Source organism: Azospirillum sp., from assembly GCF_050789165.1.
This window is the reverse complement of record NZ_JBOZRT010000034.1, coordinates 1-54,912: the sequence shown is the minus strand read 5'-3', so window position 1 is coordinate 54,912 and position 54,912 is coordinate 1. Positions and strand designations below refer to the sequence as shown.

The 54,912-nt window shown below is 71.2% G+C and carries 54 protein-coding genes (1 of these 54 only partly in view); 34 read left to right on the top strand and 20 right to left on the bottom strand.

Annotated elements, in window-relative coordinates; translation table 11 throughout:
• The 4 genes from ACRWK7_RS07690 to ACRWK7_RS07675 all read left to right on the top strand — a co-directional run.
• Positions 1-546, top strand: the end of a protein-coding gene (locus ACRWK7_RS07690; RefSeq protein ID WP_431855619.1) for a CaiB/BaiF CoA transferase family protein. Its footprint begins 669 nt before the window's first position; only the last 546 of its 1,215 coding nucleotides appear in the window; its start codon lies beyond the left edge, outside the window; its stop codon occupies positions 544-546.
• 144 nt (positions 547-690) lie between these two features.
• Complete coding sequence (locus ACRWK7_RS07685; RefSeq protein ID WP_431855618.1) at positions 691-1,608, top strand: DMT family transporter; 918 nt, start codon at positions 691-693, stop codon at positions 1,606-1,608.
• Positions 1,609-1,712: 104 nt separating this feature from the next.
• Positions 1,713-2,648 carry a histone deacetylase family protein gene (locus ACRWK7_RS07680; RefSeq protein ID WP_431855617.1) on the top strand — a complete coding sequence of 312 codons (936 nt, stop codon included), beginning with the start codon at positions 1,713-1,715 and terminating at the stop codon, positions 2,646-2,648.
• Entirely contained in the window at positions 2,641-3,102 is a 462-nt protein-coding gene (locus tag ACRWK7_RS07675; RefSeq protein ID WP_431855616.1) for a bacteriohemerythrin, read from the top strand. Before ACRWK7_RS07680 ends, ACRWK7_RS07675 begins: the two co-directional genes overlap by 8 nt.
• Before the next feature lie 46 nt (positions 3,103-3,148).
• Here ACRWK7_RS07675 and ACRWK7_RS07670 read toward each other — a convergent pair whose 3' ends face one another.
• Entirely contained in the window at positions 3,149-3,529 is a 381-nt protein-coding gene (locus ACRWK7_RS07670) for a hypothetical protein (RefSeq protein ID WP_431855615.1), read from the bottom strand.
• Between the two features lie 132 nt (positions 3,530-3,661).
• Here ACRWK7_RS07670 and ACRWK7_RS07665 point away from each other — a divergent pair, with 132 nt between their 5' ends.
• The 13 genes from ACRWK7_RS07665 (at position 3,662) to ACRWK7_RS07605 (ending at position 18,098) form a co-directional block, all read left to right on the top strand.
• The gene (locus ACRWK7_RS07665; protein WP_431855614.1) at positions 3,662-5,671 is read left to right on the top strand and encodes an AsmA family protein; all 2,010 of its coding nucleotides are present in this window, start codon (positions 3,662-3,664) and stop codon (positions 5,669-5,671) included.
• A gap of 180 nt (positions 5,672-5,851) precedes the next feature.
• A complete protein-coding gene (locus tag ACRWK7_RS07660) occupies positions 5,852-7,630 on the top strand; it encodes an SLC13 family permease (protein WP_431855613.1) in 1,779 nt (592 codons plus the stop codon).
• 171 nt (positions 7,631-7,801) lie between these two features.
• Positions 7,802-9,049 carry an ABC transporter substrate-binding protein gene (locus tag ACRWK7_RS07655; RefSeq protein WP_431855612.1) on the top strand — a complete coding sequence of 416 codons (1,248 nt, stop codon included), beginning with the start codon at positions 7,802-7,804 and terminating at the stop codon, positions 9,047-9,049.
• Positions 9,050-9,277: 228 nt separating this feature from the next.
• Entirely contained in the window at positions 9,278-9,445 is a 168-nt protein-coding gene (locus tag ACRWK7_RS07650; protein ID WP_431855611.1) for a hypothetical protein, read from the top strand.
• Positions 9,446-9,476: 31 nt separating this feature from the next.
• Entirely contained in the window at positions 9,477-10,346 is an 870-nt protein-coding gene (locus ACRWK7_RS07645) for a branched-chain amino acid ABC transporter permease (protein ID WP_431855610.1), read from the top strand.
• Positions 10,346-11,317, top strand: a complete 972-nt coding sequence (locus tag ACRWK7_RS07640; protein WP_431855609.1) for a branched-chain amino acid ABC transporter permease — start codon at positions 10,346-10,348, stop codon at positions 11,315-11,317. The genes ACRWK7_RS07645 and ACRWK7_RS07640 overlap by 1 nt, the downstream gene beginning before the upstream one ends.
• The gene (locus tag ACRWK7_RS07635) at positions 11,314-12,039 is read left to right on the top strand and encodes an ABC transporter ATP-binding protein (RefSeq protein ID WP_431855608.1); all 726 of its coding nucleotides are present in this window, start codon (positions 11,314-11,316) and stop codon (positions 12,037-12,039) included. The genes ACRWK7_RS07640 and ACRWK7_RS07635 overlap by 4 nt, the downstream gene beginning before the upstream one ends.
• A gap of 203 nt (positions 12,040-12,242) precedes the next feature.
• Positions 12,243-13,961: a methyl-accepting chemotaxis protein gene (locus ACRWK7_RS07630; RefSeq protein ID WP_431855607.1), complete on the top strand. Its 1,719-nt coding sequence runs from the start codon at positions 12,243-12,245 to the stop codon at positions 13,959-13,961.
• Positions 13,962-14,038: 77 nt separating this feature from the next.
• Complete coding sequence (locus ACRWK7_RS07625) at positions 14,039-14,281, top strand: type II toxin-antitoxin system Phd/YefM family antitoxin (RefSeq protein ID WP_431855606.1); 243 nt, start codon at positions 14,039-14,041, stop codon at positions 14,279-14,281.
• 3 nt (positions 14,282-14,284) lie between these two features.
• Positions 14,285-14,743: a PIN domain-containing protein gene (locus ACRWK7_RS07620; protein ID WP_431855605.1), complete on the top strand. Its 459-nt coding sequence runs from the start codon at positions 14,285-14,287 to the stop codon at positions 14,741-14,743.
• 87 nt (positions 14,744-14,830) lie between these two features.
• On the top strand, positions 14,831-16,462 hold the full coding sequence (locus ACRWK7_RS07615; protein ID WP_431855604.1) for an acyl-CoA synthetase: 1,632 nt from the start codon (positions 14,831-14,833) through the stop codon (positions 16,460-16,462).
• Positions 16,463-16,577: 115 nt separating this feature from the next.
• On the top strand, positions 16,578-17,282 hold the full coding sequence (locus ACRWK7_RS07610) for an ABC transporter ATP-binding protein (protein WP_431855603.1): 705 nt from the start codon (positions 16,578-16,580) through the stop codon (positions 17,280-17,282).
• Positions 17,283-17,399: 117 nt separating this feature from the next.
• Positions 17,400-18,098 (top strand): pirin family protein, encoded by a 699-nt coding sequence (locus ACRWK7_RS07605; RefSeq protein WP_431855602.1) that lies wholly within the window; start codon positions 17,400-17,402, stop codon positions 18,096-18,098.
• Positions 18,099-18,117: 19 nt separating this feature from the next.
• Here ACRWK7_RS07605 and ACRWK7_RS07600 read toward each other — a convergent pair whose 3' ends face one another.
• From ACRWK7_RS07600 to ACRWK7_RS07590, 3 genes are read right to left on the bottom strand one after another with little or no spacing between them, the layout of a single operon-like run.
• On the bottom strand, positions 18,118-18,678 hold the full coding sequence (locus tag ACRWK7_RS07600) for a hypothetical protein (RefSeq protein ID WP_431855601.1): 561 nt from the start codon (positions 18,676-18,678) through the stop codon (positions 18,118-18,120).
• 34 nt (positions 18,679-18,712) lie between these two features.
• Entirely contained in the window at positions 18,713-19,120 is a 408-nt protein-coding gene (locus ACRWK7_RS07595; RefSeq protein WP_431855600.1) for a bacteriohemerythrin, read from the bottom strand.
• Positions 19,108-19,836 (bottom strand): Crp/Fnr family transcriptional regulator, encoded by a 729-nt coding sequence (locus ACRWK7_RS07590; RefSeq protein ID WP_431855599.1) that lies wholly within the window; start codon positions 19,834-19,836, stop codon positions 19,108-19,110. Before ACRWK7_RS07590 ends, ACRWK7_RS07595 begins: the two co-directional genes overlap by 13 nt.
• Positions 19,837-19,961: 125 nt before the next feature.
• On the opposite strand from ACRWK7_RS07590, the gene ACRWK7_RS07585 reads away from it, so the two are divergent.
• Positions 19,962-20,711: a sulfite exporter TauE/SafE family protein gene (locus ACRWK7_RS07585; protein ID WP_431855598.1), complete on the top strand. Its 750-nt coding sequence runs from the start codon at positions 19,962-19,964 to the stop codon at positions 20,709-20,711.
• A gap of 8 nt (positions 20,712-20,719) precedes the next feature.
• Positions 20,720-21,223, top strand: coding sequence for a mismatch-specific DNA-glycosylase (locus ACRWK7_RS07580; protein WP_431855597.1), 504 nt, complete (start codon positions 20,720-20,722; stop codon positions 21,221-21,223).
• Between the two features lie 3 nt (positions 21,224-21,226).
• Here ACRWK7_RS07580 and ACRWK7_RS07575 read toward each other — a convergent pair whose 3' ends face one another.
• A complete protein-coding gene (locus tag ACRWK7_RS07575) occupies positions 21,227-21,544 on the bottom strand; it encodes a hypothetical protein (protein ID WP_431855596.1) in 318 nt (105 codons plus the stop codon).
• A gap of 250 nt (positions 21,545-21,794) precedes the next feature.
• On the opposite strand from ACRWK7_RS07575, the gene cysD reads away from it, so the two are divergent.
• Both cysD and cysN read left to right on the top strand, forming a co-directional pair.
• Complete coding sequence (gene cysD, locus ACRWK7_RS07570) at positions 21,795-22,688, top strand: sulfate adenylyltransferase subunit CysD (RefSeq protein WP_431855661.1); 894 nt, start codon at positions 21,795-21,797, stop codon at positions 22,686-22,688.
• On the top strand, positions 22,688-24,622 hold the full coding sequence (gene cysN, locus ACRWK7_RS07565; RefSeq protein WP_431855595.1) for a sulfate adenylyltransferase subunit CysN: 1,935 nt from the start codon (positions 22,688-22,690) through the stop codon (positions 24,620-24,622). Before cysD ends, cysN begins: the two co-directional genes overlap by 1 nt.
• Positions 24,623-24,909: 287 nt before the next feature.
• Here the strand turns inward: cysN and ACRWK7_RS07560 are convergent, their stop codons facing one another.
• From ACRWK7_RS07560 to ACRWK7_RS07550, 3 genes are read right to left on the bottom strand one after another with little or no spacing between them, the layout of a single operon-like run.
• Positions 24,910-26,403, bottom strand: coding sequence for a mechanosensitive ion channel family protein (locus ACRWK7_RS07560; protein WP_431855594.1), 1,494 nt, complete (start codon positions 26,401-26,403; stop codon positions 24,910-24,912).
• Entirely contained in the window at positions 26,364-28,367 is a 2,004-nt protein-coding gene (locus ACRWK7_RS07555; RefSeq protein ID WP_431855593.1) for a HAMP domain-containing methyl-accepting chemotaxis protein, read from the bottom strand. Before ACRWK7_RS07555 ends, ACRWK7_RS07560 begins: the two co-directional genes overlap by 40 nt.
• A gap of 10 nt (positions 28,368-28,377) precedes the next feature.
• Positions 28,378-29,688 carry a chemotaxis protein CheW gene (locus ACRWK7_RS07550; RefSeq protein ID WP_431855592.1) on the bottom strand — a complete coding sequence of 437 codons (1,311 nt, stop codon included), beginning with the start codon at positions 29,686-29,688 and terminating at the stop codon, positions 28,378-28,380.
• 313 nt (positions 29,689-30,001) lie between these two features.
• Between ACRWK7_RS07550 and ACRWK7_RS07545 the strand changes: the two genes are divergently transcribed.
• From ACRWK7_RS07545 to ACRWK7_RS07535, 3 genes are all read left to right on the top strand, one after another.
• Positions 30,002-30,430 (top strand): hypothetical protein, encoded by a 429-nt coding sequence (locus ACRWK7_RS07545; protein WP_109119000.1) that lies wholly within the window; start codon positions 30,002-30,004, stop codon positions 30,428-30,430.
• A 45-nt stretch (positions 30,431-30,475) separates the two neighbouring features.
• Positions 30,476-31,153 (top strand): hypothetical protein, encoded by a 678-nt coding sequence (locus ACRWK7_RS07540; RefSeq protein ID WP_431855591.1) that lies wholly within the window; start codon positions 30,476-30,478, stop codon positions 31,151-31,153.
• 145 nt (positions 31,154-31,298) lie between these two features.
• Entirely contained in the window at positions 31,299-32,456 is a 1,158-nt protein-coding gene (locus tag ACRWK7_RS07535) for an IS4 family transposase (RefSeq protein WP_431855590.1), read from the top strand.
• Between the two features lie 140 nt (positions 32,457-32,596).
• On the opposite strand, the gene ACRWK7_RS07530 is transcribed toward ACRWK7_RS07535, so the two are convergent.
• Together ACRWK7_RS07530 and ACRWK7_RS07525 are read right to left on the bottom strand one after the other, a co-directional pair.
• Positions 32,597-33,001, bottom strand: coding sequence for a DUF6524 family protein (locus tag ACRWK7_RS07530; RefSeq protein WP_431855589.1), 405 nt, complete (start codon positions 32,999-33,001; stop codon positions 32,597-32,599).
• Between the two features lie 23 nt (positions 33,002-33,024).
• A complete protein-coding gene (locus ACRWK7_RS07525) occupies positions 33,025-33,435 on the bottom strand; it encodes a DUF6524 family protein (protein WP_431855588.1) in 411 nt (136 codons plus the stop codon).
• A gap of 178 nt (positions 33,436-33,613) precedes the next feature.
• On the opposite strand from ACRWK7_RS07525, the gene ACRWK7_RS07520 reads away from it, so the two are divergent.
• The 3 genes from ACRWK7_RS07520 (at position 33,614) to ACRWK7_RS07510 (ending at position 37,280) form a co-directional block, all read left to right on the top strand.
• Positions 33,614-34,729, top strand: a complete 1,116-nt coding sequence (locus ACRWK7_RS07520; RefSeq protein WP_431855587.1) for a hypothetical protein — start codon at positions 33,614-33,616, stop codon at positions 34,727-34,729.
• Positions 34,726-36,276, top strand: a complete 1,551-nt coding sequence (locus ACRWK7_RS07515) for an ATP-binding cassette domain-containing protein (RefSeq protein ID WP_431855586.1) — start codon at positions 34,726-34,728, stop codon at positions 36,274-36,276. Before ACRWK7_RS07520 ends, ACRWK7_RS07515 begins: the two co-directional genes overlap by 4 nt.
• Before the next feature lie 92 nt (positions 36,277-36,368).
• Entirely contained in the window at positions 36,369-37,280 is a 912-nt protein-coding gene (locus tag ACRWK7_RS07510) for a COG4223 family protein (RefSeq protein ID WP_431855585.1), read from the top strand.
• A 109-nt stretch (positions 37,281-37,389) separates the two neighbouring features.
• Here ACRWK7_RS07510 and ACRWK7_RS07505 read toward each other — a convergent pair whose 3' ends face one another.
• Positions 37,390-38,268, bottom strand: coding sequence for an SH3 domain-containing protein (locus ACRWK7_RS07505; RefSeq protein WP_431855584.1), 879 nt, complete (start codon positions 38,266-38,268; stop codon positions 37,390-37,392).
• Positions 38,269-38,511: 243 nt separating this feature from the next.
• Here ACRWK7_RS07505 and ACRWK7_RS07500 point away from each other — a divergent pair, with 243 nt between their 5' ends.
• Together ACRWK7_RS07500 and ACRWK7_RS07495 are read left to right on the top strand one after the other, a co-directional pair.
• Positions 38,512-38,943 carry a hypothetical protein gene (locus ACRWK7_RS07500; protein ID WP_431855583.1) on the top strand — a complete coding sequence of 144 codons (432 nt, stop codon included), beginning with the start codon at positions 38,512-38,514 and terminating at the stop codon, positions 38,941-38,943.
• A gap of 71 nt (positions 38,944-39,014) precedes the next feature.
• Complete coding sequence (locus ACRWK7_RS07495; protein ID WP_431855582.1) at positions 39,015-39,353, top strand: hypothetical protein; 339 nt, start codon at positions 39,015-39,017, stop codon at positions 39,351-39,353.
• A 9-nt stretch (positions 39,354-39,362) separates the two neighbouring features.
• Here the strand turns inward: ACRWK7_RS07495 and ACRWK7_RS07490 are convergent, their stop codons facing one another.
• Positions 39,363-40,712: a hypothetical protein gene (locus ACRWK7_RS07490; RefSeq protein ID WP_431855581.1), complete on the bottom strand. Its 1,350-nt coding sequence runs from the start codon at positions 40,710-40,712 to the stop codon at positions 39,363-39,365.
• 282 nt (positions 40,713-40,994) lie between these two features.
• Here ACRWK7_RS07490 and ACRWK7_RS07485 point away from each other — a divergent pair, with 282 nt between their 5' ends.
• The 4 genes from ACRWK7_RS07485 to ACRWK7_RS07470 are packed head-to-tail and all read left to right on the top strand — an operon-like array spanning position 40,995 to position 44,457.
• The gene (locus tag ACRWK7_RS07485) at positions 40,995-41,654 is read left to right on the top strand and encodes an AAA family ATPase (RefSeq protein WP_431855580.1); all 660 of its coding nucleotides are present in this window, start codon (positions 40,995-40,997) and stop codon (positions 41,652-41,654) included.
• Positions 41,651-42,844 carry a mitofilin family membrane protein gene (locus tag ACRWK7_RS07480; protein ID WP_431855579.1) on the top strand — a complete coding sequence of 398 codons (1,194 nt, stop codon included), beginning with the start codon at positions 41,651-41,653 and terminating at the stop codon, positions 42,842-42,844. The genes ACRWK7_RS07485 and ACRWK7_RS07480 overlap by 4 nt, the downstream gene beginning before the upstream one ends.
• Positions 42,845-42,878: 34 nt before the next feature.
• Entirely contained in the window at positions 42,879-43,931 is a 1,053-nt protein-coding gene (locus ACRWK7_RS07475) for a tetratricopeptide repeat protein (protein ID WP_431855578.1), read from the top strand.
• 22 nt (positions 43,932-43,953) lie between these two features.
• Positions 43,954-44,457: a hypothetical protein gene (locus tag ACRWK7_RS07470; RefSeq protein WP_431855577.1), complete on the top strand. Its 504-nt coding sequence runs from the start codon at positions 43,954-43,956 to the stop codon at positions 44,455-44,457.
• 94 nt (positions 44,458-44,551) lie between these two features.
• On the opposite strand, the gene ACRWK7_RS07465 is transcribed toward ACRWK7_RS07470, so the two are convergent.
• The 7 genes from ACRWK7_RS07465 to ACRWK7_RS07435 form a co-directional block, all read right to left on the bottom strand.
• Positions 44,552-45,322 (bottom strand): M15 family metallopeptidase, encoded by a 771-nt coding sequence (locus ACRWK7_RS07465; protein WP_431855576.1) that lies wholly within the window; start codon positions 45,320-45,322, stop codon positions 44,552-44,554.
• A 10-nt stretch (positions 45,323-45,332) separates the two neighbouring features.
• The gene (locus ACRWK7_RS07460; RefSeq protein ID WP_431855575.1) at positions 45,333-45,638 is read right to left on the bottom strand and encodes a hypothetical protein; all 306 of its coding nucleotides are present in this window, start codon (positions 45,636-45,638) and stop codon (positions 45,333-45,335) included.
• Positions 45,639-45,676: 38 nt separating this feature from the next.
• Complete coding sequence (locus tag ACRWK7_RS07455) at positions 45,677-46,003, bottom strand: hypothetical protein (protein ID WP_431855574.1); 327 nt, start codon at positions 46,001-46,003, stop codon at positions 45,677-45,679.
• A 23-nt stretch (positions 46,004-46,026) separates the two neighbouring features.
• Positions 46,027-47,202 carry a DUF2061 domain-containing protein gene (locus ACRWK7_RS07450; protein ID WP_431855573.1) on the bottom strand — a complete coding sequence of 392 codons (1,176 nt, stop codon included), beginning with the start codon at positions 47,200-47,202 and terminating at the stop codon, positions 46,027-46,029.
• Positions 47,202-48,377 carry a DUF2061 domain-containing protein gene (locus tag ACRWK7_RS07445; protein WP_431855572.1) on the bottom strand — a complete coding sequence of 392 codons (1,176 nt, stop codon included), beginning with the start codon at positions 48,375-48,377 and terminating at the stop codon, positions 47,202-47,204. Before ACRWK7_RS07445 ends, ACRWK7_RS07450 begins: the two co-directional genes overlap by 1 nt.
• Before the next feature lie 145 nt (positions 48,378-48,522).
• On the bottom strand, positions 48,523-49,560 hold the full coding sequence (dctP, locus tag ACRWK7_RS07440; protein ID WP_431855571.1) for a TRAP transporter substrate-binding protein DctP: 1,038 nt from the start codon (positions 49,558-49,560) through the stop codon (positions 48,523-48,525).
• Between the two features lie 5 nt (positions 49,561-49,565).
• Positions 49,566-51,689, bottom strand: a complete 2,124-nt coding sequence (locus tag ACRWK7_RS07435) for a cache domain-containing protein (RefSeq protein WP_431855570.1) — start codon at positions 51,687-51,689, stop codon at positions 49,566-49,568.
• Between the two features lie 360 nt (positions 51,690-52,049).
• Here ACRWK7_RS07435 and ACRWK7_RS07430 point away from each other — a divergent pair, with 360 nt between their 5' ends.
• Positions 52,050-54,104, top strand: coding sequence for a molybdopterin-containing oxidoreductase family protein (locus ACRWK7_RS07430; RefSeq protein ID WP_431855569.1), 2,055 nt, complete (start codon positions 52,050-52,052; stop codon positions 54,102-54,104).
• Between the two features lie 70 nt (positions 54,105-54,174).
• On the opposite strand, the gene ACRWK7_RS07425 is transcribed toward ACRWK7_RS07430, so the two are convergent.
• Positions 54,175-54,684, bottom strand: coding sequence for a hemerythrin domain-containing protein (locus tag ACRWK7_RS07425; protein WP_431855568.1), 510 nt, complete (start codon positions 54,682-54,684; stop codon positions 54,175-54,177).
• Positions 54,685-54,912 lie beyond the last annotated feature (228 nt).

The following is a 54,912-nucleotide window of genomic DNA, read 5'->3' as shown; positions in this document are numbered from 1 at the left end:
CTGGTGTCGGGCAAGGCGCCGCAGCGCCTCGGCAACGCGCACCCGAACATCGTGCCCTATCAGGCGTTCCCGACGCGCGACGGCCACATCATCATCGCCATCGGCAACAACGGCCAGTTCAGCAAATTCTGCACCGCGGCCGGCCGGCCGGAACTGGCGCAGGACCCGCGCTTCGCCGACAACGCGTCGCGCGTCGCCCACCGCGCCGACATGGTGGCGATCCTCACCGACCTGATGCCGACCCGCACCACGCGGGAATGGCTCGATGCCCTGGAGCCGCTGGGCGTGCCGTGCGGGCCGATCAACGACCTCCAGGCGGTGTTCGAGGACCCGCAGGTGCAGGCGCGCGGCCTGCGCCAGGACCTGCCGCACCCGGTGCTGGGCAGCGTGCCGACGGTGGCGAACCCCATCCGCTACTCCGCCACCCCGCTGGCGCACGACCGCGCGCCGCCGATGCTGGGCGCGGACACCGAGGACGTGCTGGGCGGCCAGCTCGGGCTCGGCGCGGAGGACATCGCAGCGTTGCGGGATAAGGGCGTGATTTAGCGTCGGCCCGACCACATTTTCCGTTACCCGTCATCCCCGCGAAAGCGGGGATCCAGTGCTTCCCGACGCCGGTGCGCCGCGCGAGGCCTGGATCCCCGCTTTCGCGGGGATGACGTTCTTTCTTGCTGAATCGACGCCCCGCCCATGACCGCCACCACCGCCCCCGCCGTCGATACCCGCTCCGGCATCCTGATGATGCTGCTGGGCATGTCGCTGTTCACCTTCAACGACGCGCTCGGCAAGTGGCTGGTGGCGGACTACGCGGTGGGCATGCTGCTGGCGATCCGCAGCCTGTTCGGCGCGATCCTGCTCGCCCCGATGATCGCGCGTGCCGGCCTCAAGGCCGTCTTCGCGGTGAAGCGCCTGCCGCTCCACCTCGTGCGCGTCGCCTGCGTCACGGGCGAGGTGGCGGTGTTCTACTGGTCGGTGCGCTCGCTGCCGCTGGCCGACGTGATGACCATCTACATGGCGGCCCCGCTCATCGTCACCGCGCTCTCCGTGCCGCTGCTCGGCGAGAGGGTCGGCTGGCGGCGCTGGGTGGCGGTGCTGGTCGGCTTCGCCGGCGTGGTGCTGGTGCTGAACCCGACCGGCGCCTTCGATCCCGTCCCGTCGCTGGCGGCGCTGGCCGGGGCGACCATCTTCTCGCTGGGCATGATCACCACCCGCCTGCTGCGCGACGACGGCAACCTGACGCTGGTCAGCTTCCAGACCTTCGGCACCGGCCTGGTCGGCGCCGCGACCCTGCCCGCGGTGTGGACGCCGCCGGGGCTGCTGGACTTTGCGCTGCTGGGGGCGCTGGGCGTCGTGGCGCTGGGCGGGCACGCGGCGATGAACCGCTCGCTGCAGCTCAGCCCGGCCGCCGTGGTGGTGCCGTTCCAGTACGTCTCCATCGTCTGGGCGGTGGTGCTCGACCTCATGGTGTGGGGCACGGCGCCGAGCCTGCGGGTGGCGCTCGGCGCCACGCTGATCATCGGCAGCGGCCTGTTCGTTTTCCATCGCGAGCAGACCCTGAAGCGCGGCCCCGCCGCCGAGGCGGGCAGCGGCCTCGGTCCGGCGGAGTGACGCGGGCGCGACCTCCCGCCGCACGCGCGTCTCCAATTGGTGGATGACGCGCGCCGGTTGTCCGTGGTGTGGTTACGGAAAATACCGACCGCGTCCGGGGGGACATGACCACACTGCTGTTGAGCCATCCGGCCTGCCTCGATCACGACACCGGCGACCTGCATCCGGAGTGCGCCGACCGCCTGACGGCGATCACCCGCATCCTGGAGCACGAGGACTTCTTCTATCTGTCGCGCGACGAGGCCCCGCGCGCCACCGAGGAGCAGCTCCGCCTCGGCCACAGCGCGGCGCACGTCGCCCGCGTCCTGGGCGCGATCCCGGCCGAGGGCTGGCACGAGTTCGATTCCGACACGGTGGCCTCGCCGGGCTCGGGCGAGGCGGCGCTGCGCTCCGTTGGTGCCGTCATCGCCGCCATCGACGAGGTGCTGGGCGGGCGCAGCCGCAACGCTTTCTGCGCGGTGCGGCCGCCGGGGCACCACGCCGGCCGGGAGACGGTGGAGGGCTTCTGCCTGTTCTCCAACGCCGCCATCGGCGCGCTGTACGCGCGCAAGGTGCACGGGCTGGAGCGCGTGGCGGTGGTCGATTTCGACGTCCACCACGGCAACGGCACGCAGGACGTGCTGTGGAACGAGCCGGGCACCTTCTACGCCTCGACCCACCAGCAGGACGCCTACCCCTACACCGGCACCATGGCCGAGACCGGGCCGGAGGGCGGCTGCGTGGTGGTCAACGTTCCGCTGCCGGCCGGCACCGGGTCGGACGATTTCCGCTGGGCGTACTCCGACCTCATCCTGCCGAAGCTGCGCGACTTCCGGCCGGAGCTGGTGATCGTCTCGGCCGGCTTCGACGGTCACGCCGCCGACCCCATGGCGCACCTGCGCCTGCAGGTGGCGGATTTCGACTGGGTGACGCGCCAGCTTCTCGATGTCGCAGCGGAATGCTGCCAGCGGCGGCTGGTGTCGGTTCTGGAAGGCGGCTATGACACGCGCGCGCTGGCGGCGTGCGTGGCGTCGCACGTCCGGGCGCTGATGGATGCGTGAGGGAAGAATGCAGGCCGTTGAATGGACCGCGGGCATGTCCGTCGGATCGGACACGCTGGACGGTCACCACAGGATGATCATCGACTGCCTGAACCGGCTGGGCCCGCTGATCGGCCAGACCGGCAAGGACGACGAGATCAAGAACGTCCTGGCGACGCTGGAAGAGTTCGTGCTGGTCCACTTCAGCGAGGAGGAGCAGCAGATGCGCGCCGCCGGCTACCCGGACTGGCGCGCGCACAAGGACCTGCACGACCGCATGTACGACGTGGTCTTCGCGCTGAAGTCCGACGTCGAGCACGGCCGCGTGCCGGAGGCGGAGAAGCTGCGCACGCTGCTCAACGACTGGCTGGTCAGCCACATCCTGGGCGAGGACCGCAAGTACGTGCCGTTCCTGGAGAACCCGCACCCCGAGAGCAAGCAGCTCTGGGAGCGGTCGAACGGGCGGCGGTACTGAGACACTCGAAGCCCCTCCCCCCTTGAGGGGGAGGGGCTTTTTGGCCTCACCGCCGCGGCGGGAAGTAGCGCGGCTCCAGCCGCAGCGGCGCCGGGTCCACCGGCGTCCAGCCCAGCGCCGCGATCACGTCGTTGGATTCCCGCGCCGCGCGGCCGGGGCCGAGCGACCACGTGGCGTGGAAGGTCGAGCCGTCCGGCCGTGCCGTGCCGCCGTTGATCTCCACCACCAGCGCCTGCACGCCCTGGCCGTCGTCGGCGACGCCGACCACGCGCCCCACCGTCTCGGCCGGCAACGGGAAGTCCGGGCCGGCGGGGAAGGTGTGCGTCACGTGCTCCGCCGCCACGGTGGCATAGGCGGGCGGGAAGCGCGCCAGCAGCGCCGCGCGGTCCGCCTTCGCCAGAGCCCAGCCGACATACCCCTTCGCCATGGAGCGGACCTCCTCGCTACGGCAACAGCGTCACCGCCGCCGGTCACTCTACGTCCTTTGGGGGTAGCCTGACACGCACCGCCGCCTTCGCCGTTGATTCCCCCAGGGAAAGCGCTGAGCGAGGGTGCGGCGATGGCCGTGTTGAAGTGGATCGGCATCGGCCTGTTGGGGCTGGTGGCCCTGGTGGCGGTGGGGGCGGGGATCGCGCTGGCGGTGTTCGACTGGAACGACGCGCGCGGCTTCGTCGCCCGCCAGGCGACCAAGGCGCTGGGCCGCGAGGTGGCCATCGACGGCACCTTCTCGGTCAAGATCGGCGACCCCATCCGCATCCACGTCGAGGGGCTGCGCGTCGCCAACGTCGAGTGGGCCGCGGAGAAGACCTTCGCCGAGCTGAAGGTGCTCGACGCCGAGGTGCGGCTGTGGCCGCTGCTGCGCGGCAACATCGAGGTGCCGAAGCTGCTGTTGACCGAGCCCAAGCTCGACATGGAGAAGAACAAGGAGGGCGAGAACAACTGGACCTTCGGCTCCGACCCGCGCAAGGCCGCGGCCAAGGAGACGGTGAAGCCCGACAACCGCCACGAGATCCCGATCATCGAGGCCATGGAGATCGACGGCGGCCGCGTGCGCTACCGCGACCCCGGCCGGCAGATCGACGTCAACACCACCATCGCCACCGCCACCGGCGGCAACGGCGACCAGGAGGTGAGGCTCGACGGCAAGGGCAACTTCGCCGGCAAGGGGTTCACCATGCTGGTGAAGGGCGGCGGCCTGCGCTTCCTACGCGACGATACCCGGCCCTATCCGGTGCTGATCGAGGCGGCGGTCGGCAAGACCAGGGGGAAGGTCGAGGGCTCGGTCAAGGACCCGATCAAGCTGGAGGGCGAGGACCTCTCCATCGAGCTGCGCGGCGACGACCTCGCCGAGATCTTCCCGATCTTCGGCGTGCCGGTGCCGAAGACGCGGCCCTACAGCCTGTCCGGACATTTGGGACACCAGGGCGAGGTGTGGACCTTCTCCGGCATGCAGGGGCGGGTGGGGGAGAGCGACCTCAACGGCAAGGTGGCGATCGACCTCGGCGGTGAGCGGCCGCGCATCACCGGCGACCTGACCTCGAAGCGGCTGGCGGCGCTGGACCTCGCCGGCTTCGTCGGCGGCTCGCCGAAGGGCAAGGAGGACTACCCGACCAAGGGGCCCGGCCGCATCCTTCCGGCCACCGAGATCAACCTGGACATGCTGCGCTCCGCCGACATGGACGTGCGTTTCCGCGGCGGCCGGGTCGAGGCGCCGTTCGCCGCGCTGGAGGATCTGGACGCCAAGATCGCGCTCGACAACGGCCGGCTGACGGTGGAACCGCTGAAGCTCGGCATCGGCGGCGGGCAGGTGGCGGGCATCGCGATGCTCGACAGCCGCGACCGCAAGACGCCGGCGCTGAAGACCAACCTGGAGGTCCGTCGGGTCAAGCTGGCCGAGATGTTCCGCCAGACGCAGTTCGCCAAGGACATGGGCGGCACGCTGACCGGCCGCATCGAGCTGGCGGGCAAGGGACCGAGCCCGGCCGACATCCTGGCCGGCGCCGACGGCAAGCTGGGGCTGGCGGTGGACGGCGGGCGGATCACCAGCCTGGCGGTCAAGGGGCTGAAGACCAACATCCTGGAGACGCTGGGCGTGGCGCTGTCGGGCAGCCAGCCGCTGCCGTTCAACTGCTTCGTCGTCGACATGGACCTGAAGAACGGGCTCGCCACCGCCAACGCCCTGGTGCTCGACACGCCGGAGACGCTGGTCACCGGCGGCGGCGGCATCAACCTGAAGACCGAGGCGCTGGACCTGCGCATCCTCGGCCGGTCCAAGAAGCCGCAGATCTTCGCCACCCATGTGCCGGTGCTGGTGCGCGGCACGCTGGGCGATCCGAACATCGGCGTCGACGCGACCGAGAGCGTGGCGCGCGGGGCGGCGGCGGTGGCGCTGGGCGCGCTGCTGACGCCGCTGGCCAGCGTGCTGGCGCTGGCCGACACCGGCACCGGCGAGCAGGCGCACTGCGGCCAGCTGGTGCAGGATGCCAAGACGCCGTCCGGCAAGTCCGGCGTCGGCACCGGCAGCTCCGGCGGGAAACGGGACAAGCCGCCGCAGGGCAGCGGGCGGTGATGGGGGGCTGCCCGATCATCAGGCTCTTTTCCGTCATCCCCGCGAAAGCGGGGATCCAGCGTGAGCCGCGGCAGCGGCGACAAGATTCGTGTGGCTCGCGGACGCTCGCACTGGATCCCCGCTTTCGCGGGGATGACGGTGTGGGAGCGTCTCGCCCCTGACGCAGGTTCCGGACGCTTCATGATCTCTCCCATGCTTCTCGCCTTCGCGATCATCGGCGCGGTCATCGTGCTGCTGATCTGGGACAAGGTGCGCTACGACCTCGTCGGGCTGCTGGCGCTGCTGACCGCCATGATGGTCGGCATCGTGCCGGCCAAGGACGCGTTCACCGGCTTCGCCGACGACATCGTCATCATCGTCGGCTCGGCGCTGGTGGTCAGCGCCGGGATCAGCCGCTCCGGCGTGGTGGAGACGGCGATGCGGCCGCTCGCCCGGCACATGCGGACCACCGTGGCCCAGGTGGTGATCCTGACCGGGGCGGTGACCCTGCTGTCGGCCATCGTCAAGAACATCGGCGCGCTGGCGATCTTCCTGCCGATCGCCGTGCAGATGGCGCAGCGCACCGGCACGCCGCTGTCGTGGCTGTTGATGCCGATGGCGTTCGGCTCGCTGCTGGGCGGGCTGATGACGCTGGTCGGCACCTCGCCCAACATCATCGTCTCGCGCATGCGCGCGGAGATCCTGGGCGAGCCGTTCGGCATGTTCGACTTCACGCCGGTCGGCCTGACCATCTCCCTGGCCGGGCTGGCGTTCCTCGCCTTCGGCTGGCGGCTGCTGCCGGGGCACAAGGGCGGGGCGGCGTCGCAGGCCGCCTTCTCCATCGACGATTTCACTACGGAGGCGCGGCTGCCGCCCGGATCCGCCTTCGCCGGCCGCACCGTGGCCGAGCTGGAGGAGGCGGGCGAGGGCGACGTGACCATCGCCGCCATCATCCGCGAGGGCCACCGCCGCTACGTCCCCTCCGGCCACTGGGAGCTGTACGCCGACGACATCCTGGTGCTGGAGTGCGACACCCAGGCGCTCGCCCGCATCGTGCAGATCGCCGGGCTGGAGCTGGTGGCCGAGCGGGAGCTGGAAGGCGTGGAGAGCGCCGACGAGCTGCGGCTGGTCGAGGCGGTGGTCTCCCAGCGCTCCATGCTGATCGGCCAGACGGTCGAGGACGTCTGCCTGCGCGAGCGCTACGGCGTCAACCTGCTGGCGCTGAGCCGGCGCGGCCGGCCGATCCGCCAGCGGCTGCGCCGCGTCCGCTTCCGGTTCGGCGACCTCGTCGCCCTGCAGATGCGCGCGGTGGAGGTGCCGGAGACGCTGGGCACGCTGGGCTGCCTGCCGCTGGCCGAGCGCGACCTGGCGCTGGGCCGGCCGCAGAAGCAGCGCCTCGCCGTGCTGATCCTGGCGGTGACCGTGGGCCTGGTGGCGACCGGCACGGCACCGGTGGCGCCGGCCTTCTTCGGCGCGGCGGTGGCCATGGCGCTGTTCCGCGTGCTGAGCCTGAAGGAGGCCTACGACGCCATCGAGTGGCCGATCCTGGTGCTGCTGGGTTCCCTCATCCCGGTCAGCGAGGCGCTGCGCACGACCGGCGGCACCGACCTGATCGCCGGATGGCTCTCCGACGCCGCGCAGGGGCTGCCGCCGGTGGGCGCGCTGGGCATGATGCTGGTGGCGGCGATGGCGATCACGCCGTTCCTCAACAACGCCGCCACCGTGCTGGTGATGGCCCCCATCGCCGCCAGTCTGGCCGAGCATCTGGGGCTGCGGCCGGATCCGTTCCTGATGGCGGTGGCGGTGGGGGCGGGCTGCGACTTCCTCACGCCCATCGGGCACCAGTGCAACACGCTGGTGATGGGGCCGGGCGGCTACCGCTTCCGCGACTACTCGCGGCTGGGGGCGCCGCTGTCGCTGCTGATCATCGTGCTGGGGACCGCGGCCATCGCCGTGGTGTGGCCGCTGACGGCGCGGTGATAAGGCTTTGACACGCCGCCCGTATCGGGAAATCCTTGGGACCCGAATTGGTTCTCCGTGCCGGCCGGCGCCTTTCTCAACCGTCATCCCCGCCTTCGGGGATGACGACGAGAACGGGCGCGGATCGGAACGGACGCCACCCACAGAAAAGCCCCCCAGGGAGACGCGCTCATGACCACCCGATTCCCCCGCATCGGCCTCACCCGCCGCCAGCTCGGCCAAGCCGCCGTCGCCGCCGGTGCGCTCACCGCCTTCGGCAAGGCGCCGGTGTTCGCCCAGGGCGCGGTGCTGAAGGTCGGCGTGCTGCTGCCGCGCTCCGGCCATCTGGCGCAGGCGGGGCAGGCCTGCCAGCGCGGCGCCGACATCGCGCCGGCGGTGCTGGCCGACCTGGGCTACAAGGTGGAGATCCTGTCGGCCGACACCGAATCGAGCCCGGACGTGGCGCGCTCGCGCACCGAGAAGCTGATCAACGACGGCGCCAACGTCATCATCGGCGCCTTCGACAGCGGCCAGACCGCCGCCGCCGCCCAGGTCTGCGAGCAGCGCGGCATCCCGCTGGTGATGAACATCGCCGCCGCCGACGGCCTGACCGAGCAGGGCTACAAAACGGTGTTCCGCAACTTCCCGACCTCGACCATGCTGGTCAGCAACGGCCTGGCGCTGATGAAGGACCTGTTCAAGGCGACCGGGGCGACGCCGAAGAGCGCGGTGTTCCTGCACGCCAACGACACCTTCGGCATGGCCAACAAGAAGGCGCTGGACACCCTGTTCCCCAAGCTGGACATGCCGTTCCAGATCGTCGATTCCATCGCCTACGACCCGAAGGCGCAGGACCTGTCCATCGAGGTGACCAAGGCCAAGGCGACCGGCGCCGAACTGGCCATCGTCACCACCCGCGCCGCCGACGCCATCATGATGGTCAAGGAGATGGTCAAGCAGCGCTGGGAGCCGATGGGCATCGTCTCCCCCGGCTCGCCGGGCCTCTATGACGAGCAGACCTACAAGGCGCTGGGCAAGTACGTGGACTACGCCATCACCAACCTGCCCTGGTACGACCCGAAGGCCGACCTGACGCAGCGCGTCGCCGCCGCCTTCAAGAAGCAGTACCCGAACGACCGCTTCGAGGGCTACGCCTTCAACGTCGCCTTCACGCTGGAGGCCATCCTGGTCGCCGCCGACGCCTTCAAGCGCGCCGGCTCGGCCGCGTCGGAGCCGATGCTGCAGGCGCTGCGGCAGACCAACCTGAAGGAGAAGATGATGGTCGGCCCGGCGATCACCTTCGACGCCAAGGGGCAGAACGTCAACCTCGCCTCGGCCTGCGTGCAGAACCGCAACCAGCGGCCCACGGTGGTGCTGCCCAAGGAGTCCGCCGAGATGGACCCGGTGTTCCCGATGCCGGGCTGGGCGAAGCGGACGTAAGCTGGGATATGCGGCGTCGCATGAGCGCCGGCCACGGTCCCCCTTCCTAACCTCCCCCCACGTCGCGGGGGGAGGAACTCCGCCGTCAGCCTTGAAAGCCCTCCCCCGCGCAGTGGGGGAGGGTTAGGGTGGGGGCCCGGCGCCGGGACTTTCCCATCGCGCTGGAATAACCCGCCCCCCGCCCGCGTTGGTTCCTGAGACCTTCACCGGAACCACAGGCCACCCATCATGTTCGAGGACGATCCCTGGCTCGACGCGGGCGTCGAGGCGGAAGACGACGCGCCGATGGCGAAGCCGCGGCACCCCTGGTTCGAGTACGCCGGCGTCGAGCCGCACCCCGAGCCCGTTGCCGCGCCGGTGAAGATGGCGCTTGCCTGCCCTGCGAAGGACTGGTAACCGCAGACCGGCATTCACGGTCCGGCGGTCCATGACTCTCGCCCTCCTCCTCAACATCGTGGCCTCGGGGCTGCTCACCGGCTTGGTGTACGGGCTGGCGGCGCTGGGGCTGTCCGTCATCTTCGGCGTGGTGCGCGTCGTCAACTTCGCGCACGGCGAGATGATGGTCGCCGGCATGTACGGCGCCGTGCTGCTGTTCGGCGCGTTCGGGCTCGACCCCATCCTCTCGGCGCCGCTGGTCGCGGCGGTGCTGTTCGTCTTCGGCTGGGCGCTGCAGCGCGGGCTGGTGAACAAGTTCGTCGAGCGGCCGGAGCACATGCAGTTCATCCTGCTGCTGGGCATCGCCACCATCGTGCTGAACCTGCTGCTGATGGTGTTCGGGCCGGATTCGCGCGGCGTCATGGTGCCGTACGTCTTCGACGTTTTCGAGATCGGGCCGTTCCACCAGGACGCCACCCGCACCTACGCCGGCCTCGGCGCCATCGCGGTGGCGGCGGTGCTGTTCGCCTTCTTCCGCTTCAGCCGCACCGGCAAGGCCATCCGCGCCTGCGCCGACAACCCGCTGGGGGCGCGCGTCGTCGGTCTGAACCTCGACGGGCTGTACGCGCTGACCTTCGGCATCGGCGCCGCGGTGGTGGGCATCGCCGGCGCGCTGCTGACCCTGGTGGTCGAGGCGCGGCCGCAGCTGGCGCCGGAATACACGCTGCTGTCCTTCATCATCGTCATCGTCGGCGGCCTGGGCAGCCTGCCCGGCGCGCTGCTGGGCGGCGTGCTGATCGGCGTGTCGGAGGCGCTGGCCGGCTTCCTGCTGATGCCGTCGCTGAAGGCGCTGTTCAGCTACGTCGTGCTGATCGTCGTGCTGCTGCTGCGGCCGCAGGGCCTGCTGGGGAGGCGCTCGTGATGACGGCGCGGGCGATGGCGCTTGCCGGACTGCTGCTGGCGGCGCTGCTGGCGGCCCCGCTGGTGGCGGACAGCTACGTGCTGTCGGTGCTGACCACGGTGCTGTGGTTCGCCTATGTCGGGCAGGCGTGGAACGTGATGATGGGCTTCTCCGGCCTGCTGTCGCTCGGGCACGCGCTGTATGTGGGCCTGGGCGCGTACGCCAGCGCCGCGCTGTTCGTGCATTTCGGGATCGGGCCGTGGCTGGGGCTGTTCGCCGGCGTGGCGCTGGCGGCGGCGGCGGGGGCGTTCATCGGTTTCCTCGGCTTCCGCTTCGGCGTGCGCGGCGTGCATTTCGCGCTGCTGACCATCGCCTTCGCCGAGGTGGCGCGCATCGGCTTCGACCACATCGGCTGGCTGGGCGGCTCGGGCGGGCTGTTCCTGCCGGTGGGCGGCAGCGACCCGCTGAACCTGCGCGGCTCGCCGGTGCTGTTCTACTACGTCATCCTGGCGCTGGTGCTGATGGCTTTCGCGCTGGCCAAGGTGCTGCTGCACTCGCGCCTGGGCTACCAGTGGCTGGCGGTCCGCGAGGACGCGGAAGCCGCCGAGGCGGTGGGCGTCGACCTGTTCCGCGCCCGCATCAAGGCGGTGGTGGTGTCGGCGGCGCTGACCGCGCTGGGCGGGGTGTTCCAGGCCTTCTACTTCAACAACCTGTTCCCGGAGCAGGTGTTCTCCATGGGCCGCTCCATCGAGATCATCCTGCCGGCCATCGTCGGCGGCATCGGCACGCTGTTCGGGCCGATCCTCGGCGCCTTCATCCTGACGCCGCTGGGCGAGGCGCTGACCGGCGCCATCGGCGCGCTGGGTATCGACCTGCCGGGCCTGAAGCAGCTGTTCTACGGCGCGGCGCTGGTGCTCATCATCGTCTTCCGGCCGGAGGGCGTGTGGCCGTGGCTGTCGCGCCGCCTCAAGCTGGTGCGGGGGCCGCAATGACCGCGCTCCTGGAGGTCGAGGGCCTGACGAAGCGTTTCCGCGGCCTGCGCGCGGTGTCGAACGTCGGCTTCGCGGTGCCCAAGGGAAGCATCGTCGCGCTGATCGGGCCGAACGGGGCGGGAAAGACCACCACCTTCAACCTGATCGCCGGCGTCTTCCCGCCCAACGAGGGCAGCGTCCGCCTGGACGGAAGGCCGATCACCGGCCTGAAGCCGCACCGGATCTGCGCCGCCGGCATCGGCCGCACCTTCCAGATCGTCAAGCCGTTCGGCGACCTGACGGTGGAGGAGAACGTGGTGGTCGGCGCGCTGGCCCGCGAGACCTCGGTCGACACCGCGCGGGGTATCGCCCGCGGCGTGCTGGAGCGCTTAGGGCTGGCCGAGCAGTCGTTCCGCCCGGCGCGCAGCCTGACCCTGCCCGACCGCAAGCGGCTGGAGGTGGCGCGGGCGCTGGCGACCAGGCCGACGCTGCTGCTGCTCGACGAGGTGCTGGCCGGGTTGCGGCCCACCGAGGTCGACCGCATGGTCGAGGTGCTGCGCGACCTCAACCGCCGCGAGGGCCTGACCATCCTGATGATCGAGCACGTGATGCGGGCGGTGATGGCGCTGTCCGACCACGTGGTCGTCCTCGACCACGGCGAGAAGATCGCCGAGGGGACCCCGGCCGAGGTCACTGCCGACCCGCGGGTGATCGAGTCCTATCTGGGCGCGGAAAGCCTGTAGGGGCGGTATCGCACGCGGCCTCAGGTCGGGCGCAAGATGCACACATCTTATGCGAAAACGCGCTTTTTTGCTCAAAATGACGCCAGAAAGGCGTCGGCTCGATACCCTATCGAAACACTCTGTTAAGAGATCCCCACCCATCCTGAGCCTACGCCGAAGGCAATAAGACCAAACACGGCGGGCACTGCGATGGGGGAATGGTTATGACGTGGTACAACAACCTGAAGATCGGCCGACGCCTGATGATCGGCTTCGCCGCGGTGATCGCGCTTCTGGTGGTCAACGTCGGCGCGGCCCTGGTGATGGCCAGCGGCGGCAAGACGATGGCCGCCCGGATCGCCGACATGCGCATGCCCACGGCGCTGGCCAGCACCGGCATCCACGCGAACCTCACCGGCTCGTTGGCCGCGATGCGCGGCTTCCTGCTGACCGGCGCCCCGGCGTTGCGCGCCGAGCGTGTCGAGGCCTGGGCCGAGGTGGACCGTCTGCGCGCCGAGATGGACCAGCTGTCCTCCGGCTGGACCAGCGAGCCCAACAAGCGCGCCTGGGCCGAGGCCAAGCCCCTGCTGGACGAACTGCACCGGGTGCAGGACGCCGCCGAGGCGGCGGCCCTGGCCGGGGACCGCGAGCGTTCGGTCAGGATCCTGTCCGAAGAGGCGTTGCCCCGCGCAGCCAAGCTGAAGCTGCTGCTGGACGGCGGCAAGGACGCGTCGGGTCAGGCCGTCGATGGCATCAGCGACCGCCAGCGCACGCTGCTGGAGGCGGACGCCCGCGCCATGACCGCGGCGGCCGACCGGCTGATGGTGATCCAGGCGGCGATGCTGGCGCTGGGGCTGCTGATCGCCGGCGCGGCGGTGCTGGTGACCGGGCGCTCCATCGTCCGGCCGCTGACCGCGATGACCGATGCGATGAAGCGGCTGGCCGGCGGCGACTACGCCACCGAGATTCCGGCGGTCGGCCGGCGCGACGAGGTGGGCGTGATGGCGCAGGCGGTGCTGGTCTTCAAGGACGGCATGGTCGCCGCCCGGGAGGCCGCGGAACGCGAACGCGCCGGGCAGGCGGAGCGTGAGCGCCGCGCCCGCGCCATCGAGGAGCTGACCGGGCGCTTCGACCGCGATTCCGGAGAGGTGCTGGGTTCGGTCTCCTCCGCCGCCGTGCAGATGCAGGCGACCGCCGGCCAGCTCTCCGCCAACGCCGAGCAGACGACCCGCCAGTCGACCGCCGTCGCCGTGGCGTCGGAGCAGGCCTCGGCCAACGTGCAGACCGTCGCCACCGCCACCGAGGAGCTGGCCGCCTCCGTGCTGGAGATCAGCCGGCAGGTCGCGCAGTCGGCGACCATCGCCGGCGAGGCGGTTGCGCAGGCCGGGCAGGCGGACGAGTCCATGCGCGGCCTTGCCACGGCGTCCGAGGAAATCGCCAAGGTCATCGACCTGATCATGCAGATCGCCGCGCAGACCCGGCTGCTGGCGCTCAACGCCACCATCGAGGCGGCGCGCGCCGGCGAGATGGGCAAGGGCTTCGCCGTGGTGGCGGCGGAGGTCAAGGCGCTGGCCGACCAGACCACCCGCGCCACCGACGAGATCGCCGCCAAGGTGACCTCGATCCAGGGCGAGGCGCAGGGCGCGGTGTCGTCGATCGGCGCCATCATGGAGACGATCCGCCGGATCAGCGACGTCTCCGGCACCATCGCCGCCGCGGTCGAGGAGCAGCAGGCGGCGACGCAGGAGATCGCCCGCAACATCCAGCAGGCGGCGCAGGGCACGCAGGAGGTGTCGAGCAACATCGTCGGCGTCAACCGCGCCGCCACCGACACCGGCGCCGCCGCGCACCAAGTGCTCGGCGCTGCCGACACGCTGTCCAGCCAAGCCGGCGTGCTGAAGTCGAAGGTGGAGCTGTTCCTGTCCGCGGTGAAGGCAGCGTAGCAAGCGTCCCTGGTTGACAGCCGGCGCGGTCCTCACCATCCTGATGTAGGTAATTTCACTACACACTGGAGTGAGCGATGGAAGAGGCCGTGTCGGCTGCCGACGCCAATCGGAACTTCTCGCAAATCCTGCGGCACGTGAAGGAAGGGCACTCCTATGTGGTGACGTCGCACGGAACGCCGGTCGCCAGGATCGTGCCCGCCAAGCGAAGCGGCGCCTTGGTCGATGCGGCCAAGGGTGCGTTGATGAGCCGCCTGCGCGAGCTGCCGGTGCAAGTCATCGGCCATCGCTGGAATCGGGACGAGCTGTACGACGAGTGAACCGTGCTGATCGCGCTCGACACGAACATTCTTGTCTACGCGGAGGGCGTCGCGTTCCTTCCCGGTGACGTCGAAAAGCCGGTCCTGGTGCATGGGTTGCTTGACGCACTGCCCGCCGATGGCGTCGTTCTGCCGACCCAGGTCCTGGGAGAGCTGTATCGGGTGCTCGTTGGCAAGGCGAAGCGACCCGTCGCCGACGCGCGCCGTGCGATCATGATGTGGTGCGACCTGTATCCGCAATCCGATACGACCGCTGCCGTCATGATGGCGGCCATTGACTTGGCTGCCGACCACAAGCTGTCGATCTGGGACGCGGTCGTCGTCTCCGCAGCCGCCGAGGCCGGATGCCGTCTTCTCCTCTCGGAAGACATGCAGGACGGTTTTGTGTGGCGAGGGCTTACCGTCGTCAATCCGTTCTCTTCCGAGCCGCACCCGTTGCTCAAGGCGCTGACCGGCGAATAGCCGGCTGAGGACAGGCGTCTGGCGCGCCGTGCGGTTCGGTCGTAAGCTCCCCTTCCGAAAGAAGAATCACCCTGGGGAGGGAACCGCATGCTGCCGCACGGGGCGAGCCATGCCGAGATCACCGCGCGTTTCCGCTGGGACGTGCCGGAGCGCTACAACATCGGCGTCGATGTCTGCGACACGTGGGCCGAGCGCGACCCCGGCCGTACCGCGCTGATCCACAAGCGCCGCGACGGCGCGGTGGAGGAGTACAGCTTCGCCGACATCCGCGCCCAGTCCAATCGCCTCGCCAACCTGCTGCAGGCGCTGGGCGTGGAGCGCGGCGACCGCGTCGGCATCCTGCTGCCGCAGGCGCCGGAGACCGCGGTGTCGCACGTCGCCGTCTACAAGATGGGCGCCATCGCGGTGCCGCTGTTCGGCCTGTTCGGCGTCGACGCGCTGGAATACCGGCTGGGCAATTGCGGCGCCAAGGCGGTGGTCACCGATGCCGCCGGGGCGGAGAAGATCGCGGCCCTGGCGGCGCGGCTGCCGAACCTCGAGGTCGTGCTGTGCATCGACGGGCCGCTGCGCGGCTTCCACGACCTCCACGCGCTGCTGGCGCAGCAATCCGACGCCTTCACGCCGGTGGACACGCTGGCCGACGACCCGGCGCTGATCATCTACACCTCCGGCACCACCGGCCAGCCGAAGGGGGCGCTGCACGCGCACCGCGTGCTGCTCGGCCATCTGCCCGGGGTGGAGATCTCGCACGACCTGTTCCCGCAGCCGGGCGACCGCATCTGGACGCCGGCCGACTGGGCGTGGATCGGCGGTCTCCTGGACGTGCTGATGCCGGCGTGGCACCACGGCGTCACCGTGGTCGCCCACCGCTTCGAGAAGTTCGACGCCGAGGAGGCGTTCCGCCTGATCGCCGACTTCGGCGTGCGCAACGCCTTCCTGCCGCCGACCGCGCTGAAGATGATGCGGGCGGTGGAGACCCCGCAGGGGCGCTTCGCCTACTCCATGCGCTCCATCGCCTCGGGCGGCGAGACGCTGGGGGCGGAGCTGCTGGACTGGGGCCGCCGCACCTTCGGGCTGACCATCAACGAGTTCTACGGCCAGACCGAGTGCAACATGATCGTCTCCTCCTGCGCCGCGGTCATGCCGGAGAAGCCCGGCGTCATGGGCCGTCCGGTGCCCGGCCACGACGTGGCGGTGATCGACGACGACGGCAACCGGCTGCCGCCGGGCGCGCTCGGCCACATCGCCGTGCACCGGCCGGACCCGGTGATGTTCCTGGAGTACTGGGGCAACCCCAAGGCGACCGCGGACAAATTCATCGGCGACTGGCTGGTCACCGGCGACCAGGGTGAGCTGGACGAGGAGGGCTACATCCGCTTCGTCGGGCGCGCCGACGACGTCATCACCTCGGCCGGCTACCGCATCGGCCCGGGCGAGATCGAGGACTGCCTGATCGCCCACCCGGCGGTGCGCATGGCCGCCGTGGTCGGCGTGCCCGACCCGTTGCGCACCGAGATCGTCAAGGCCTTCGTCGTGCTGAACGAGGGTGTGCCGCCGGGGCCGGAGCTGGTCAGGGACATCCAGGAGCACGTGAAGACGCGCCTCGCCGCCCACGAGTACCCGCGCGAGATCGCCTTCGTGGACTCCCTGCCGATGACCACCACCGGCAAGATCATCCGCCGCGAGCTGCGGGACCGGGCGATCCGGGAGAAAGGGTGACGGTGGCCTGGGCGACCGCCTGCGGCGCGCGAGGAAGCCGCCCCGGCGTAGTTTCGATTCCGATGGAGCGGGGGCTGCGCTAGAGTGCGCCCCCGTCCTCCAGTTCTCCCGGCCCATGCTGACGATCACCGACCTCGACCTGTTCTACGGCGACGCCCAGGCGCTCGATTCCGTGTCGCTGTCCGTCGAGGCCGGCACCACCACCGCCATCGTCGGCGCCAACGGGGCCGGCAAGACCTCGCTGATCCGCACCATCTCCGGCATCCTCAAGCCGGCGCGCGGCTCCATCCGCTTGCACGACCGGGAGATCGCCGGGCTGCCCAGCCACGTGGTGTGCGACCTCGGCGTCGGGCAGGTGGCGGAGGGGCGGCAGATCTTCCCGACGCTGTCGATCCGCGAGAACCTGGAGATGGGCGCCGTCATCCCGCGCGCCCGCGCCTCGGCCAAGGACACCTTCGCGCACGTCCTTCACCTCTTCCCCCGCCTGGAGGAGCGCCTGGAGCAGGCGGCCGGCACGCTGTCCGGCGGGGAGCAGCAGATGCTCGCCATCGGCCGCTGCCTGATGGGCAAGCCTGAGCTGATCATGTTCGACGAGCCGTCGCTCGGCCTCGCCCCGGCGCTGGTGCAGGAGCTGTTCCGCACCATCCGCGCGCTCGGCGAGCAGGGCATGACCATCATCCTGGTCGAGCAGAACGTCGCCGCCTCGCTGAAGCTGGCCAGCCGTGCCTATGTGATGGAGAACGGCCGCGTCGTCCTGTCCGGCACCGGCGACGCGCTGCTGAACGATCCGGCGGTGAAGCAGGCCTACCTGGGCCTCTGATTGTTCCAATTATGAGAACAGTTCTGTCGTAGCAGCGCGCGTTGTTGTTCCCGTCCCAATCGCCACATCATGCCCGACACGAGAGAGCGGCCCATCGGCCGCCAGGAGGGTTCGGCAATGATCACGGTTCGCAACAGGGACGAGCGCGGTGCGGTGAACATGGGCTGGCTGGACAGCCGGCACAGCTTCTCGTTCGGGCACTACTTCGACCCGGCGCACATGGGCTTCCGGTCGCTGCGCGTCATCAACGACGACCGGGTGATCCCCGGCGCCGGCTTCCCGACGCACGGCCACGCCGACATGGAGATCGTCTCCTACGTGCTGGACGGTGCCCTGGAGCACAAGGACAGCCTCGGCACCGGTTCGGTCATCCGCCCCGGCGAGGTGCAGCGCATGAGCGCTGGCACCGGCATCCGCCACAGCGAGTACAACGCCTCGCGCGAGAACCCCGCCCGCTTCCTGCAGATCTGGATCCTGCCGGAGCGCAAGGGGCTGGCGCCGGGCTACGAGCAGACGGCGTTCGCCGAGGCCGAGAAGCGCGGCACGCTCCGCCTCGTCGGTTCGCGCGACGGGCGGCAGGGCAGCGTGACGATCCACCAGGACGTCGACCTCTACGCCGGCCTGATCGACGGCGACGAGTCCGCAACGCTGGAACTGCGCCCCGGCCGGCACGCCTGGGTGCAGGTGGCCCGCGGGCAGGTGCGGCTCAACGGCGTCACGCTGAAGGAGGGCGACGGCGCCGCGGTCAGCGACGAGACCGCGCTGACCCTCGATCAGGGCATCGGCGCCGAGGTGCTGCTGTTCGATCTGGCGTAGCGCTCGGGGAGGGCGGGGGTCAGCCCCCGCCCTTCGATGAGAGCCGGATGCCCATGCGCCGGGCCTCGACCATGAAGGCGCGGGTCATCTGCACGAGGTCGGTGCGCCAGTACAGCTGCTCCAGCGGGTCGTCCAGGAAGTCTTCCGGCAGCATGGCGTAGCAGTAGGTCTCCACCACCTTCTCCTCGGGCTTCCAGGGGTCGGCGCCGTCGCGCCAGCCGATCATCCAGCCGGCGTGCCCGGCGCCGATGGCCCAGCGCTCGAAGCGCGGCGCCATGGTGTTGGAGTCGATGGGATCCGCCACCGGAACCCGGTACAGCGCCACGAAGCGCCGCACGTTGAGCTGCAGGCTCATCAGCAGCGCGTCGCCGAACGCCTCCACCTTGTAGATGCAGTCCGAGGAGCCGGGGACGTGGCTGAACGTCACCTGCGCGCGCAGCAGGTCGGACAGCGGGGTGGGGGAGGGCTCGCGCGCCAGCGGTGGCGACTCGTGCTCCACGGCGCGCAGCGACTCCACCATGTCCTGGGTCAGGAAGCGGGTGATGCGGCTCTGCGCCTCGGCGATGGTCATGCGGGTCATGCGCCGTTAACGGCGCGGAGGGCGGTTTGTTCGCTCAGAGAGTCTTCCCGCTCCGCTCCATCCACTCTCCGAACGCGCGGTCCTCGCTCTGGATGTGGTTGATCAGCCAGCGCGACAGGAAGCTGTTGAGGAACTCGTGCACCTGGGCGTCGCTCGGGTCGGCGGCGAAGGTGTCCTGGATCGCCTTGGCGGCGCGCGCGTGGCCGGCGATGTGGCGCTCGAACGCGGGATAGCCGGCCTCGCGCATGATGGTTTCCTCGTTGCGGAAGTGCATCTCGATGTAGGCCAGCAGGTCGTTCAGCAGCGTGCGCAGCCGCCGCGGGTCGAAGCCGTCGGCGCGCGCCTTGTTGAAGCGGTGCAGGATCTCGAAGTAGTAGCGGTGCTCGGCGTCGATCTCGTCGACGCCGGTCAGCAGCGCGTCGGTCCAGTTCACTGTTTCCATGATCGTCCCGCTCCGCCGTCGTCGGACGCGCAGAATTCCTTGAGCTTGGCCGTATTGGCGACGAACACCGCCGCCCCGTGCGTCTCCACCCCGATCTTGCGCAGCTTGGCCAGCGCGCGCGAGAAGGTCTCCGGCTGCATGCCCAAACGGCGCGCGATCAGGCTCTTCTCGAAGGGCAGCTCGAAGTGGACGTCCTTGCCGGCCTCCGGGCAGAGGTTCAGCAGGAAGCTGGCGACCCGCTGCGGCGAGGAGCGGACGTGCAGGTGCTCGATCTGCTGGACGAAGCCGCGGATGCGCTGCGACAGCGCCTCGACCACGCGGAACGCCACCTCCGGGTCGGCGCGCATGCAGCGGAAGAACTCCTCCGCCGTGAAGACCAGGACGCGCGTCGGCTCCACCGCCTCGGCGCTGAGGGGGTAGCGGGCGGAAGAGAACATGTCGGCCTCGGCGAAGACCTGACCGGGCTCGACCAGGCTGACCACGGCCTCCTCGCCGTCGGCGCTCAGCCGCGACAGCTTGACCGAGCCGCTGAGCAGCAGGAAGAAGCGGTCGGCCTGCTCGTCCTGGAAGAACAGCGTGCCGAAGCGCGGCACCGCCATCACCGAGGCGCTGGCCAGAAGCTTGTCCATGGCGGGCTGGGGCATGCGGCGGAACAGCGGGGCGGCGCGCACCGCCTCCAGGTCGTTCGGCTTCAGTCCCTTCAGGCGGTTCAGCATGGCGTCCGGCAGCCGTGGCTCATGGCGAGGATCGTTATACCGATAAGGAATCGCTCGCGTCGTGCGCAGAATTTAGGCGCGGCGGATTGTCTCACGGCGCGGGCTGCTGCATAAAGCGGCGCATCATGCCTGATCCGATCCTGACCCTCCTCCTCCTTTCCGCGGCGTTCCTGGCCGGGGGCCTCAACGCCATGGCCGGCGGCGGCAGCTTCCTGACGCTGCCGGCGCTGATCTACGCCGGGGTGCCGCCGGTCGCCGCCAACGCCACCGGCACCGTGGCGCTGCTGCCCGGCTACGCCAGCGGCGCCTACGGCTTCCGCCACGACATCGAACCGGTGGACGGCGTCAGCACGCTGTGGCTGTCGGTGGTCAGCCTGATCGGCGGGCTGGTCGGGGCGGCGCTGCTGCTGTGGACGCCGGACGCCGTCTTCCGCGCCATCGTGCCGTGGCTGCTGCTCGCCGCCACCGGGCTGTTCGCCTTCGGGGCGCGGCTGTCGCGCTGGCTGCAGCGCCAGGGCATCCATGGGCGCGGCGCCATGCTGGGCGGGCTGTTCGCGGTGTCGGTGTACGGCGGCTACTTCAACGGCGGCCTGGGGATCCTGCTGCTGGCGCATCTCAGCGTGTTCGGGCTGACCAGCCTGAACGCCATGAACGGGCTCAAGAACCTGCTGTCCACCGTGCTCACCGCCATCGCGGTGGCGACCTACGCGGCGGGCGGCGCGGTGCATTGGCCGCAGGCGCTGCTGATGGCGGTGGCGGCGATCATCGGCGGCTACGCCGGGGCGCGGCTGGCCCGCCGCATCCCGCCGGCCACGCTGCGTCCGGCCATCGTCGTGGTCGGGCTGACCATGGCCGTGCTGTTCTTCGTGCGCTGATGGGGGAGGTGCAGCCGATCCCGGACATCGTGGCGCCGGGCCTGCGCGTGCTGTTCTGCGGCTTCAACCCCGGCACCCGCTCCGGCGCCATCGGGCACAACTACGCGGGGCGGGGGAACCAGTTCTGGCGGCTGCTCGCCGATTCAGGCCTGACGCCGCGGCTGCTGGCGCCGGAGGAGGACCGGACGATGCTCCGGTACGGCCTCGGCTCCACCAACCTCGTCGCCCGCGCCACGCCGAGCGCCGCCGACCTCAGCCGCGCCGAACTGCGCGCCGGGGCCGGGCCGCTGCGCGCGCTGGTGGAGGCGCACCGGCCGCGCATCGTCGCCTACACCGGCAAGGGCGTCTACCTCGCGGCGGCCGGGATCGACCGGGCGGAGTGGGGGGAGCAGCCGGCATCGCTGTTCGACGGGGCGATCGACTTCGTGGTGCCGTCGCCGAGCGGGCTGGCGCGCCTGCCCTACGCCGAGAAGCTGCGCTGGTTCACCGCGCTGGCCGGGCGCGCGGGCTGACCGTCAACGCTCCGGCAGTTCCGCCACGTTGCGCGGGGCCGGGAAGCCGCCGCTGCGCCCTTCGCGCAGGCCGTCCAGGCGGTAGTGCTGGTAGCCGGATTCGTAGGCGCCGCGGCGCACCGCGGCGGCCACGTCGGGGTTGGCCGCGAGATAGGCGCTCTCCCGCCAGTCCGGCGGCGGCGTCTGACCGGCCAGCGCCGCCGGGCGCTCGACGCGGGGCAGCCACGCCGACAGCATCGCCGGCACCCCGCTCCCCTGGGCGAGATGCGACAGGCCCAGCGGCAGCAGGGCGACGGCTACGACGATCAGCAGCCTCCACATGGGTCTCGTCCATTGATGCGAGGGAACCTGTACCCAAGATGAATGATGCCGATTCGCGCCGTCATCGCAACGCACCATAAGGGCAGGGGGTACCACTCGCCTTTCGGCTGAGGACATTAACAACTAAATAAAATTGTATAATGTAAAAAAGTTGTAGAATTCTGTTGCCGGACCCGGTCCCGGCGCAGTATAGCCAGGGCACCGATGCAGCCTTTCCGGTGCCGCCGTGACCGTTTTGCCCGCCGCCCGCCTGACCCACCTGCAACGCCTCGAGGCCGAGAGCATCCACATCATGCGCGAGGTCGCGGCGCAGTTCCGCAACCCCGTCATGCTGTACTCCATCGGCAAGGACAGCTCGGTCATGCTGCACCTCGCCATGAAGGCCTTCTACCCGTCCAAGCCGCCCTTCCCGCTCATGCACGTGGACACCACCTGGAAGTTCCGCGAGATGATCGCGTTCCGCGACCAGCGCGTGAAGGACCTCGGCCTCGACCTCATCGTCCACGTCAATGAGGACGGCGTGCGCCAGGGCATCGGCCCGTTCTCCCACGGCTCCGCCGTCCACACCGACGTCATGAAGACGCAAGCCCTCAAGCAGGCGCTCGACAGGCACGGCTTCGACGCCGCCTTCGGCGGCGCGCGCCGCGACGAGGAGAAGTCCCGCGCCAAGGAGCGCATCTTCTCCTTCCGCACGTCCACCCACCGCTGGGACCCGAAGAACCAGCGCCCGGAGCTGTGGAGCCTCTACAACGGCCGCATCAACAAGGGCGAGAGCATCCGCGTCTTCCCGCTCTCCAACTGGACCGAGCTGGACATCTGGCAATACATCTACCAGGAGAACATCCCGGTGGTGCCGCTGTACTTCGCCGCGCCGCGCCCGGTGGTGAGGCGCGACGGCGCCCTGATCCTGGTGGACGACGAGCGCCTGCCGCTCAGGCCCGGCGAGGCGCCGGAGACCAAATGGGTGCGCTTCCGCACGCTGGGCTGCTACCCGCTGACCGGCGCGGTGGAGAGCCGCGCCGGCACGCTGGCCGAGGTGATCCGCGAGATGCTGCTGGCCACCACCTCGGAGCGCCAGGGCCGCGTCATCGACCAGGACGCCGCCGCCTCCATGGAGATCAAGAAGCAGGAAGGCTATTTCTGATGCTGCAGAACGACGCCGTTGCCTCCGGCGAGGCCGTACAGGAGGTCGAGGCCTACCTGCGCGGCCAGGAGAACAAGGACCTGCTGCGCTTCATCACCTGCGGCTCGGTGGACGACGGCAAGTCCAGCCTGATCGGCCGGCTGCTGTACGACTGCAAGCTGCTGTTCGAGGACCAGCTGGCCAGCCTGGAGACGGACTCCTCGCGCTTCGGCACCACCGGGGCCGGCACGCTGGACTTGGCGCTGCTGGTGGACGGGCTGGCGGCCGAGCGCGAGCAGGGCATCACCATCGACGTCGCCTACCGCTTCTTCACCACCGACAAGCGCAAGTTCATCGTCGCCGACACGCCCGGCCACGAGCAGTACACCCGCAACATGGCGACCGGCGCCTCCACCGCCGACGCCGCGGTGCTGCTGGTGGACGCGCGCAAGGGGGTGCTGACCCAAACGCGCCGGCACAGCTACCTCGTCGCGCTGCTCGGCATCCGGCACGTGGTGCTGGCGGTCAACAAGATGGACGTGGTCGGCTGGAGCCGCGCGGCGTTCGAGCGCATCGCCGCCGACTACCGCGCCTTCGCCGGCCAGCTCGGCATCCCGCACGTCACCTGCATCCCGGTGTCGGCGCTGACCGGCGACAACGTCACCCGGCCGTCGGACGCCATGGGCTGGTACGACGGGCCGACGCTGCTGGGCAAGCTGGAGACGCTGGAGGTCGCCAGCGACGCGCTGAGCCGGCCGTTCCGCTTTCCCGTGCAGTGGGTGAACCGCCCCAACCAGGACTTTCGCGGCTTTTCCGGCACCGTCGCCGGCGGCGCGGTGCGGGTCGGCGACCCGGTGGCGATCCTGCCGGGCGGGCGCACCACCACGGTGGCGCGGATCGTCACGCTGGACGGCGAGCTGGAGATGACGGTGGCGGATCAGGCCGTCACGCTGGTGCTGGCCGAGGAGGTGGACGTCTCGCGCGGCGACGTGATCGCGGCGGCGCAGGCGCGCCCCGAGGTCGCCGACCAGTTCGCCGCGCACGTGGTGTGGATGGGCGAGCAGCCGCTGCTGCCCGGGCGCGGCTACCTGCTGCGGGTCGGCACGGCGCTGGTCGGCGCCCAGGTGACCGAGCTGAAGCACGCGGTGAACGTCAACACGCTGGAGCATCTGGCGGCCAAGCACCTGGAGCTGAACGAGGTGGGGGCGTGCAACCTGGCGCTCGACCGGCCGGTGCCGTTCGACGCCTACGCCGACAACCGGGCGACGGGGAGCTTCGTGCTGATCGACCGGATCAGCAACGCCACGGTGGGCTGCGGGATGATCGACTTTGCGCTGCGCCGGGCGTCGAACATCCACTGGCAGTCGATGAAGGTGGGCAAGGCGCAGCGCGCCGCGCTGAACGGGCAGACGCCGTGCGTGCTGTGGTTCACGGGCCTGTCGGGGGCGGGCAAGTCGACGGTGGCGGATCTGGTGGAGCAGGAGCTGCACCGCCGCGGCCGGCGCACGATGAGCCTGGACGGCGACAACGTGCGGCATGGGCTGAACCGGGACCTGGGGTTCACGGCGGAGGACCGGGTGGAGAACATCCGGCGGGTCGGCGAGGTGGCGAAGCTGCTGGTGGACGCCGGGCTGATCGTGCTGGTCAGCTTCATCTCGCCGTTCCGCGAGGAACGTGGCATGGCGCGGGCGCTGCTGGCGGAAGGCGAGTTCCTGGAGGTGTTCGTGGACGCGCCGCTGGCGGTGTGCGAGGCGCGCGATCCCAAGGGGCTGTACCAGAAGGCGCGGGCCGGGCAGCTGCCGAACTTCACCGGCATTTCCAGCCCGTACGAGGCGCCCGAGGCGCCGGAGATCCACCTGCCCGCCGGCGACGAGGCGCCCGACGCGCTCGCCGCCCGCGTCGTCAGGGAGCTGGAACGGCGGGGCCTGATTCCGCTGGACGACTGGACGATCTGAGGACGTGCGGCCCCCTCCCTAACCCTCCCCCGCTCCGCGGTGGAGGGGATAGAGGCCCCCTCCATCGCCGAAGGCGGGGGAGGGATGGGGAGGGGGCAAACACGCTACCGTCCCGACGGCCCCGCCATCGCCATGCCCAGCGCGACGGCGGGAAGCAGCAGGAACAGCACGAGACCGGACATCAGGGTTCTCCACGGCGGTGGTATCTGGGATACGGACCACCGACGCTACCCTGATCCGCCGCCGGGAAACATCCGGGCTTCCCGGTTACACCGTCCGGACAGGCTTTACACTCCCGACGCCAGCACCACCGGCTGCATTCCCGTCGCGCGCCGGATGTGGGCCAGCACGTCGGCGGCGAGGTCGGCCTCGGCGGCGAGGCTGCGGCGGCCGCCGGCGCGGCCGCGCAGTTCGCTGACCACCAGCGCCGCCACCTGCCGGCTCAGCTCCTCGGCACCCTCCGGACGGCGGGTCACCAGGGCGCGGATCGCCTCCAGTCCCAGTTCCACCACCAGCACCTCGGTGCGGCCGCGCGCCGTCTCGGCGTAGGTCGTGCCCTGGAACAGGGCGACCGCGCCGGCCACGCTGCCGGGGCCGGCGTCGCGCGGCGGCTCCGCCTGCCCGGTGCGGGAGCGCACCGGCTCGACGGTCAGCAACCCCTCCAGCACGACGTAGAGCGCCGCCGCGGCCTCCCCGGCCTGGGCCAGCGTGGCGCCCGCCGGCAGGCGGCGCAGCCGGGCGTTCTCCGCCAGCACCCGCACGTCGTCGGCCGGCAGCCCGCCGAACAGCGCGGTGCCGGCCAGCGCCTGGGCGATCCGCGCGGCGTCGAGGTCGCGCCACGCCCGCGTCGCCGGGTCGCCGGGGCTGCGCTCGCCCTTCGGCCAGGCCGGGCGCAGCCCGGCGGCGCCGAGGTGCTCCAGCACCTTCTGCAGCACCAGGCTGCGGGCGCGGAAGCGCTTCTCGACGGGCGTGTCGAAGAAGATGCCGTACTCGACGCCGTCCAGCGTCACCGCGCGCACCCGGATGTAGGGGGCGCCGGCGCCCGGGACGACGAAGGTGCCCCAGGCCTCCAGCGCCGCCGCCTCGAGGATGCGCAGCGCGCGCTCGGTCGGGACGCCGTGGTCGAGGACGACGCTGGTCATGAACTCGATGAACGGCTCGGGCCGCGAGTGGTTGGTGATGGTGGAGGCGGCAAGCCGGCTGTTCGGCACCACGACGATGTTGCCGAAGTCGTCCTTGATGCGGGTGCTGCGCCAGCTGATCTCCTGTACCCGGCCCTCGATGGTGATGTCGCCGGCGCGGTGCAGGCGGATGTGGTCGCCGATGCGGATCGGCCGGTCGAGGTTGAGGGCGAGGCCGGAGCAGATGTCGAGCAGCGGCTCGCGGATCGCCATGCCGAGCACGACGCCCAGAACGCCGGACGCCGCCCACAGCACCGTCAGGTCCTGCTTGAACACGTAGCCGGCGATGGCGGCGAAGGCGATGCCGAACACCACCATGCCGGAGAGCTGGACCAGCAGCCGCGGCACCGGCTCGCCCAGCGCCGAGCTGACCAACCCCTCCAGCACCACCACCTGCACCAGCCGGTGCACGAACAGCGCGGCGAACAGGATCAGCCCGATGCTGAGCGCGTAGCCCAGCACCCGGTAGACCACGGCCAGCGCCTCGGCGCCCGCGTCCTGGTAGGTGGTGCCGGCGAAGTACAGCGCCCCGCCGAGGACCAGACAGCCGGCGAGCGGCGTCAGGAGCTTGCCGAGTTTTCGAGCGTAAGGGGCTGCCATTGGGCGCGCGGCTCCGTTTGGGCGGACTGGGTGAGGACGAAGCGGCCGACCTGCTCGCGGGCCCGATGGACCATGCGGGCCAGCTCCTCCATGGTGGCGCTGATCTCCTCGGCGGCGGCGGCGTTGGCCTGACTGCCCTGGCGCAGCGCCGATACCCGCTCGTGCAGGTCCTTCACCGCCGCCGACTGCTGGGTGATGGCGGCGGACATCGCCTGCACGGTGGCGCCGCTGTCGTGCGCCGCCTCGGCGATGCGCTCGATGGCGGTGCGCGCCTCGGCGGTGGTGCCGACGCCCTCGCGCACGACCTGGGCGGATTCGGCGATGATCTGCTCGATGTCGTGGGCGGCGAGCGCGGCCTCCTCGGCCAGCCGGCCGATCTGCTGGGCGACGATGGCGAAGCCCATGCCCTCCTCGCCGGCCCGCGCCGCCTCGATGCCGGCGTTCAGCGACAGGATGTGCGTCTTGTCGGAGATGCGGGTGATCTTGCCGGTGATCTGCTCGATCCGGCCGTGCGTGGCGGCGATGCGCTCCACCGATTCGGCGAGGCGGACGAGGCGGGCGCGCCCCTCGTCGGCGAAGGCGGTGGTGCGCGCTGCCAGTTCGCTGCCGCGCGTGGCGCTGCCGGCGATGGTGTCGACCGAGGCGGCGGTCTCGCCGATGCTGATGGCGACGCCGTTCAGCGTGGTCAGCGAGCGCGACGATTCCTCCGCGACCTGCCGGGCCGCGGCGGAGGTCTGGGTGATGGCGACGGCGATCTGCTGGGTGTCCTCGGCGACCGAGCCGATCAGGCCGCGCAGCTGCTCGATGGCCTGGTTGATGTGGCCCTTCAGCACCGCGAAGTCGCCCTGGTAGCTGCCGCCGACGGCGCGCGTCAGGTTGCCCTGCGCCATGGCCGCGGTCACCGAGCCCAGCTCGTGCAGCAGGCTGACCAGCGCGTCGAGGCTGCGGTTCATGTTGGCCTTCAGCGCGCGCAGGTCGCCCTCGTAGGCGCCCTCCATGCGACCGCGCAGGTCGCCGGCGGCGAGCAGCTGCATGACCTCCACCACCTCGAACAGCGGGCGGGTCAGGCCCTCGATCAACTCGTTCATGCCCTTGACCAGCACGGCGTACTCGCCGGTGTGGCCGATCGGCTCGGCGCGCGTGGACAGCGCGCCGGCGTGCGCGGCGTCCACCAGCTCGCCCAGGTCGGTGGCCAGCGCCCGCACCGCCATGCCGGTGGCCTCCACCGCGCGGGCCATGCGGCCGAGGTCGTCGGTGCGGTCGGTGGCGGCCTCGATGTGCGAGAAGTCTCCGGCGGCCAGTTGGGTCAGCGTGCCGGTCATGGTCGCGACCGGCTGGCCGATGCCGCGGTCCACCCCCCACAGGCAGGCGCCGCCGAACAGCAGCACCACGGCCATGCCGCCGAGGATCATCATCCGGCTGTCGCCGATCAGCGTGGCCGAAGCGCGGTTGGCCTCCGTGGCGTGCGCGGCGGCGAGGCGGACCAGCTCCTCCAGGTCGGTGGAGAACGCCTGGAAGAGGGCGCCGGTCTCCCGCAGCAGCGCCGTCGCCCCGGTGGTCTCGTTGCGGCGCGACAGGTCGAGCATCCTGGCGCTGCTCGCCAGATAGGTGGTGTAGTCGCGCGCGAAGGCGTCGTAGAAGCGGCGCTCCTCCGGCGTGTCGACGAGCGGCTCGTACCGTTTGCGCCAGTGGGCGATGTCGTCCTTCAGGCGGGCCATGGTCTGCTCGAGCGCCTGCATGTCGCCATCGTCGTGGCTCAGCACGTGCATCATCTCGGCGGAGCGGTAGTCGCTGGAGGCGACGTCGATGGCGTAGGTCGCCTGGATGCCGAGCAGCACGTCCTTGGCGACCAGATCGCTGTCCGCCGACACCGCCGACAGCACCTGCAGGACGCCGACGCCGAAGGCGACGAAGAGCCCTATCAGGATCCCGAAGGCCAGCCGGAGCTTGGTTTTGATGGTCATGGTCGGCAACTCAAACGGGAGGGGCGGGGTCCGCCCAGCCGAGGCGGGCGGCGGCGAGCGGCCGTCGCAGGTGCCTGGGCACCGCGGCGGGGGAGGGAAGGTCGCGGCGCAGGCGGAACAGCCAGCCGGTCTCGTCGCGCCCGGCGGCCTCGAACGCCAGCGCGGCGGCGGGCGGCAGCGGCGCCACCGGCTGCCAGGACACGGGCGGCGACAGCGCCAGCACGCGGTCCACCGACAGCAGCAGCGGGGCGCCGTCGGCGGCGCGGACGCTCACCAGAGCACCGATCCGCGCCTCGGACCGCCGGCCGAGTGCGACGGCCATGTCGAAGACCGGGACGAGGCCCGGCGCCGGCCGGCGCGCCGGGGTGACGGCGGAGTCGAGGATGCGGTCCACGAGCGCGAGCGGTAACGCCAGCCGCAGGTCGCCGGCCTGGACGGTGAGCACGGCGTCCGCGGCGGATGGCGCGTCCCTTGCGGGCTCGGCGTCCGGCGCCGGCGGCGGCGCGCGGTCGTCGAGGATCGGGTCGAGCACCGGCACCGGGTCGGCGTCCGGACGGTTCAGCCAGCGCTGCGGCCGGCCGTCGGGCAGCGTCACCGCGGCGATGCTGCGCGGGTCGCAGGGCTCCAGCCCGACGACGCGGTCGACCAGCAGCGCGCTCTCCTGGCCGTCGCCGCGCAGCACCACCGCCCAGCGCGGGTCTCCGGCCGCGCCGGGGACGGTCGGCAGGACCTCGGCGAGGCGGCGGGCGGGCAGCAGGTCGCCGTCCACCCGCACCAGCGCGTCGCCGCCGCGCAGGGGCTGCACCGCCGACACCACGCCGACGCGGCCGACGCGCTCGACCGGCAGCGCCGCGGTGGTGCCGGCGCCAGCGACCAGGAGGAACGGCACGCGCCGCGCCGGAGCGGCGGCCTGGACGGGACGGAGACTCGGCGTGCGGCCGGCGGCCGGCGGCGGCGCCCACGGGGCGATGTCGGCCAGCAGGTCGGCCAGCGGCGGAGCGTCGTCGGCGCCGCGGCCCACCGCCTCGACGCGCAGGGCCAGTCCGCCCGTGCCGGAGGCGACCACCACCAGGGCGCCGCCGGCGCTGCCGGGCGCGAGGTCGAGCACCGTGAAGACGCGCCCCTCGATTCCCGAAAGGCCGGCAATGGGGGACGGGGCGTGCGGGATGGGGGAGAGTTCGGCCGGCGGCTCGGCGATGCACAGCACGTCGGCGGCGGGAACCGACCACCGCCGGCCACCCGCCTGGAGGGACAGGCGGTCCGGCTCCGCGGCGCACCCGGGAGTTGCCGGTGCGCGGAGGGGCGGGGCGGTGTTCGGCACAGTGCTCCCTGCGGCGTTCCTCCCCCGAGTCCCGAACGGACGGGGTAGCCCGAACGACTTTACCTTCGTTTCTCAGGGAGTTGAAGTCACGCGTGCGTGTGCGCCTCCACATGTCACCGGCGTTCCGTAGCGCCGTGGTGCGGGGCTGCGGGGATGGCTGTGGAAACGCATCATTGTCCCACGGTGTCTTCTTGACTTTGACCGTTCGGGTTACTCTTAATGTGCCGTCTTCTTCCCGCCCTGGGTGCGGTCGCACGCATGGCCGGGTGGTGGCGACCGTCGTCTCTGCCGTCTCAAAGTTCATGGATCCGCAATGGCCGATACCGAAGACCCGCGTCGCAGGTTTGCCGACCTCGTCAAGCTCAACGGCCTGACGAGCAAGTTCATCGACCGCGAGACCGAGCGCCGCGTCCTGGAGGAAGGGGTCACCCGCTTCAACCTGACGCTCGACGAGGCGCGCGGCATGATGCGCTCGGTCGCGGAAGACAACGACTATGTCTTCGAGACCGAGACCGGCCGGCGCATCCGCCAGGTGCTGGACAAGCACGCCGGCAAGAAGGGCAAGGTCAGCAAGAAGCAGTTCGAGCAGACGGCCGAGATCCTGCGCGACTTCTCGAACGGCGCGATCGGCGAGGCCGAGGCCCGCCGGCACGTCAAGCGCATCATGATCGAGAACGGCTGGAAGCCGCGCCGCGCCGGCCTGCTGCCGACCCAGCGCTGGTACAAGAGCGTCGAAGTCTGAAGGGGGGCGCAGGCGCGCCTTCCACCGGCTTGCGGGCGGTGAGCGATGGACGTTCTTGAGCTGCTCTCTTCCGCCGCGTCCTTCGCCGTCGGCCCGCTGCTGATCATCGTTCCGCTGCTGACGTACCGCTGGGTGACGGACACCGCCGCCCACTGGGACCTGTACGGCGGCTTCCGCGAGGACAACGCCACGCTGGCGGGCCTGCTGCTGGGCATCTGCCTGGTGGCGGTGACGCCGCTGCCCGGCCAGCCACTCACCTTCGATTCCGTCTTCAACCGCGGCGGCCCCTGGGACTTGCATCTGGAGGCGTTCGGCTCCCTGGTCCTCGACCGGATGGAGGTGGCGCCCGGCCTGCTGCTCGACCGTCTGGCGCTGGACGACGAGCGGCTGAACCTGACGCTTGGCCTCGCCATGGCCGCGGCGCTGCTGATCGGCCGCGCCGCCGTCGGCATCGCCCGGCAGGGCTGGTGGCATTCGGTGGCGACCATCGCCATGGACCTGACCGTCGCCACGATGACCGCCGCGCTGACGCTGTACGCGGTGATCCTCGGGCTGTGGCTGTGCAACCGGCTGAACTTCTGGCTGTTCCTGGTCGGCCTCGTGATGATCCAGGAATACCGCTACAACATGCTCGGCCTGTTCCCGCGGCACCGCCACTTCCGCCTGCCGCGCGCCCGCCTGCCGCAGGAGATCGCCTTCCCGACGCTGAAGCGGCGACGTTAGGACCCATCACCGCTTCTCTCACCGTCATCCCCGTGAAAGCGCACGGCTGTCCGGGGAATGAGTCGCTATGTCGCGGGCGCATGCCTGACGCCGCCGTGGTTTGGCGGGTACTTTCTGGTTGTCGAGACTCAGAAAGGCGCCAAGCATGCAGTATCGCGATAGCATTTTCGGCACGCTGCTGAAAGCGATTGATCGTCGGGCGTTTGCCGGGTCGGTCGAGCGCCATGACGGCGACCGCTACGTCAAGAACTTCAGCGCGTGGGACCATCTGGTGGTGCTGCTGTATGCCCAGCTTGGCGGCACCGCCAGCCTGCGCGCCGTGGAAGCGGGCTGGAACGCCCATGCCCATCACCACTATCACCTCGGCTGTGGTCCGGTGCGCCGTTCGACGCTGTCCGACGCCGGCCAGCGCCGCCCCGCCGCCATCTTCGCCGAAACCTTCGGTCAGCTCAGCCATCAAGCGGACCGGCGCTTCAAGCGCGACGGCGCGGCGATGGTGCGGCTGATCGACTCCTCGCCCATCGAACTGGGCAAGCTGTGCGCCTGGGCCGACTGGAATGGACGCACCTGTGGGCTGAAACTGCACGTCGTCTACGATCCCGCCACCGATCATCCCCGCCAGATCGCCATCACCCCGGCCACCGTCAACGACATCACGCTTGGCCGCGCACTGCCCAGCGAGCCCGGCGCCACCTATGTCTTCGACAAGGGCTACTGCGATTATGCGTGGTGGACCCGGCTCGATGCGGCCGGCTGCCGCTTCGTCACGCGCTCCAAGAGCAATGTCCGCTTCACCGTCGAGAGCGTGACGGCCGTGCCCCTGGAGATGGGCGACGGCTTCCTGGTGCTCGACGACGCCATCGTCCGCCTCGCCGGCCAAGGCCGCGCCCGCCTGCCGATCCGGCTGCGCCGGGTCCGTGTGCGCACCGCCGACGCCCGTGTGCTGAGCGTGATTTCCAATGACTTGGAACGCCCCGCCACCGCCATCGCCAGCCTCTACAAGACGCGCTGGCAGATCGAACTGCTGTTCCGCTGGATCAAGCAGAACCTCAAGATCCGCAGCTTCCTGGGCCGCTCGGAAGCCGCCATCCGCCTGCAGATCCTGGCCGCGATGATCGCATTCCTGTTGCTGCGCCTCGCGGCGCGACATGCCCGCTCGCTCATCCCGCCGATCCGTTTCGCCGGCCTCGTGCGCGACTGCCTGTTCACCAGGAAGTCCTTGAACGCCATCGACAGGCCGCCGGAAACCTACACCCCAACGCCGCACTCCGACCCAAATCAGTTCACTCTCGCCTTCGCATGATTTCCCCGGACAGTCGTGCGTGAAAGCGGGGATCCAGCGCTCGCGTCCGCGAGCCGTATGATTCATGTCGCCCCTGCCGGGGCTCTCTCTGGATCCCCGCCTTCGCGGGGATGACGGAGAAAACAAAGCAAATCAAAAGCTCAAGGCGGCGGGTAGATGACCTGCGAGGTGCCGAGGACGCGGCGCTTGAAGTGCGCCCAGCACAGGCCGGAGGCCAGCGTCACCGAGGCGATGGTCAGCATCAGGTAGCCGGTCCAGAACGGCGCCTGCTCGTCGAACACGCCGTAGTGGCGCAGCACCATGTAGCCGGTCAGCAGGATCGCCGCCGAGATGCCGACCCCCAGCACGCCCAGCGCCAGCCACGCGATGCGCAGGTAGACGACGTACACCACGAACAGCGCCACGCCGACCACCACCTTGAGCGAGAGGCGGGTGCCGTCGTCCTGCGACAGCCAGGCGACGTAGGAATAGCCCGCCGGGTTCCAGGTTCCGAACAGCAGCAGGAAACAGCCGAGCAGGCGGACGACGTATCCGTAGAATTTCACGGCGCGGGATCCTCAGCCGGCGCTCATGGCGGGATGACGTTCTGCGAATCGACCTGCCCGGACAGCCGGTAGCGCACCAGCGACCACAGGAAGCCCAGGCCCAGCACCACCGTGACGCCGGACAGCAGGGTCAGCGTGACGGTGGTCGGGTCGTTGAGGTCGAGCAGATCGTGATCCCACAGGGTCCACACCGCGGTGAGATAGCTGATCACCACCATCGACACGCCGATCAGCTTCATCGACCGCCACGTCGCCAGGATGTGCGTGTAGAGCAGGAAGACGATGAGGGTGCCGGCGAACAGCTTCAGCGTCCAGTCCCCGGCATCCTCCATGCGGATCCAGTGCCAGTAGGAGTATCCGGACGGGTTGTAGGTCCCGAACACCGTCAACAGCGTGAGCAGCATCCGGACGATGAAACCCGCGGTCGTCATCATGATGAGGGCCTGCGGCGGCAATGGAAACGCGCTGGCGGCCATTCTAACGGGTCGCCCCGGCGCGGGCCACAACTCTCGCCGTGACCGTTGCGCGACGAAGTCACTTTACAATCCGCCACCGGACACGCTGTTATCGTCGCCGCGGCGAGGCTGGGGGTGGTCGGGTTCAGTGCGCTCCATGAATGTCATGTTCGGGCGGCCGGTGGCGATGGCCGCCAGCATCGGCCTGTCGCTGCTGTTCCTGTCCGCGGGCTGGGCGACATTGCCGACGCGCAACCCGCCGCCCACCTGGGTCTATCGGCTGCCGGACGCGGGCTCCGTTCCCGCGGTGGACGCGATTCCCGTCTTCATCATGCGCGCCGACCGCTCGACGCTGCGCGCCGGGCAGGCCAACGTCAAGGCCGACGGCCGCATCGACGTCACCCTCTACGACCCCTCCGACCCGCGGCTGATCGACGGCAGCGAGGGGCTGCTGTTCAACGCCGACCTGCGCGTGCTGTGGCTGATGGCCTCGGACGACGAGCGGGCCCAGCTGCAGCGCGGCCTGGAGAAGCTCGGCGGCGGTCTGCGCGACGCGGTGGACGCGGTGCTGCGCTCGCCCGAGTTCAACGAGGACTACCGCGGCGCGCTGACCGAGATCGGCCGCGAGACCATCGAGGCGGCCTGGCACGACCCGCGCACCAAGGCGGCCTACGACGAGCTGCTGCGCAGCGCCGAGCCGGTGCTGCGCGAGGCGGTGGGGCGCGACCTCAAGGCCATCGTGCTGAAGCGGGCCGAGCCGCTGCTGTGGGAGATGGTGTCGGCCAACGTCGGCTCGCTGTTCAGCGTCTTCAACGCGCACCAGTGGGACCTGACGCCGGTGGAGCAGGCGATGGACGCCATCCAGCGCGACGTGCGCGAGCGCGCGCTGATCGAGAAGACCGCCCAGCGCATCCTCGACAGCTGGCAGGCCAAGGACTTCCTGCGCGTCTTCGCCGGCAACGTGGTGGACGCGGTGGCGCGCGACACCCGGCTGAAGGACGTGCTGGCCCGGCTGCTCACCGACCAGCGCCTCGGCCCCTACCTGAGCGCCGCGTCGCAGCCGGCCGGCGAGCTGGCGCGGATGACGCCGCAGGTGCTGTTCGGCGTGCACCCGCAGTCCGACCTCAACGCGCTGGCCGCCTACACCTTCCGCGGCTTCGTCACCGGGCGGCCGGGTCCGCTGATCATCCTGATGAACGCCCAACGGCGCGAGGAGATCCTTGCGCTCGACCGGCAGTCGCCCCGGCCCCTCCTGCACGGCACGGCCCAATGACCGCGACCTCCACTTCGCTCGACATCGCCGGGCTGACCATCCACCGGCCGAGCGGCGCGCTGCTGGTGCGCGACGCCACCTTCACCATCGGGCCCAGCGAGGTGGTGCTGCTGGTCGGCCCCAGCGGCTGCGGCAAGTCCACCATCGTCAAGCTGCTGGGCGGCCTGCTGGACACCGGGCGCGAGGGCTGGACGGTGGCCGGCCGGCTGGGCTGCGGCGGCCGCTCCATCGACCTGGGGCAGGAGCGCAGCCACGTCGGCGGCATCGTCTTCCAGGACCACGCGCTGTTCAACGACCTGAGCGCGCTCGAGAACCTGCGCATCGCCGCGGATCATGCCGGCGTTCCGCCGGATCCGGAGCTGGTGTCCGGCGCCACCGCGCTGCTGGGCGACATCGAGCCGCGCAAGACCATCGCGTCGTGCAGCGGCGGCCAGCGACAGCGCCTCGCCATCGCGCGCACGCTGCTGGCCGACCGGCCGGTGCTGCTGTTCGACGAGCCGAACTCCGGCCTCGACGTCAACATGGCGCGCCGGCTGGGCGAGCTGATCCGCGACCTCTGCCAGTCGATGGGCAAGCCGGCGCTGGTGGTGGCGCACCACGTCAAGGACCTGCTGCCGGTCGCCGACCGCGTGCTGCTGTTCGACACCCGCTCGCGCCGGTTGGTCGAGGTGCCGCGCGACGCCGACATCATCGAGGCCGAGCTGCTGAGGCTCGACGCCGACGGCGGCACTGCCACCGCCACCGCCACCGGCACAGCGCCGGTTCCGGCGGCGGGGCCCGTCCAGGCCGCCCAGCCGCGCCGCAACCCGTGGCCGGCGGCGATCGGCCACCGTTCGAAGCTCTACTGGTTCGGCCGCTACATGGCCGAGTATTTCTGGGAGCTGTGCGTCTCGCCGCTGATGCTGGTCTACATGGGGGCGGGGGCGCTGATCATGGGCTTCGTGTCCATGTGGTTCGGCTTCCACTACAACTCGTTCGGCGGCTACCTGAAGTCGCTGCTGCACGACGAGACGCTGGTGGGGCTGGGCCTCGTGCAGGGGACGGTGGCGGTGCCGCTGATCAGCTCCATCCTGTTCGTCGCCCGCAACAACGCCATCATCGCCGCCGACATCGGCAACCGCGTGCTGTCCTCGCAGTTCAAGGCGATGGAGAACCTGCGCATCGAGGCGCGCACCTACATCTTCTCGGCGATCCTCATCAACATGGTGGTGGGGGCGCTGATGCTGCTGGTGCTGTCGCTGGGGGTGGCGAGCTGGAGCTCCATGCAGACCTGGCACCTGCAGTTCCCGCAGCAGAACTTCGAGCTGTGGCGCGGCCAGTTCTTCCAGAAGCTGATCCTCGAGGGCTACCGCCCGACGCCCAGCATGGCCTGGGTGCTGCTGAAGGTGGCGCTGAGCGCCGCGCTGGCCGGGGCCGCCGCCATCGTCATCGGCGGCGGGCGCAAGGAGTCGGTGCTGGAGATCAACTCGGCCATCGCGCGGTCGATCATCGTCGGGGTGACGCTGACCCTGCTGGTGCACGCTGTGATTTCGGTGCTCACGCTGTAGGCCGGACGGCGAGGCTTACCTCTTTCGCGGTGCGCGATCGCGGTGCGTGCAGTATAGTGCGCTTAATCAACGAACTGGTATCCGAGGGGCCGATGAGCAGCGAGCAGGACAGCAGCAAGACCGAGACGCCGCCCTCCAACGACGTGCGCGCCAACGACGTCTACGTGGATCCGCCCGCCCCGCCGCCCGCCCCGCCGCGCAACGGCAACAGAACGGCGCTGCTGCTGGCCTCGGCCGCGGTGGTGCTGGCGCTGGGCGCGCCGTACTGGTCCACGCCGCTGTACCGCGCCCTGCACCTGCGCACGCCCGGCATGGAGTGGCAGGCCCGGCAGGAGGTCGAGAACGGCCGCCAGGCCCAGTCGCTGGCCGAGCTGGACCGCCGCCTCGCCGAGCTCGCCGGGGTGGTCGCCAAGGCCAACGACCAGGCCGCCGGCGTCAAGGCGATGCAAGCCGCGCTGGAAGCGCAGACCCGCGCGCTGGCGCAGCTGCAGCTGCGCGCCGTGCTGCGCCGCCCGGTGCCCTTCGAGGCCGAGCTGAAGGCGGTGCGCGCCTTCGGCGGCAAGGGCGACGACCTGGAGCCGCTGCTGGCCGCCATCGAGCCCTACGCCAGCACGGGCATCCCGCTGGATTCGCAGCTGCGCCGCGAGTTCTCGTCGGTGTCCGACGCGGTGGCGCGCACCGAGGCGCGGCCGTCGATGATGCACTGGCTGACCAACGTCACCGGCATCAACACCCTGACCAACCTGGTCGCCTGGTCGGCCGAGCCGCCGGCGCCCGAGGGGCCGCAGCCCGACCGTCCCGCCGACATCGTCGAACGGGCGCAGGGCAAGCTGTACGATGGCGACCTGCGCGGCGCGGCGGAGGAGCTGGCCAAGCTGGAGGGGGACGCCGCGGGTGCTGCGCGCGTCTGGCTCGGCGAGGCGAAGGCCCGTCTGGCCGCCAACCAGGCGGTGGACCGCATCGCCGAACACGTCGCCAACGTCGCGAGCAAGCAGGCGAAGTAGGCGGCCGTTCGCCCCCTCCCTAACCCTCCCCCGCTTGCGCGGGAGAGGGAACTCCGCTGCTCTGCCCCTCCACCGCAAAGCGGGGGAGGGCAGGGAGGGGGCTTGTTCCTTACGTCCGCTGCGGCGCGTTCATGTCCGGCTGCCCCTTAGCGCCCCAGCCGGGGATCCAGCCGAGCAGCCAGTCGCGCAGCGAGGCGTAGGTGGTGTACAGCCAGCTCTGGGCGCTGTCGGCCGCCGGGCCGGCCTTGCTGGTCCAGCCCTTCGCCCAGTCGATCAGCGGCTGCACCGAGCTTTCCACCGATTCGATCTTGTCGCCGAGGCGGCCGAACTCGGCCTTCTGCTCGGCGATCTGCTGCGCGATCTGCTCCTGCAGCCGGGTCATGCGCTCGGCGAGGCCGGGGCCCTCCGGCGCGGGCGCCGGCTTCGGTTCGGCGGCCTCCGCGGTCTCCTCGGCGACGCGCTTCTGCTCGCGTTCCAGCAGGCCCTTCACCGCGGCGGACAGGTTTTCCAGTTCCTTGGCGCTGGGCATCTGCCGGTTGATCTCGGCCAGCGCGCCTTCGATCTTCGTCAGCTGCTCCTTGACCGCCGCGTCGTCCGCCGGGACCGCCGGAGCCGGGGCGACCGCCGCCTGGACCGGCGCCTGGACCTGCACCGGGGCCGGCGGCGCCCGCAGCAGGTCGGCGGCGACGAAGCCGGGGGTACCGTTGTCCTGCACCACCGCGTACCAGGGGGAGCCCGCGACCTTGCCGGTGACGCGCACCGTGGCCCCCGATTCGACCTGGCCGACGCGCGGAGCCTGGGCGCTGGGCTGCTGGCGGACGTTGACGCGGGCGGTGGCGACGTAGGCGCCCTCCAGCGGTTCGAGGCGCGGTCCCTGCGGCGCGGCCGTCTGGGCGGTCGCGGCGGCGGCGATCACCAGCAGGACGGCGCCGGCCAGCGGGGCGGTCGCGGAGCCGCGGGCGCGGCGGAGCAGGGCGTCGAAGGTCATCGGCGGAACCAATCCAGATCGTGAGGCGGCCAGATCGTGAGGCGGGCCGCGCACCCGGCCGGAACTGTGCCTCAACTGCCGCGTGCCCAACAAGCGACCTTTTCCGTTCGGGGTATCCGGTGGTGCCGTGACGTCCCCGGCGGTACGCCGCCATGCCGTCCCGCCGCACCGGATGCGCCGTCGACGCGCCCCGTTGCCGTGCCAAATCAAGGATCCAGTATCGGTCTTTTCGGGAGATCGCCGATGGGCACGGCAAGGATCCGGCGGAACTGGAGCAGGCGCGCCGCGGCGGCGGCGGTGGCGGGCGCCCTGCTGGCGGGCGCGGTGCCGGCGCCCGCCCTGGCTGCGGCCGGCAGCGGGGCGGGGGCCGGCGCCGGCGGCCCGTTCCCATGGTCGATGGCGCCGGAGCTGACCAACCCCTCCGCCGATCCGACGGTGGCGCAACGGCAGGCGCTGGGCTGCACGCTGGTCGGGCTGGGCGTCACCGGCGTGGCGGTGGCGTCGGGCGCGTTGGCCTCGGCCGGCTCGGGCGGGCCTGGCGCGGTGGCGGTCAGCGCGATGGTGGGCGAGATCGTCACATATTTCGGCACCGGCTGCTCGATCGGCGCCTTCCTGGCCGGGCTGTTCTCGATGGGGCCGCCGGCGACGGCCGTGGTGGCGGAGGTCGGCGAGTAGGCCGGGTTGGCGGGGTCGATCCTTCGATGTTAGCATGGCTCCGGTCACGCTTCGCCCGGAGGTACTCATCCATGCGCACGCTTACCCTGCTGGTGCTCGCCGCGTTCCTGGCCATCGCTCCGCTGAGCGCCCGAGCCCAGACGGCGCCGGCTCCCGCTCCCGTTCCGGCTCCGGGCGCGCCGCCCGCGGCGTCCTCGACCATCTTCGGCCTGCCGCCGAACCAGGCGCTGGCGATTGGCGTCGGCGTGCTCGCCGGCGGCGTCGGCATGAGCGTGCTGACCAACGGGCCGTTCGCGACCGTCGTCGGCGGCTTGGCCGGCGCGCTGATCGGCAACTGGTGGTACGCAACCCGCCCGATGGTCGATTCGCGCGGCCTGCCGATGCGCCAGCAGCTCTCGGCGGTCGAGTAAGCCCCTGGATCAGCCCTGTGCGCGCTTGAACGCGATGGCGGTGAGCGCGCGCAGGGCCTGATCGGCGAGCAGCCGGCGGTTGGCCTCGGCGAGCCACGTCTGCAGGCCCGGCGTCACCGGCGCATCGAGCCCGCGCAGCTTCCACACCGCGCTGTCCAGCAGCCCGTTGCGCAGGTCGCGGGCGATCGCGTCGGCCTTCTGGCCGAGCGTTTCGGCGCGGCTCGACCACGGCTGCGACCAGAACAGCACCGACGACGCCTTCGCGTACCACGTTGCGGTGGCCGCCCGCTCCGATTCGACGATGGCGGCAAGCAGCGGCTTCAGCGTCTGCTGCAGGCGCGGCAGGTTCGACACCCCCTCGCCCGCCACCGAGGCCAGGACCTCGACCGCGGCGCGCGTCTCCGCGTCGCCGTTCACCAGGGTCGCCAGGGTCTTCGCCTCGGCGTCGAAGGGCTCCGACATCTCCAGCGCCAGCCGAACGCGCGACACCAGCGCCAGCAGGATCGCGGCGCTGTTGCGGGACGCCAGGGCGGCGCTGCGCTGGTCCACCTCGCCGACCCGGCGGTCGGCGGCGGCGAGCCGCTCGTCGATCGCCGCCGTTTGCGTGGCGAGCGCGTCCGCGCCCTCCTTGCGGGCGGCGGCAAGACCCTGGTCGAGCCCGTCGGCGCGCTGCGCCAGCGCGGCGCCGGCCTGTTCGGCGGCGTCGAGGCGGGCGGTCAGTTCGGCCTTCAGATCGCTCTGCGCCTTGGCGGTGGCCGCCGCTGCCGCCGCGGTGTCGCCGAGGCGCGGCTCCAGCGTGTCGAGTCGCGCCCCCAGCGCGGCGAACCGGCCCTCCAGTTCCGCCAGCTTGCGCGCCTCGGGCGAGGGCCCGGCGTCGGGCAGCGGCTTGCCGAGCGCCGCGGTCAACGCCTTCAGCGTCGCCGGGTCGGCGGCCGGGCCGCCGGCCTGTCCCAGCGCCTGGGCCAGCGCGGCGACACGCTGGTCGAAGGCGGCGAGCTCGATCTGCACCGCGTCCCTGGGCTTCGGCGCCGCGGTGCCGGTCAGGATGCCGATCAGCTCGTGCTCGCCGAAGCGGGCGGTGAGCTGCTCCGCCAGATAGGGCCGAAGGCTCGGCCCGGCGATCGACGCTCCGGCCCCGGCCAGCGCCACCAGCGCCGCGAAGGTCGCCCAGCCACTGCCGCGGGCGCGCGGCGCATGCACGGGCGCCGCAGCCGGCGGATCGGAGAGGGGCGAGGGCGCGCGCAGCGGCGTTGCGCGCGTGGCGGATTCAGGGGAAGCCGACTCGACGGAAGAGGATCCGGCCTCGGTGGTGGTGGGCTTGTCGGCCTCGGGCACGGCATCGGTCTTCGGGTCGGTCATCGGCGGGTCTCCGGCGCAACGGGTGGGCGGTCCTATTTGCGGGGCAAGGCCGCTGCGAAATCAAGGGCAAAGGGAACGACACCGCACGCCGCGCGCGATTGACACACCATCGTCGGCAGCCAGTAACGGCTGGTAGGACCATTTGGGTGCGCCGCGACGAAATGGCGTATGACCTTCGCTCCGCGATCCGGGGAAAGGCTTGGGGCCGCCGACCCGCAACTTGCTGGCGTCATTGCTATAAGCCTTTCTTATCTACCCACTCTGGGGTACGTTAGAGGGATTATGGGAGCTAAGATTATCGCCATAGGAAACCTTAAAGGCGGGACCGGCAAGAGCACTCTTGCCGTCAATCTGGCGTGCGCGCTCGGCAGCGCGGCGAAGGCCAGGGCCGTCCTTGTGGATGCCGACTCCCAGGGCACCGCCATGGAATGGGCGGCGCGCGGGCGCCTGCCGGTCGCGGTCGAGGCCATGCCGTTCGAGCCTGAGGCCAACGGCGACGGGGCGTGGCTGAAGGCGCTCAACGGGCTGGCTGCCCAGAACGATTTCGTGGTGGTGGACCTGCCGCCGCACCTCGGCACCTCGATCGTCCTGGCGCTGGTCGCCGCGGACCTGTTCGTCGTGCCGGTGACGCCGAGCGGCGCCGACATCAAGGCCACCACCAAGGCCATCGACCTGCTGCGCCAAGCGCGCGGCGTGCGCGGCAACGGCAAGCCCGGCTGCCTGCTGGTGCCCTCGCGCGTCGACCGGCGCACCGCCGCCGGCAAGGAGATCGAAGCCGTCCTGCACGATTTCGGCGAGCCCGTGGCGCCCGCCGTCGGGCAGCGCTCGGCGCACGTGGACGCCTTCACCGCCGGCGAATGGATCGGCACCTACGCACCGCGCACCAGCGCGCACGACGAAATCCAGACCCTCACCGCCATCATCAGGAGGTCCAAAGCATGACCACCCGTAAGCGCCCCTCGCTTCGCGACAATATGCCCGAGGGTGCCCCCGAGGGCGGTGACGAGACCGCGCGGCAGCTGGAACAGGCCGCCGAGCTGGAGCAGGTGCGCCGGGCCGAAGCGGCGCCGGAGGCCTCCAAGGCGGCGCCGAAGTCCGCGTTCGAGGAGGCGCCCTCGCCGGTGGCGGCCCTGGCCCACGCCTACATGCACGGCTCGGCCGGCGCGCCGGCGAAGGCGTCGGGCCGCGGGCTGGGCGCGGTGGCGGCGGTCCTCGGCCTCTCGGCGGTGGGCCTCGCCGGCGTCGCGGGCGTGCTGGGGTACAAGGACTTCAAGGAGGGCCGCGCCGCCGTGGCGGCGGCTTCGGCCCCGGCCCCCACGGTGCTCGCTGCGGCGGCGCCCGCCACGCCGGCGCCGCCGGTGTCCGGCACGGCTCCGGCCGCCGCGCCGGCCAAGGGCGGGGCGGCGACGCCCGCGACCGCTCCGGTGACCGCCGCCCCGGCGCCCGCGCCCGCGCAGGCGGTCGAGGCGCAGGGCCGCACCGGCGCGCTGGAGAACCTCGGCTCCGTCTTCTCCGGCGGCCTGACCGAACGGGTCGGCGCGGTGGAGAAGCAGGTGGCGCAGATCTCCGGCAGCGCGCAGGTGGTCGGCATCCTGGCCGCCCGCCAGCTGCGCGGCGCGCTCGCCGATTCCGCGCCGTTCCAGAGCGAGCTGGCGCTGGCCCGGCTGGCCGGCGTCGCCACCGGCGACCTCGGTCCGGCGCTCGACCGCGTGGCGCCGCGCGCCGCCGAGGGCATTCCGACCCGCGGCGAGCTGAACGCCCGTTTCGCGGCGCTGGTCCCCGCCGCGCTGAACGCCGAGCTGGGCGCCGCCGGCGCCGGCAACGGCATCGGCGCCGTCGGTCAGACCATGTGGGGCTGGGTGACCGGCGTGGCCGGCGTGCTGCGCCTGACCTCCGCGCAGACGGGCGAGGAAGAGGAAGGCAAGTCGGCCGCCGCCCTGGCCCGCGCGGGCATCATGCTGGAGGCGAGCGACCTGTCCGGCGCCATCGAGCGCGTCGCCAGCCTGGAAGGCCCGGCCGCCCAGGCCGCCGCGCCGTGGCTGACCGACGCCCGCGCCCGCGCCGCCGCCGACCAGGCGTCGACTCTGCTGGCCAACCGCGTCACCGAACTGCTGGCCGCCGCCAAGCGCTGAGGCTCATCGGGCAACCTAAAAGGGGGAGGGTGGCATGGATTTCGGTTTGGTTTCGGTGCCGGTGCTGGCGCTGACGGCGCTGTTCGGCTACGCGGTGTTCTTCGATACCAGCGCGGTGGTGTTCCAGGACATCGAGGTGCCGCCCACGGTGCAGCAGCTCGGCTACTCGCCGAAGGTCATGGCGTCGCGCCTCGCCAACGAGGTGCGGGTGATCGACCAGAAGGCGCGGACGGTGAAGGACATCCGCGATTTCGCGCTGCCCGGCGACGAGTCGGCGGTGAACGCGCTGGGCGACTACTTCAAGTTCGGCGAGCCGATCAAGGCGACCCAGCAGCTGCTGGGGCTGGTCCATTACAACTTCACCGGCGACGTGGTGAAGCAGGGCGACGACCTCAAGCTGTCGATCCGCGGCTCCGCGCACGACCGGGAGCAGCCGTTCAACACCGCCGTCGTCGGCAAGGACCCCGAGAAGCTGGTGCACGAGGCGGCGATGGACATCGTCCGCTTCATCGACCCGTACATCGTCGCCTCCTACGCCTACGAGGCGGCGCGCGACGGCGACAAGAACTACACCGCGGCGCTGCGCGAGGTGCGCTATTGCCTCGTCAACATGCCGAGGAAGGAGCTGCACTGGGCCTACAACCTGCACGGCCTGATCCTTGTGCAGCAGGGCAAGCTGGACGAGGCGATGGAGCGTTACAACGCGGCGCTGGCGCTCAAGCCCGACTTCGTGCTGACGGTCTACAACATCGGCAATCTTCTGCTCGAGAAGAAGCAGTACGACCTGGCCATCGCCAAGTACAAGGAAACCCTGAAGATCGACGCCAAGCTGGTCCGCACCCCGCAGTCCTATACGCAGTGGGGCGTGGCGCTGGCGCGCCAGGGGCAGGTCGACGCGGCGATCCCGCTGTTCGAGAAGGCCATCGCCGTCAATCCGATGTACGCCGACGCCTACTACCGGTTGGGTATGGCCTACAAGGAGAAAGGAAAGATTAAGGACGCGCAGGAGATGATCCAGCGCGCGGTCGATCGGGCGCCGGACCGTAAGGACTACGCGGCCGATCTGGCGCCGATGCTGACCAACTGAGGCTCGCAACAGGGGCGGGACAATGAGGACGTCACTCCACTTCGCAACGGCGCTGACGCTGGCGACCGCGCTGACGGCGGCTTCGGCCGCCCACGCCCAGCCCCGGCTGCACGCCCAGGCTCCGACGATCGAGGAGCATTACGCCTCCCCCCTTATCCCGCCCAAGCTGCCGCCGCAGGCGGTGCCGCAGGAGGTGGCCGCGGCCTGGGGCTGCGTCCTTGCGGGCACCGCCGGCACCGTGGCGGCGCTGGGCGCCAACTCCGTCAACCTGCTGAACGTCGTGGCCGGCGGCCTGGTCAATCCGGCGAACCCGGCGGTGCTGTACCTGGGCCTGGCCGGCGTGGTGTTCACGTCGTTCTGCACGCTGGGCCAGCAGCTCACCCCGCTCTACGTCTACTATTTCCGCGGCGAGCCCGACACCGAGATCGACCTGGCCAAGGACGTCCGCCCGCGCATGGCGTCGGCCGCCCGGCCGCTGCCGGCCGAGGACGAGGAGCACGCCTACCCCTGGCAGGCGCCGCGCTGACGCCGGCTGTATGACCTTCTCGCGCATTGCTGCGCGATGTGCTGTCGGGTGTGAACAGAAGGCGCTTGATGGAAGCCATCAAGCGCCTTCTGTGTCAGCGCGCCTGCGGGGCGGTGATCGGGAAATCGAAGAACGTCTGCGGGAACGGCTCGTCGCGCAGCGTGAAGTGCCACCATTCCTCGGGCAGCGGCTTGAAGCCGTGCGTGCCCATCAGCTCGGCCAGCAGCGCGCGGTTGTGGCGCGCCACCACGCCCACCGCCGTGCTGTCGGGGTGCGAGGCCGGGTCGAAGCAGTCGTAGTCCGTGCCGAAGTCCAGCCCGTTGTCGCGGAACCGCTCGGTATAGCCGGCGCGGCAGTCCACCGGCGCGGTCTTCCCGGGCACGTAGGTCTCCGGCGCGCGGGCGTCGGCTGGGACCAGCGTCACGTCCACCGTGCTGCCGCGCGAGTGGCCGGACTTCTCCGCCACGTAGCCCAGCTTGAAGAAGTCCGCCTTGTCGACCGCCGGGTAGAAGGCGGTCTTCATCGTCTGGTCGGCGACGTCCTTGCTCCAGCGGATGAAGTGGTCCACGGCGCGCTGCGGGCGGTAGCAGTCGAACACCTTCACCACCAGCCCCGACGCCTGCGCCTCGCGCTGCACGCGCGCCAGCGCCTCGGCGGCCGGGCGGGTCAGGATGCATTCCGGCGCCTGATAGCCGTCGATCGGCCGGCCGATGAAGTTGTGCGGGCCGTAGTAGCGCATCTCCTGCACGATGGTCGGATCGACCGCGCGCAGATAGACGAAACCGTCGGGCAGCGGCTCGGCACGCGCCGAGCCGCTGAAACCGAGCACCGCCAGCAGCGCGGCGGCGATCCGTCGGGCGGACACGACAGGACCCTTACTTGGGGGCTTGGGTGGTGCCGATGAGGGCGCCGATGCCGGCGCCGACGAAGCCCAACAGCGGGCTGGTCGGCGGGCCGGCGGCGGCGGCCACCGCCATGCTCGGCACCAGGACCGGCACGATGAAGAAGCCCGCGGCCGCGCCCACCAGCGTGCCGGCGGCGACCGGCAGCAGCTTGGCGACGAACGGCGTCTCCGGCGGCGGCGGCGGGGCCGGCGGCGCGGCGGCGGCTTCGAAGGCCGGCGCCGCGACGGCCAGGGCGACCGCGGCGGCGGCGAGGGTACGGCTCAGGCGCGATGTCATCGTGGGGACCTCCGCACGGGGCGTGGCGTGAGCGCGCATCAGCGCGTGTACAGGTAGCCGGCGCCGCCGACCACAGCGCCGACCGCCGCGCCGGTGTTCCACAGCGCGCCGGTGGTGGTGATCGGGGTGATGCTGAGCGTGCCGGCGGCGAGGCCCGGCCACGCGACGGCGCCGATCACCGCGCCGGTGATGGTCCACAGCGACACCGGCAGGTAGGTGGCGATGGTGCCGGTGATGCTCGGCGGCGGCGCCTGCACCTGCCCCTTGATCGCCGGCGCCGACTGCGGTGCCGACTGGGCCAGGGCCGGAGCGGCGGACAGGGCCAGCGACGCGGCGGCGGCGATGGCGAGAGTGCGTGCCTTCATGGTGCGGTTTCCTTCCTGCCCGATTACGCGTTGGAACCGATGTACTTGAAGTCGATGGTCCGCGCGGCGTCGGTGCGCGGCACGCCCATGAACTTGGCCCAGCCCAGCTCGTGCATGTAGAACTTGGCGCTGTTGATGGTGATCTGCAGCACCTCCAGCGCGCCGGTCGCCACGTAGCTGCCGGTCCAGTAGTAGTCCACGAAGATGTGCGAGACCGACACGATGATGCGGTAGGAGAAGGCCTTCACCGCGGTGACCACCGACAGGTCGGGGGCGGTGCTGCTCGACCCCGTGCCGTTCTCCAGCAGGGCTTCCGACTGCGCCTCGAAGTCCTTCTGCGACATCTGGCCGGACTGGCGCAGCAGCTCCAGGCTCGCCAGGTGGCGGGCGATGGAATCGTCCTTCGCGGTCTTCAGCGACGGGTCCGGCATCGGGATGGTCACCGACGGGTCGGCGCGGCCCTTGAGGCTGGCGTCCACCGCGGCGGCGTAGCCGACCGCCCAGTTGCTCACCCCCTGCGCGAAGGCCGAGCGCTCGCGGCTCTCGTCCAGCTTCGCGGCCATCCAGCCCGACTCCTTCCAGCGCCCGGCGGCCTCGGTCGGCAGGCCGCGGGTCTCCGGCACGAAGTGGAAGCGGGCGTCGATCACGTCGGCGCGGTTGGCGGCGCGGAATCCGGCGGTCAGCAGCACGCCCGGCACCTTCCACCCCTGCTGCGCGGCGAAGGCGCGCGCCTGCGTCCACACCGGGTTGTCGTCCTTGTTCATCACCGTGTGGGTGACGAAGAAGCAGGAACCGTCCCAGCCGGCGCGGAAGCGCACGACGGCGAGCACCAGGTCGGGCCGCGCGCAGCTCGACGCCATGCCCCAGCCGTCGGTCGCGGCCAGCGCGTTGGAGTGCACCTCAAGGACGGCGTCGAGCCGCCCGTCCTTGTCGGCGCGGAACAGGATCAGCGAGCGCAGGTAGCCGTAGGCGCCCAGCGACGGGTCGTTCCAGCCGCTGTCGCCATCGGCGCCGACGACCCAGCGCCCCTCGGGCAGCGGCAGAGTCTTGTTGTCCACCTTCAGCACGCGCTCCACCGCGGTGCCGGGCTTCAGCACGCCCTGGGCGTGGGCGGGACCGGCCAGGGCGAAGCCCGCCAGCAGCAGGGACGCCAGCAGCGCGCCGACCTTGAACCCCGGAATTCTCGTCAGGCCAGCCATCAGAGTCGCGCCTCCGCGCCCACAAATTCGCCGATATAGGTGAAATCGACCAGACGCTCCGCATCGTGCGTGTTCAGCTTGGCGTAATAGTCGTCCCAGTACTGGTCGTTGAGCACGAACCAGACCGAGTCCGTCGCGTTCAGTGTCAGCGCGATGCCCCAGGAGATGTAGGGATTGGCCGTCACCAGATAGGCGATGCCGTAGTCGACGATGGTGCCGATGGAGCGGAACGAGATGTTCTTGCGCACCGAGTTCGACAGCACCGAGGTGTTCGGCTTGTACTCCGGCGCCTCGGTCTTGGCGCGTTCGGCCTGGGCGTCGTAGGTGGCCTTGTCGATGCGGCCCTCGCGGTGCAGGCGGGCCAGTTCGGCCAGCTTCAGGTCGGCGTAGGACGCCGGCTGGCTGGCGGCCTCCGGCAGCGGGCCGGGCGGCTCGGTGACGGTGTTGTGCAGCCCGCGCTCCATCCAGGCGCCGAAGCCCGAGGTCCAGGCGGCGGCGGCCTGCACCGCGCCCTGGCGCACCGGGTCGGTCTTCGTCGCCTCGGCCGACCAGTCCTCCAGCCGGGCCAGCGACGGCGCCGACGGCCCCAGCAGCAGCGCCGGGCTGATGTGGTAGCGGGCGTCGATCAGGTCGTGGCGGTCGCTGACGCGGAAGCCGGCGGTCAGCCAGGTGTCCGGCAGCGTCTGCTTGTTCTTGCGCAGGGTGGCGCGCGCCTGTTCCCACGCGGCCGGGCCGGGCGTGTCGAGGCCGAAGCGCGTCGGCCGCAGGAACTGGCAGGAGGTCTCCCAGCCCGTGCGGTAGCGGTTGATCAGCATCAGCTGGCCCTGTTCGGGCGCGCAGGCCTTGGTGCGGCCCCAGCCGTCGGCGCTGGGCAGCGCGTTGGCGTTGATCTCCAGCATGGCGACGACGCGGTCGTCGCGCGTCATGGTCAGCACCGCCGAGCGGATGGTGCCGAAGGCGCCGACCTCCGGCATGGAGAACTGCTGGGTACCCAGGCCGGCGACCGTCCATTTGCCGGCCGGCAGGGGGATCTGCTTCGCCCCCAGTTCGACGCTGCCGGAAACCGTGTCACCGACGTTCAGCGCCAGCGCCTGCGCGGGCGCCAGCAGCGCGCACGCCGCCACCGCCAGGGCACCCCCGGCCAGCGACCGGACGCGCCGTCCTACGATCTTCATCAAGCCACTCCCAAAGGGGCTAACGACGGCGGGTTCGAGGTACCCACTCTTGCGAAGGGAGCATAGCGGCATTGCGTCGCAGAGCCAACAAATTTGGGAGAAGATGATTGAGTGACTACCATCGAATGTTGCGTACCGGCACCGCTCAAGGTGCCTCCTTCGCCGCCGCGAAGAACGCCTCCATCAGGCTCACCCCCTCGGCGCCGAAGGTGGCGGCGATGTAGTCGGTCACCATGGGCTGGGCGGCGGCCTGGAAGGCGCGGCGCTGCCCGGCGGTCGGCACGTGCACCTGCATGCGCCGCTCCAGCGCCGGCAGGCCGCGGTCGGAGGCCTCGATCCGCCGGGCGGTCGCGCGCCCGGCTTCGATGGCGGCGCGGGCCGCGCGCTCGACCACCGTGCGCTCCTCGGCGCTCAGGCCGGCCAACACCGCCTTGCCGATCACCCAGACGTACGGCGCGTAGGAATGGTTGGTCAGCGTGACGTGGCGCTGCACCTCGTCGTAGCGCCGCGCCACGATCACCGGAACCGAGTTCATCTGGCCGTCGACGATTCCGGCGGCCAGCGCGGTGAACTCGTCGCGCGAGGACACCCGCACCGGCGTGCCGCCCAGCCCCCTGATCATGGTGTCGAGCACCGCGAAGCCGGGGATGGTGCGAATCTTCAGGCCTTTCAGGTCCTCCGGCCCGCGGATCGGCCGCGTCGCGTTGGTCAGCACGAAGAACCCGCCGGCGTCGCCGAAGCCCAGCACGTGCAGGGTGGTGCGCCGGCCGATCTCCTCGGCCAGACGGCGGCCGAACGGCCCGTCGAACACCGCGTAGGCGGCCTCCGGGCTGTCGATGACGAAGGGAATCTGGGCGACGGCGATCGGCGGGTAGACCGGCGCGACGCCGCCCACCGTGACGATGGCCGAGTGGATGACGCCCCTCTCGACCAGCCCGGCCATATCGCGGTTGCCGCCCAGCTGGCCGTCCGGGAAGATCTCCACCGCGAGCGTGCCGCCGGTCGCCGCTTCCACCGCGCGCTTGAAGGCGTCGGCCATGGCGGCGGCGGGGTCGTTGGCCGGGTCCTGGCGCTGGGCGTGCGCCAGGATGATCTGGCGCTCGGCCGCCGCGGCGGGCGCCGCCAGGACGCACAGGGCGAGGGCGGCGAGCAGCGGGCGCAGGACGCGGCGAAGGTCGGTCATGGCGGTCATTTCCGTTGGAAGCGGAAGGCGCCGTCCCAGTCGGACGGCGGCGGTTCGTCGACGCAGCGCCGGCAGCGGGCGAGCAGCAGCGTGCAGAGCGGGTCGCCCGGCCAGCGCGCCGCGAAGGCGGACAGGCGCTCCACCGCCCCGGCCCACTCCCGACCGTGGACCAGCGCGTACGCCGCCTCCCACTCCCGGCAGCGCGCGCGGTCGGCGTCGGACGCGGGGTGCGGGGCGCCGTCCTCCAGCGTGCCGAGCAGCTCGAACAGCGGCACCGGCGCCGACATGCCGTAGGGGACCACCAGGTCCACCGGCCGGTACAGGAAGCGCCCGCGCGTCGCCTCCTCCACGGCGCCGCTGACCAGCAGCTGGGTGCCGTAATGCTTGTTCAGGCTCTCGATGCGCGCCGCCAGGTTCACCGTGGCGCCGAGCGCGGTGTACTGCATGCGGTCGCGCGACCCGACGTTGCCGGCCACCGCCACGCCGGTGTGCAGCCCGAAGCGGGTGACGAAGGGCCGCGCGCCCGGCGCCAGCGCGGCGTTGAACGCGGCCCCGGCATCGCGCGCCGCCAGCATGCCCAGGCAGCCGGCGGCGACATGGTCGGGGTGCGCCGCCGGGGCGTTCCACAGCGCCATGACGGCGTCGCCCATGAACTTGTCGGTGGTGCCGCCGCTGGCGTGCACGGCGCGCGCCATGATCTCGAAGTACTGCGACAGCCGCTCCAGCAGCGCCTCGGGGTCCTGGCCCTCGGCGTGCGCGGCGAAGTTCTCCAGGTCGGTGAACATGACGGTCAGCGGGCGCCGCTCGCCGCCGACGTCGGTGCCGACGCCCGAGGCGACGATGCTCTGCACCAGCGCCTTGGGCACGTAGGCGCCGAAGCTGCGCAGCGCCGTCTTCATGGTCACCATGGCGGCGGCCAGCGAGTCCACCTCGGTGATGCGGGAGCGGATGGCCGGCGTCCCGTCCAGATCCAGGTGGCGGATGCGTTCGGTCTCGGCGATGAGCGCGTGGATCGGCCGGGTCAGCAGGCGCGACAGCCAGATGATGGCGAGCGTGGCCAGCCCGATGAACACCGCGCCGATCGTCAGGATCAGCGCGCTGGCCTGCCGCAGCGGCCCGACGAAGTCGGCCTCGGCGGCGACGGCGCCGATGGTCCAGTTGCGGCCGAAGCTCTCCGGGAACGGCGTGAAGGAGACGAGGTGCAGGGCGCCCTCCGCGCCCAGCGGCGCCTTGAAGCGCCCCCCGGCGCCGCCGTTGCGCAGGCGCACCGCGTCGGCCACCACGCGGTCGGCGACCTCCTCGCCCTTGACCACGCTGACGCCGTCGCCGGTCTGCTGCGCGATCAGCTCGGCCCGCGGGTGGCCGATCAGCCGGCCGTTCTCGTCGAGGATGAAGACCACGCCGGAGCGTCCGACCCGGCGGCTGGCCAGGAACTGCGCCAGGGCGTCGAGCGACAGGTCGGCGCCGACCACGCCCAGCCGCTCGCCGTCGTCGGTGACCAGCTGCTTGGACAGCGTCAGCCCCGGCTGCCCGGTGCCGGAGAAGATGTAGACGCCAGAGTTGACCACCCCGGCGCTGCGCGCCGCGGCGTCGTACCAGGGGCGCTGGCGCGGGTCGTAGCGGACCGGCCCGCGCTCCACCCCCACCACCTCGCCCCATTTGGCGAGGTAGACGTAGCTGTCCCGCGCCTCCCCCGACGAGGCGTCGAGCCGGCGGACGGCGAACCGCGCCGTCTCGGGCGGCGGCCGGCCGTGCGGACCGAACGCGCGAATGCCCGGCGGCAGCCGCGCCGCCTGGAAGAACGCCCCGTCACGCGCGGCGCCGACGTAGATGCTGTAGAGCGCCGGCACCTGATCCAGGATCTCGACCAGCGGGCGCATGGCCTGGGGCTGGCGCAGGTCCTCGCCCTGGGCCTTGCCGTAGGCGACCGTCATATCGACGGCGCGGGCGATCGGGTCGAGCAGCGCCTGGACGGCGGCGACCACGTCCTCGGTCGCGCGGTCCATGGCGCTTTCCGCCATGTCGAAGGCGAGCTGCGAGTTCTGCCGGTACAGGATGCCCACCATGCCGGCGGTCAGCGGCAGCATGACCGCCAGGAACACCACGGCGATGCCGACGCGCAGCCTCATGCTTGGGATGGGGGCTTCGGCACGTGGGGACTCCGGCGTCGGAATGGATGAAAAAGAACAATCGGGCGGATGTTCCGATGAAGACCGTGAAATCAGGATGTCATGAATGAAATTCTTTTCTGGTGCGGTCCAATATTGGCGTTATCTTCTATCGTGATCGGTGTTTCTCTGTCCAACGGCGCATGGCGCCTGCGGCGGGCTGTCGCAGGAACCCGACGGGGTGGATGGCGACCGCACGCTGCGCGCCACGAGGTCTTCGACCACGATCCCTGCGGCATTCCGCCGCCCAAGTGTGCGATAACCTCGCTTGCGGGTGGGCCACGGCCGTCCGCGCAACACCGTCCGGAGACGCCCGACCCCATGCCCGCCGCGCCCCGCCTGCACGCCTCCGCCTGTCCGCACGACTGTCCCTCCACCTGCGCGCTGGAGGTCGAGGTGCTGGACGAGGCCCGCATCGGGCGGGTGCGCGGGGCGGCCGGCAACAGCTACACGGCCGGCGTGATCTGCGCCAAGGTCGCGCGCTACGCCGAGCGCATCCACCACCCCGACCGGCTGACCACGCCGCTGCGCCGCACCGGGCCGAAGGGCTCGGGCCAGTTCGCGCCGATCGCGTGGGACGACGCGCTGGACATCGTCGCCGAGCGCTTCCTGGAGGCCGAGCGGCGCCACGGGGCGGAGACGGTGTGGCCGTACTATTACGCCGGCACCATGGGCCTCGTGCAGCGCGACGGCATCAACCGGCTGCGCCACGTGAAGCGCTATTCCGGCTTTCACGGCACCATCTGCACCACGCCGGCCTGGACCGGCTGGCTGGCCGGCGCCGGGCGGCTGTCCGGCGCCGATCCGCGCGAGATGGCGGTCTCCGACCTCGTGGTGATCTGGGGCACCAACCCGGTGTCCACCCAGGTCAACGTGATGACGCACGCGGTGCGCGCCCGCAAGGAGCGCGGGGCGAAGATCGCCGTGGTCGACGTCTACCGCACGCCGACCATGGAACAGGCCGACATCCCGCTGCTGATCCGGCCGGGCACCGACGGTGCGCTGGCCTGCGCGGTGATGCACGTGCTGTTCCGGGACGGGCTGGCCGACCGCGCCTACCTCGCCGCGCACGCCGACGATCCGGCGGGGCTGGAGGCGCACCTGGCCGACCGCACGCCGGAGTGGGCGGAGGCGATCACCGGCTTGGCCGCCGTGGAGATCGAAGCGTTCGCCCGGCTGGTCGGAACCACCCCGCGCAGCTTCTTCCGCCTCGGCTACGGCTTCACCCGCTCGCGCAACGGGGCGGTGAACATGCACGCGGCGCTGTGCATCCCGGCGGTCAGCGGGGCGTGGCGGCACGAGGGCGGCGGCGCCTTCCACACCAACGGCGCCATCTACCACTGGGACAAGACGCTGATCGAGGGCCTGGACCGCCGCGACCCGGCGGTGCGCACGCTCGACCAGTCGCGCATCGGCGCGGTGCTGGAGGGCGACGCCGACGCGCTGGGCGGCGGGCCGCCGGTCACGGCGCTGCTGGTGCAGAACACCAACCCGGTGACCATCGCCCCCGACCAGACGCGCGTGCGCCGCGGCTTCGCCCGCGACGACCTGTTCGTCTGCGTGCACGAGCAGTTCCTGACCGAGACCGCGCGCATGGCCGACATCGTGCTGCCGGCCACCATGTTCCTGGAGCACGACGACCTCTACCAGGCCGGCGGCAACCAGCACATCCTGTTCGGCCCGAAGATCGTCGAGGCGCCGGGCGCGTGCCGCCCCAACCACGCGGTGGTGCGCGCTCTGGCCGCGCGGCTGGGCGCCGACGACCACCCCGGCTTCCACCTGACCGAGCGGGAGATCATCGACGAGACGCTGCGCCGCTCCGGCTGGGGCTCGCTGGCGGAGCTGGAGGCGGCGCGCTTCCGCGACGTGCAGCCGGACTTCCGCACCGCGCACTTCCTCGACGGCTTCGCGTGGCCGGACGGACGGTTCCGCCTGAAGCCGGACTGGCCGTCGGCGGCGATGCCGGCCTTCCCCGACCATTGGACGGTGACCGAGGAGGCGGACGCGGAGCATCCCTTCCGTCTGGTCACGGCGCCGGCGCGCAATTTCCTGAACAGCAGCTTCACCGAGACGCCGGGCTCGCGCGGCCGCGAGGGGCGGCCGTCGTTGCTGCTGCACCCCGACGACGCGGCCGGGCTCGGCGTGGCGGAGGGCGACCGGGTGGAGGTGGCCAACCCGCGCGGCGCGGTGATCCTGCACGCCCGCCTGTTCGACGGCGTGCGGCGCGGCGTGGTGATCGCCGAGTCCATCTGGCCGAACGGCGCGCACGAGGGCGGACGCGGGATCAACAGCCTGACGGGCGCCGACCCGGTGCCGCCGAACGGCGGCGCCGCGGTGCACGACACCCGGATCCGGATCCGCCGGCTGGGCGCCTAGGCGCGCGCCGCCAGCCCCGCACCGGGAACCGGACCCCGTTGTTCCTCCCGCATCCGTTCGGCCTTGGCGGTTACCCCATCGCCCGGTAGATCTCGGCCAACCCGGAGTCCACCTCCGGTTCGAGCATCATGCCGATGCCGGCCAGGAGCCCCATTTCCTCCTTCTGCACGTGGAAGATCTGCCGCTCCGCCAGCTCCATGCCGAGCGCGTGGACGTCCGTCCATTGCTCGCGGGTGAAGGATCCCGTCTTCAGCGCCTCCGCGATCAGGCGCACGACGTCGTCCGCCAGCGGGGCGATGGCGTCGTGTTCGGATTTGAGGGTCAGGATCATGGCCTGCTCGCCCGTCTCCGCCAGGAGCGGAAACAGGTGATCCTCCTCGAAGGCGAAGTGGGTGGCGGTCTCCTGCGCCAGCACCCCCTTGGCGGCGACCAGGACCGCGCGGACCTTGGGATCGTTCGGATCCGCGGGCTTGGAGGGGCCTTGGCGGCCGAGCAGCGCCTCCAGGCCCTGCACCGCAACCAGGCAGCGCTCGTGATCTTCGTGCAGCAGATGGCCGATCTGTGTGGTGTGCTCGTACATGGGATGCTCCTGAAGCTTCACGGACCGGCGTGCCGGCCGGCGCCGTTAGCGATTTTGGCGACGGTCATACGGCGAACTCCCGGTCCAACTGGTCGATGGTGGCGACCGGCTTTCCGGCCGGGGCGAAGGGGCGGCGGTTGCCGGCCAGGAAGATGCCGAGGCCGAAGCCGTCGTCCTCCAGCGCCGCGCGCATCGCCAGCGCCGGGTCCGCCGTCGGCTCGCGCCCGT

What these genes read in the sequence shown, in the direction of transcription:
- ACRWK7_RS07635 (WP_431855608.1), top strand. Translation starts at nt 11,314, where the DNA reads ATGACCGCGCTCCTGGAGGTCGAGGGCCTGACGAAGCGTTTCCGCGGC.
- ACRWK7_RS07505 (WP_431855584.1), bottom strand. Translation starts at nt 38,268, where the DNA reads ATGACCTTCGACGCCCTGCTCCGCCGCGCCCGCGGCTCCGCGACCGCC.
- ACRWK7_RS07455 (WP_431855574.1), bottom strand. Translation starts at nt 46,003, where the DNA reads ATGAAGGCACGCACTCTCGCCATCGCCGCCGCCGCGTCGCTGGCCCTG.
- ACRWK7_RS07655 (WP_431855612.1), top strand. Translation starts at nt 7,802, where the DNA reads ATGACCACCCGATTCCCCCGCATCGGCCTCACCCGCCGCCAGCTCGGC.
- ACRWK7_RS07500 (WP_431855583.1), top strand. Translation starts at nt 38,512, where the DNA reads ATGGGCACGGCAAGGATCCGGCGGAACTGGAGCAGGCGCGCCGCGGCG.
- ACRWK7_RS07545 (WP_109119000.1), top strand. Translation starts at nt 30,002, where the DNA reads ATGGCCGATACCGAAGACCCGCGTCGCAGGTTTGCCGACCTCGTCAAG.
- ACRWK7_RS07515 (WP_431855586.1), top strand. Translation starts at nt 34,726, where the DNA reads ATGACCGCGACCTCCACTTCGCTCGACATCGCCGGGCTGACCATCCAC.
- ACRWK7_RS07445 (WP_431855572.1), bottom strand. Translation starts at nt 48,377, where the DNA reads ATGAAGATCGTAGGACGGCGCGTCCGGTCGCTGGCCGGGGGTGCCCTG.
- ACRWK7_RS07480 (WP_431855579.1), top strand. Translation starts at nt 41,651, where the DNA reads ATGACCACCCGTAAGCGCCCCTCGCTTCGCGACAATATGCCCGAGGGT.
- ACRWK7_RS07430 (WP_431855569.1), top strand. Translation starts at nt 52,050, where the DNA reads ATGCCCGCCGCGCCCCGCCTGCACGCCTCCGCCTGTCCGCACGACTGT.
- ACRWK7_RS07470 (WP_431855577.1), top strand. Translation starts at nt 43,954, where the DNA reads ATGAGGACGTCACTCCACTTCGCAACGGCGCTGACGCTGGCGACCGCG.
- ACRWK7_RS07590 (WP_431855599.1), bottom strand. Translation starts at nt 19,836, where the DNA reads ATGCTGAACCGCCTGAAGGGACTGAAGCCGAACGACCTGGAGGCGGTG.
- ACRWK7_RS07605 (WP_431855602.1), top strand. Translation starts at nt 17,400, where the DNA reads ATGATCACGGTTCGCAACAGGGACGAGCGCGGTGCGGTGAACATGGGC.
- ACRWK7_RS07460 (WP_431855575.1), bottom strand. Translation starts at nt 45,638, where the DNA reads ATGACATCGCGCCTGAGCCGTACCCTCGCCGCCGCCGCGGTCGCCCTG.
- ACRWK7_RS07475 (WP_431855578.1), top strand. Translation starts at nt 42,879, where the DNA reads ATGGATTTCGGTTTGGTTTCGGTGCCGGTGCTGGCGCTGACGGCGCTG.
- ACRWK7_RS07495 (WP_431855582.1), top strand. Translation starts at nt 39,015, where the DNA reads ATGCGCACGCTTACCCTGCTGGTGCTCGCCGCGTTCCTGGCCATCGCT.
- ACRWK7_RS07600 (WP_431855601.1), bottom strand. Translation starts at nt 18,678, where the DNA reads ATGACCCGCATGACCATCGCCGAGGCGCAGAGCCGCATCACCCGCTTC.
- ACRWK7_RS07555 (WP_431855593.1), bottom strand. Translation starts at nt 28,367, where the DNA reads ATGACCATCAAAACCAAGCTCCGGCTGGCCTTCGGGATCCTGATAGGG.
- ACRWK7_RS07535 (WP_431855590.1), top strand. Translation starts at nt 31,299, where the DNA reads ATGCAGTATCGCGATAGCATTTTCGGCACGCTGCTGAAAGCGATTGAT.
- ACRWK7_RS07490 (WP_431855581.1), bottom strand. Translation starts at nt 40,712, where the DNA reads ATGACCGACCCGAAGACCGATGCCGTGCCCGAGGCCGACAAGCCCACC.
- ACRWK7_RS07525 (WP_431855588.1), bottom strand. Translation starts at nt 33,435, where the DNA reads ATGATGACGACCGCGGGTTTCATCGTCCGGATGCTGCTCACGCTGTTG.
- cysN (WP_431855595.1), top strand. Translation starts at nt 22,688, where the DNA reads ATGCTGCAGAACGACGCCGTTGCCTCCGGCGAGGCCGTACAGGAGGTC.
- ACRWK7_RS07645 (WP_431855610.1), top strand. Translation starts at nt 9,477, where the DNA reads ATGACTCTCGCCCTCCTCCTCAACATCGTGGCCTCGGGGCTGCTCACC.
- ACRWK7_RS07560 (WP_431855594.1), bottom strand. Translation starts at nt 26,403, where the DNA reads ATGGCAGCCCCTTACGCTCGAAAACTCGGCAAGCTCCTGACGCCGCTC.
- ACRWK7_RS07630 (WP_431855607.1), top strand. Translation starts at nt 12,243, where the DNA reads ATGACGTGGTACAACAACCTGAAGATCGGCCGACGCCTGATGATCGGC.
- ACRWK7_RS07450 (WP_431855573.1), bottom strand. Translation starts at nt 47,202, where the DNA reads ATGGCTGGCCTGACGAGAATTCCGGGGTTCAAGGTCGGCGCGCTGCTG.
- ACRWK7_RS07595 (WP_431855600.1), bottom strand. Translation starts at nt 19,120, where the DNA reads ATGGAAACAGTGAACTGGACCGACGCGCTGCTGACCGGCGTCGACGAG.
- ACRWK7_RS07650 (WP_431855611.1), top strand. Translation starts at nt 9,278, where the DNA reads ATGTTCGAGGACGATCCCTGGCTCGACGCGGGCGTCGAGGCGGAAGAC.
- ACRWK7_RS07675 (WP_431855616.1), top strand. Translation starts at nt 2,641, where the DNA reads ATGCGTGAGGGAAGAATGCAGGCCGTTGAATGGACCGCGGGCATGTCC.
- ACRWK7_RS07425 (WP_431855568.1), bottom strand. Translation starts at nt 54,684, where the DNA reads ATGTACGAGCACACCACACAGATCGGCCATCTGCTGCACGAAGATCAC.
- ACRWK7_RS07665 (WP_431855614.1), top strand. Translation starts at nt 3,662, where the DNA reads ATGGCCGTGTTGAAGTGGATCGGCATCGGCCTGTTGGGGCTGGTGGCC.
- ACRWK7_RS07640 (WP_431855609.1), top strand. Translation starts at nt 10,346, where the DNA reads ATGACGGCGCGGGCGATGGCGCTTGCCGGACTGCTGCTGGCGGCGCTG.
- ACRWK7_RS07510 (WP_431855585.1), top strand. Translation starts at nt 36,369, where the DNA reads ATGAGCAGCGAGCAGGACAGCAGCAAGACCGAGACGCCGCCCTCCAAC.
- ACRWK7_RS07625 (WP_431855606.1), top strand. Translation starts at nt 14,039, where the DNA reads ATGGAAGAGGCCGTGTCGGCTGCCGACGCCAATCGGAACTTCTCGCAA.
- ACRWK7_RS07610 (WP_431855603.1), top strand. Translation starts at nt 16,578, where the DNA reads ATGCTGACGATCACCGACCTCGACCTGTTCTACGGCGACGCCCAGGCG.
- ACRWK7_RS07575 (WP_431855596.1), bottom strand. Translation starts at nt 21,544, where the DNA reads ATGTGGAGGCTGCTGATCGTCGTAGCCGTCGCCCTGCTGCCGCTGGGC.
- ACRWK7_RS07685 (WP_431855618.1), top strand. Translation starts at nt 691, where the DNA reads ATGACCGCCACCACCGCCCCCGCCGTCGATACCCGCTCCGGCATCCTG.
- ACRWK7_RS07680 (WP_431855617.1), top strand. Translation starts at nt 1,713, where the DNA reads ATGACCACACTGCTGTTGAGCCATCCGGCCTGCCTCGATCACGACACC.
- ACRWK7_RS07540 (WP_431855591.1), top strand. Translation starts at nt 30,476, where the DNA reads ATGGACGTTCTTGAGCTGCTCTCTTCCGCCGCGTCCTTCGCCGTCGGC.
- ACRWK7_RS07585 (WP_431855598.1), top strand. Translation starts at nt 19,962, where the DNA reads ATGCCTGATCCGATCCTGACCCTCCTCCTCCTTTCCGCGGCGTTCCTG.
- ACRWK7_RS07670 (WP_431855615.1), bottom strand. Translation starts at nt 3,529, where the DNA reads ATGGCGAAGGGGTATGTCGGCTGGGCTCTGGCGAAGGCGGACCGCGCG.
- ACRWK7_RS07435 (WP_431855570.1), bottom strand. Translation starts at nt 51,689, where the DNA reads ATGAGGCTGCGCGTCGGCATCGCCGTGGTGTTCCTGGCGGTCATGCTG.
- ACRWK7_RS07660 (WP_431855613.1), top strand. Translation starts at nt 5,852, where the DNA reads ATGATCTCTCCCATGCTTCTCGCCTTCGCGATCATCGGCGCGGTCATC.
- ACRWK7_RS07485 (WP_431855580.1), top strand. Translation starts at nt 40,995, where the DNA reads ATGGGAGCTAAGATTATCGCCATAGGAAACCTTAAAGGCGGGACCGGC.
- dctP (WP_431855571.1), bottom strand. Translation starts at nt 49,560, where the DNA reads ATGACCGACCTTCGCCGCGTCCTGCGCCCGCTGCTCGCCGCCCTCGCC.
- ACRWK7_RS07520 (WP_431855587.1), top strand. Translation starts at nt 33,614, where the DNA reads ATGAATGTCATGTTCGGGCGGCCGGTGGCGATGGCCGCCAGCATCGGC.
- ACRWK7_RS07615 (WP_431855604.1), top strand. Translation starts at nt 14,831, where the DNA reads ATGCTGCCGCACGGGGCGAGCCATGCCGAGATCACCGCGCGTTTCCGC.